A 40,980-nucleotide genomic window follows, 5' to 3' on the forward strand; every position below is an offset into this window, starting at 1 on the left:
ACCGTAATACGCATGCGGCGTGTAGAAAACCGGCTGCCACACACCGAGCCACACCAGCGCGCGCGCCAGCGCCCCCGCCTTGGAACTGTGCGCATGGATCACATCCGGCCGCGCCTCCCTCACCAGCCTGCGCAGCTTCAGCAGCGCCCTCACATCACCCGGGCCGGGTGCATTGCTCACCGCGAGATTCACCGTCCTGCCACCCGCTGCGGCAACCTTCGCCACCAGCTGCGTCAGCCGGTCCGAACCCCGCACATCCGAATACGCCAGATGAACGCGATGATCACGCTCCATCAAAAACGACGCCAGCGCCTCGACGTGCCGGAACACGCCATCCACTCCAGGCTCGGTGACTAATAAGATTTGCATCGAAGAAAGCCACTCTAGCACGACTCACCGCCCACACGAAAGCAAGGATACAGCCAAAGTAGCCTTGTTGCTGTGCAACAAGGGCGGCCCCGCCTCGCCCACATCTCACAGCACTCCAGGCGCTGGCGCCTGCCACGCGCACCCCTGTTCCGCAGGAACAGCGCTACTCTTCCTCCGCCTCGGCTTTGCCGCCGAAGATGATCCCGCGCTTCGTGCTGGCCACGAAATCCGTAAAAGCCGCCGCTTCAGGCGAAAGCTCCCCGCCACGCAGCTCCTCCACGGCCTGGGCGTTGTTCAGCCCGCTCCGATACACTTTTCGAAACGCCTCACGCAGGGAGCGCATCTGCTCACGGGTGAAACCCGCGCGCTGCAGACCGACGATGTTCAAGCCCCGCGCACGCGCCGGATTGCCATCCGCCGTGCAGAAAGGCGGGATGTCCTGCACCACTTTGGCGCAGCCGCCGATGATCGAGCGCGTGCCGATGCGGCAAAACTGATGCACCGCCGTGAGCCCGCCGATGATGACGTGGTCCCCAACGACCACATGCCCGGCCAGCGTGCCGTTGTTGGAAAAGATGACGTGATTCCCCACGATGCAGTCATGCGCGATGTGCACGTAGGAGAGAAAATTGTTATGGCTGCCGATCACCGTCTTGTCTCCGGCGGAGGTGGCGCGGTGCACGGAGCAAAACTCACGGAAGGTGTTGTTGTCCCCCACTTCCAGCCAGGTCGGCTCGGCGCTGTATTTCAAATCCTGCGTCTGCTGCCCGATGGAGCCGTAGGCGAAGAATTTGTTGTTCTTCCCGATCTTCGACGGCCCCATCACCGTCACATGGTGCTGGAGCCAGCAGCCATCTCCCAGTTCCACGTCCGCCCCAATGATGCAATACGGACCAATGTGGACATCCGCACCGATCTTGGCGGTCGGATCAATGATGGCGGTCGGGTGAATCGAGGCGGGCATGCGTCAACAATCTAACTTTTAGCGATCCACCACGCTGAACATCAGCTCAGCCTCGGAAACGACCTGCCCGTTGACGCTGCAACGGCCAATGCCGCTGGCGATGCTGCGCTTGGTCTTGAGGATTTCCGTTTCGATGAGGAGCGTGTCGCCCGGCAGCACCGGCCTGCGCCACTTCACATTGTTGGCGCTCATGAAGTAGCCGATCTTGCCCTGGTTCCCAGGCATGCGCAGCAGCACGATGCTGGCCACCTGCGCCATCGCCTCAAGCTGCAGCACGCCGGGCATGATCGGATGGCCGGGGAAATGCCCCTGGAAATACGGCTCGTTGATCGTGACATTCTTGATGCCCGTGCACTTCGATTCGCCTTCGAATCCGATGATGCGGTCCACCAGCAGGAAGGGATAGCGGTGCGGCAGGATGTTCATCACCTCGTTGATGTCGAGGACGGCCTCGCCACCGGGAATGTGCACCGGCGCCGGCACCATGCTGCGCATCTGGTTGTACTGCGCCACGATGGCGCGGGCCAGTTCCGTGTTCGGCCCATGCCCCGGACGCACCGCAATAACGTGCCCCTGGATGCGCTTGCCGGAGAGCATCAAGTCTCCCACGATGTCGAGAATCTTGTGCCGGACGAACTCGTCCGCAAAGCGCAGTGGCTGCTTCGAGAGCAGCGTGTCCCCACGAATGACGACCGCCGCCTCCAGCGTACCGCCCTTGATGAGTCCCTTCTCCATCAGCGGAGCGATGTCCTCATAGTACACAAAGGTACGCGCCGCCGCGATTTCCTTCTCGTAGGTCTCCGGATTGATCTCGGTGCTGAAATACTGCGTGAAGCGTCCGCCCGGGCCCACATTGGTGCAGGAGATGCGGAACTTCTTGTCGGGAACAATGGTCAGGATCGTGCCGTCGCGCGTTTCCTGGTAGATCGGCTCACGCACTTCGAAAACCTTGCGCGCCTCCTTTTGCTCCTGCAGCCCGGCGGACTTGATCAACTCCACAAAGGGCATCGAGCTCCCGTCAGCAATGGGCGGCTCATTGGCATCCATCTCGATGATCGCATTGTCCACGCCCATGCCCGCGAGTGCGGAGATCACGTGCTCGACGGTATGCACATTGACCCCGCCCTCGGCAATCGTTGTAGCACGCTCCACTTTCTGGACTTTCTCGACCAGCGCCGGGATGAAGGGCTTGTCCTCCAGATCCATGCGGCGGAATTTGAACCCAAAGTTCTCCGGAGCGGGTTGGAGGGTGAGAGTAACCTGTTCGCCGGTATGCAGCGAGGTGCCCGTCATCGAGACGGACTTGGCGAGTGTGTGCTGACGGTCTGAGGCGGCCATAGTCGGGAGCGCCCTCGTTAGCGTTGCGCCCCCGCAGGGTCAAAGGGAAATACAGAGCCTGCACCTCCCCTTTGCAGGCTAATCCCGACTCCCCTCCTCTACTTCTTCCCAATGCACCACAGGTGCTTGTAGCCCCGGATGAAAAGCTGGCCGTCGCTCACGGCGATGGAGCCAATGATTTTCTCCCCCAGTGAATTCGTCGCCAGCAGTTCGAATTTTGGGCTGGCCTTAAACACGAAGCAATCACCGATCTGGTTCGCCGCATAGCATTTGCCGTCCGCGCTCAGCACCAGCGAAGACCAGTTGTTCCCCTTGAGTCGCTCCTGAAACACCATCGCCCCCGTCTTGAGGTCCCGGCATTCGACAATCCCGCCATCACTCAGGATGTAATGATAGCCGTCATGCACCACCCCGCTGCCAATGCGCTGACTCACCTTCGGCAGGTGCCAGACACGGTTCTTCTCGGTCACATCTCCATCCCCCCCGGTCTTCACCGCCAGCGCCGCACCGCCGTAGCCGCTCATGGCGATCATCACCCCATCGGCAAACAACGGCGAATTGTAGACGAGGTCGGTCAGGCCACCCGAAGTCCACAGCTCCTTGCCCGTCTGCGGATCAAAGGCACAGGCGCGACGGGGGTAGCTCATCAGCAGTTCCTCCCGTGACCCGACCTTGCGCAGCAGCGGATCTGCCCATGAACCCAGCCACTTCTTGTCCGCACCTTCTCCGGAGGCGCCGCCCGGCTCCTTGTGCTGCCAGATCGTTTTACCTGTCTTTTTGTCAAAGCAGTACATCACCGTGTTCTCCCCGGGCCCGAAGTTCAGAAACACCCGGTCCCCCGCCAGCACTGGCGATGTCCCGTTGCCCCAGATGTGGTGCTGCTTGCCCAGGTCCGTGCGCTTCCACAGCTCCTTGCCATTCATGTCATAGCAAAACACACCCGCCGAGGCGAAGAACACGATCACGCGCTCCCCATCCGTCGCCGGTGAAGCCGCGCAGTAAGGATTCGTGGCATGCGTCAGCTCCGGCTCACGGTAGATCGTGCCCGCCTCCCAGAGCTGCTTGCCTGTTTTTTTATCAAAGCACAGCAGCAGCCGCTTTCCTTCCTTCTCAATCGCCTGCGTCACCAGCACCCTATCCCCCCACACCACCGGCGTCGAGTTCCCCCGCTCCGGCAGCGCCACCTTCCACACCACGTTCTCATTCTGACTCCACTTCTCCGGCAGCCTCGACTCCACCGTGCTGCCATCTCCGTTCGCTCCGCGCCACATCGGCCAGTTCTCGGCATGCAGCGAGGCTAACGAACAAAAGGCAAGGACCAGCGGGAGCGTATGTTTCATGGTGGTTGGATAAGTTGGCACGACATGAAAACGTCGATCAAGGAGGATTCATGTCATTCTGGCCGCATGATCTCCATGGCATAAAAAAAGAAAGCACCACCTGCTGGTGGTGCTTTCCCAGTGATCGAATCGCCCTGTCTCTCGGATCAGTCTTCCCCACCCGCAGCAAGCTGCGCGATGACGTTGATGTCCTCCAGCGTCGTTGTGTCGCCTTTGATCAGTTCGCCGGCGGCGATCTGCTTCAGGAGGCGGCGCATGATCTTGCCAGAGCGCGTCTTCGGCAGCGCCGCAGCAAAGCGAACCTCGTCCGGAGTGGCCACCGGGCCGATGACTTTGCGGACGTGCTTCTTCAGCTCTTCGGCGAGTTCGCGGCTGGACTTGATGCCTTCCTTCACGGTCACAAAGCACACCACGCCCTGTCCCTTCATCTCATCAGGGCGGCCCACCACAGCGGCTTCCGCCACGGCAGGATGGGACACGAGGGCGCTTTCCACTTCAGCGGTGCCGAGGCGATGACCCGCCACGTTGAGCACGTCGTCGATGCGGCCGATGATCCAGAAGTTGCCCTGCTTGTCACGGCGGGCTCCGTCACCGGCAAAGTACCAGCCTTTGAACTCGCCCCAGTACGCGTCCTGGTAGCGCTTCTTGTCGCCCCAGATGCCGCGCAGCATGGACGGCCATGGCTTGCGGATGACCAGCTTGCCCTGCTCATTGACGCCGACCTCTTTGCCAAGGTCATCGACGATGGCGGCATCCACCCCGAAGAACGGCAGCGTGGCGGTGCCTGGGGTTGTCGGTGTGGCACCCGGTAACGGCGTGATCATATGGCCGCCAGTTTCCGTCTGCCACCAGGTGTCCACGATGGGGCATCTGCCGCCGCCAACTTTGTTGTGGTACCACATCCACGCTTCAGGATTGATTGGCTCACCCACGGTGCCCAGCAGGCGCAGGCTGCTGAGGTCATGCTTCTTCAGCCAGTCATCACCCCACTTCATGAAGGCGCGGATCGCCGTCGGCGCGGTGTAGAACACCGTCACGGCGTATTCTTCGATGACCTTCCAGAAGCGGTCGTTCTCAGGCCAGTTCGGAGCACCTTCAAACATGAGCGAGGTGGCACCCAAAGCGAGCGGGCCATAGACCATGTAGGTGTGTCCGGTCACCCAGCCGATGTCGGCGGTGCACCAGTACACATCGTCGTCGCGCAGGTCGAAGACGTATTTGCAGGTCATCTGCGCGTGTAGCAAATAGCCGGCGGTGGTGTGCAGAATGCCCTTCGGCTTGCCGGTGCTGCCGCTGGTGTAAAGAATGAACAAAGGCGATTCCGCGTCCATCGCCATCGCCGCGCAGCGTGCGTCCACGTATTCGAGTTCACGGTGCCACCACACGTCACGGCCCTCTTCGATGTGAATATCCTGACCCGTGCGCTTGTACACGATCACCGTCTCCACAGGCGTGTCCTTCGCCTTGAGCGCGTCATCCACATTCTTCTTCAGAGGCACCACGGCACCACGGCGGTAGCCGCCATCAGCGGTGATGATGATCTTCGCGCCGCAGTCAATCACACGGTCCTTGATCGACTCGGCGCTGAAGCCGCCGAAGATCACGCTGTGCATCGCGCCGATGCGGGTGCAGGCCAGCATGGCGATGGCTGCCTCAGGAATCATCGGCATGTAAATGATGACGCGATCACCCTTTTTGACCTTGTGGCGCTTCAGCACATTGGCAAAACGGCAGACTTCGCGGTGGAGCTGCTGGTAGGTCAGCACACGCTTTTCTCCGGGCTCACCTTCCCAGATCAGTGCGGCCTTGGTCTTGCGCGGGCCGTCCAGATGGCGGTCGAGGCAGTTTTCGCTGACATTGAGCTTGCCGCCGATGAACCACTTGGCGTTCGGGCATTTCCAGTCGAGCACCTTCGTGAAGGGCTTCGTCCAGTGCAGTTCCTTGGCCTCACGCCCGAAGAACTTGTCCGGATGCTTGATCGACTCCTCATGCATCTTCTTGTACTGCGCCATCGAGCTGATGCGGGCTTTCTTCGAAAACTCAGCGCTCGGTTTAAACACCCGGCTTTCGGTCATCAGGGATTTGGAATTGCTGGCTGCCTTGGCGGCAGTTTTGACAGCTTTTTTCGGGGCGGTTTTGGCGGCGGCTTTCTTGCTCATGGCTGGTTGGGGTCGGCGATTGGGAGGCGCAGATTAGAAACCGGAGCCGCCCGCGTGCAAGGTGAAGCTGCATCTACACGCTCTTGGGAGGCGAACTTCACCTTGCCACAGCGGCCCCAAGCCTTACGATAAGGCCCTCTTTTGTCATGATTCCCCTGCGCATCAGCCTGTTTGCCCTCCTTTCCGCCTGCTCCAGCGTCCTCGCCCAGCAATACACCAACAGCATTGCGGCCGTCGTCGATGGCATCCCCATCGCCTCTTCCGAGGTGGAGGAAACCATCAAGGCCCAGGAGCAGGTGATCCAGTTCACTTATAGAAATGACCCAGACCGCATCAAAAAGGAAATCGCTCTCCTGCGCCAGAGCGCCATCGAAACGCTCATCGACCGCGAAATCCTGCTCGCTGAGTTCCGCAAGATTGGCGGCGTCATCAAGGCCCAATACGTTGATGACGACATCAACGGCATCATTCGCGAGAGCTTCAAGGGCAACCGCGACGCCTTCGTGGATGAACTGACCAAGGGCGGCATGACCGTGAAAAAGTTCCGCGAGCTGCGCGAGAAAATGGTCATCATGAATGTCATGCGTGCGCGCAATGCCGGCGACCATCCCCCCGCCACCCCCCGCGAAGTTCAGGAGTACTACGACAAAAACGTGGATAAATGGCGCGAAGGAGATCAGATCAAAATCTCCACCATCACCATCCCCAAGTTCACCGGCGAGCCCGGCTCCACCCCGGAAACTCAGAAAAAGATCGCCCAGGAGCTGCGCACCAGAATCCTTCAAGGTGCCGATTTTGCCAAAGTGGCGAAAACAAACTCGCAGGACAGCCATGCCGAAAATGGCGGTGCCTGGGACTGGATGGCCAAGACCGACCTGATGCCCGCCATCGCCAATACCGCCATGGAACTCAAAACCGGTGGCGTCAGCCCGGTCCTCGATCTGGAGTCCAATTTCATCATCGTCTCCTGCGATGCCAAAAAACTCGGTGCCGCCCCGGACATCGAAAAGCTGCGCCCGGAAATCGAAAAAATGATCAACCAGGAGAAATCCAAGGGCAACATCGACAAGTGGATGGAAACCGTCCGCAAAAAGCACGTCATCAAACGCTATCAGACCTCCAACGCCCAGCTCGCTCCCAGCCCTGCCGCACCATGATCCAGATCGTTTTCAATGACATCAGCGCCGCCGAGCTCTCCCACCTGCCCACCCAGGTGCAGTTTCATCTGCTGGAAGCGCTGAACATTCAGCCCGCCGATATTGACGAATCGATTCTCGGCAAACGTTACGGCGTGCTCGAGCGCGGCGGCAAAAAACTCTACCGCTGCCGTGCCGGCGACCACCGCATCTATTTCGCCGTGGTCGATGGCAACGTCAGCGTGCACCGCGTGCTGCACAAGAACACCCTCACCGACTTCCTCTTCCGCAGCAATCTGCCCGGTGGCGGCGAAGACGAGGCCCTCAGCCAGTCCAAAAGCTTCTGGCACCTCATCGACGAAGGCGCCAAGACCTTGAAGGTCGCTTGATCCCCATGGCTGCTCATGCCGGAAGCCAGGGCATCCGGCATCCTTAACCCGTCGTTTCAATCATAGCCATGCTAACACTCGACGCTCTTTTGTCCGATGAAGCCCTGCGGCAGCGGGAGTTTCCTGTCATCAAGGACAGCCTGTTCCTCGCCCACGCCGGCGTCACCATCCTGCCGCGCCGCGTCACACGGACGATGCAGGAATATTTGGAGCAATGCAGCCTGCGCATGCAGGAGTATCCCGAGGCCTGGAAAGCGGTAAATGAAACACGGGTGGTCGCCGCAGAACTCATCGGCGCCAAAGCCTGCGAAATTGCCCTCATCGGCCCCACCTCCGTCGGCCTCAGCCTCGTCGCCAATGGCCTGCCCTGGCAGGCCGGTGATGAAGTCGTCTGCTACCTCGATGACTATCCCGCCAACGTCTATCCCTGGACCGATTTGGAGCGCCACGGCGTCGTTCTAAAGCTCCTGAAGCCCTCCTTCCCTGGCGAAATCACCCCCGAGCTCGTCGAGGCCGCGCTCACGCCCAAAACCAAGCTCGTCGCCCTCGCCTCCTGCCACTTCCAAAGCGGCTACCGCATCGAGATCGACCGCATCGGCCGCATGCTGCGCGAACGCGGCGTTCTTTTCTGCCTCGATGCCATCCAGACCGTCGGTGCCTTCGAGACCCGCGTCGATCACGTCGACTTCCTCTCCGCCGATTCCCACAAGTGGATGCTCGGCCCCATGAGTGCCGGCATCTTTTACGTGCGCGAAGAGCTGCAGGACAGGCTCCGCCCCAGCCTCCTCGGCTCCTGGAACGTACGCAGCCCCAACTTCATCGCGCAGGAAGAGATCGCCTTCGAACGCGGCGGCCGGCGCTACGAACCCGGCGCCCTCAACATCTCCGGCATCCTCGGCATGAAAGCCGGCATCGACTTGATTCAAGAAGTCGGTCTCCCCGCCATCAGCGCCCAGCTTCTGAAGCTCAAAGCCCGTCTCCACGCCGGCCTGCAGCCCCTCGGCTTCACCTTCCTCGGCCCTGATCCTCACAACAGCGTCAACGCCTCCTGCATCATCACCGTGCAGCACCCCTCGCGCTCCTTGGAGGACATCTCCAAACATCTCGCAGCCCACAACATCACCCCCTCCCTGCGCCACAACCGCGCCGGAGAACCACTGCTCCGTTTCAGCCCTCACTTCTACAACACGGAAGCGGAGATGGACCGCGTGGCGAGTGTGATTGGCGGGATGAACTGATCACCAGAAACGCGGCCGCATCCAAACCGGATAAACAGCGGAAAGCACGATAAGAAGCGTGCCTCCAAGAATAAGCACTAGTCTGGTCTTCTTGGAGGTTTGGGTGCCTGCTGATTTCAAATCAAGCCATCCGCAGATCAGGAACAAGAGGGCTCCCAGCAACCAAATGCCATCCGCATGACCTCTGATCCCGAGATAAAAAGCTAGGTCGTCTGGGCTCAACTTGGACGCCATATCCCTCAGCTTGCCTTGGTTTGCATCCGAAACCGAATGCTTGATCATGGGTATCGAAGCCAGCAAACAGATTCGGCTGAGCACAACCGCACCTAAGAATCCCAAGGGGGCCAGGAATCCCACTTGCCGCTTCGCTCGCAACGCCACGAAAAAGCCAAGCGTGAGGGCGGCAATGCCCACAAGACAAATGCCCAGTGCGATGCCTGTATTCATATCCCCAGCCTATCACCTCCTCACCACCGCTGGCAACGACTTCTCCAGCGCCGTCAGGATCGCCGTATGCGCGGCATCCACTTCAGCGGTTTCGAGGGTCTTGTCAGACGAACGGTAAGTGAGCGTCCACGCAATCGACTTGCGGTCCTTGGCGATCTTGGTTCCCGACGGATCAGCGAAGACGTCGAAGACCTCGGCTCCTACAAACAACGGATGTTTCTGGGAGGCAAAGAACGCAGCCACCTTGGCGTGCGGAAGATCAGCGGGGACTTCCATGGCGACATCCCGCGTCATGCCCGGGAAGCGCGGAAGCTCCTCAAACTTCGTCGGGCCCGTGCTGCCCTGGCGCAGAGCGCTGAGGAGCAATTCGGCGACATACACGGGATGGCGCGCATTGATTTCGCGCGCACGTGCCGGATGCAATTGCGCGATCCAGCCCAGGATGCGGTTCCCGGCACGCAGTTCACTGGTCAAAAGATAGTTGGCGCCGTTCTCCTTCACGGGACGCACTTCGAGCGGCGTACGCGTGAGGTTTTGGATCTGCCCCACCAGTTCATGAATGTCAGCAGCCTGCGGCTCACGGCCATGCCAGCTCGTCGGCGATACCGGCCCGCTGAGCAACACGGCCAGGCGCTCCTCTTCACGGCTGCCACCTTTCGGCAAAGTGAGGAAAACACGGCCCAGTTCAAAGAAACGCAGACGATGCAATCCCTGCCGGATGTTGAGCGCCGCAGTGGCGATGAGACCCGGCACGATGCTGGGGCGCAGCGTGGTATGATCTTCACTCAGCGGGTTTTTCACCGCCACACCCTGCCCACCACCGAGACTGTCAGCCAGCTGCGCATCCGCAATAAGCCGCAGCGTTTGCGCTTCAAAGAAGCCACGCGCCGCAAGCGACTGCCGCAGGTTCATCGCGAAGTCATACGTGCGGTCCGCTGCCTCGACCGGCGAAGCGACAGCAACCTGGCGCGATGGCACGCGGTCCAGGCCAATGACACGGGCGACTTCCTCAACCAGATCAACCGGGCGTTGCAGATCGAGGCGATAGCTCGGAATGCCCCAATGGCTCTCATGCTTGCTGGCGGACTTCTTGGTGAGGCCGAGCTTTTCGAGGATGGCGTGAATTTCATCGCCAGTCATGTCCGGCGTGCCAAGCAGCCTGCGCGCACGGTCTTCATCCAGTGTCACTTCTCCGACGAGCTTGGGCGCTTCGCCAGCGACTTGCACTACATCCTCAGCAGCACCACCCGCGATGGTGAGGATCAGCTTCGTGGCGAGTTCCGAGCCACCCTGCACCTGCTGCGGATCAATGCCACGCTCAAAGCGGTAGCTGCTGTCGCTGCTCAGGCCCAGACGGCGCGAGGTGCGGCGGATGCCGCTCGGGGCGAAGTAGGCGCTCTCCAGCAAAACATTCACCGTGCCTTCGGTGACACCCGTTTCCTCACCACCCATGACACCCGCAATGGCGACGGGACGGTGACTGTCCGCAATCACAAGGTCGTCGGTTTGCAGCGCGTAGGTCTGACCATCCAGCGCAAGGAACTTCTCCCCCTCGGCCGCCATGCGGACGACGATGCCACCATTCAGCTTGTCCAGATCGAAGCAATGCAGCGACTGCCCCATCTCCATCATCACATAGTTCGTGATGTCCACGATGCTGTTGATCGGACGCAGACCGATGCTCTCCAGACGACGGCGCAGCCACTCCGGGCTGGGGCCGACTTTCACCCCCTTGATGATGCGCGCCGTATAAAGCGGGCAGGCATCAGCCGCCTTGATCTCGATTTGCTCTGCACCTGCAGCTTTCGTCTTCGTGCTCGCATTCGCATGATGGCGCTCGCCCTTCAGCGGCAGCCCAGTCAGCGCCGCCAGTTCACGCGCCAGCCCCAGATGGCTCAGCAGATCAGGACGGTTCGGCGTGATTTCCAGATCGAACAGCACATCCGCAGGATTGAGCTGGTTGAACGGCGTGCCGATGGGTGAATCAGCCGCCATAATGAGCAGACCACTGTGGTCTTCGCCAAGGCCGAGTTCCTTGCCGCTGCACATCATGCCAATGGAATCGACGCCACGCAGCTTGCCCTCCTTGATGGTGAACCCGCCGGGCAGCACAGCCCCCGGCAGCGCCAGCGGCACCTTGTCCCCGGCTTTGAAATTCTTCGCACCGCAGACAATCTGCCGCGCCGTCCCGCTGCCGTCATCCACCTGGCAGACACTGAGTTTGTCGGCATTCGGATGCTGCTCAAAAGACTGAATCTGCGCCACGACAACCTTGTCAGTCGCGACCCCGCGTTCTTCAATGCCTTCGACTTCCACACCCGCGAAGGTGAGAAGATCAGAAAGCTGCGGGACAGTGTAGGAACTCAGGTCAAGATGAGTGCTGAGCCAGGAGAGGGAAACTTGCATGACAGAAAAAAGGGAAAAGGAAGAATCAAAAAGAGCCGCAGAAGATCACGCCACAAACTGCTGCAGAAACCGTACATCATTATCAATGAGATGACGGATGTCCGTGATGCCATGCATGATCATGGCCAGGCGGTCGAGTCCGAGACCAAAGGCAAAGCCCGTGGTGGTCTCCGGATCGAAAAGGTTGTCGCCACGCGCTTTGTTGATCTCCGCGAAAACAGCGGGATCAACCATGCCGCAGCCCGCGATTTCAATCCAGCGCGCATCCTTGCCCTTCGCTTCCAGCTTCACATCAATCTCGAAGCTCGGCTCCGTGAACGGGAAGAAGTGCGGGCGGAAACGCACCGCCGTGCCAGCACCGAAGATCTCCCTGAAGAAGTATTCCAGCGTGCCTTTGAGATCACCAAGGCTCACGTCCTGATTCACGTAAAGACCTTCAAGCTGGTTGAAGACACTCAGGTGCGTCGCGTCAATCTCATCCCGGCGATAAGCAGCGCCTGGAGCAATGATGCGGATCGGCAGCGCCTTGGCGGCCTCCATGGTGCGGATCTGCACACTGGACGTGTGCGTGCGCAGCAGACGGCCATCCGGCAGGTAGAAGGTGTCCTTCTCATTACGGGCCGGGTGGTCGGCAGGCGTGTTCAGCGCATCGAAGCAATGCCACTCGGTTTCAATCTCCGGGCCTTCAGCCAAGGCGAAGCCCATGCGCCGCAGCGTGCGGATGGCAAGATCACGAATCTGCGTCAGCGGATGCAGCGCGCCAACGCCTGCTCCCGGACGCCCCGGCAGCGTGATGTCGATGCCTTCCACCGCCTTCGCATCCTGTGCGGCCTGCAGCGCGAGCTTCTTCGTGTCGATTCCTTCCGTGATGGCGGTGCGCACTTCATTGAGCCTGGCGCCCACTTCCTTCTTCTGCTCCACCGGCACATCCTTCATGCCCTGGCTGAGAGCGGTGACACTGCCCTTCTTGCCCAGAAAGTTCACCCGCACAGCTTCGAGGGCGGTTTCATCCTGCGCAGCGTCAAGGGCGGCAAGGGCTGCGGTTTTGAGAGAGTCGAGTTCGGAAAGCATGGAACCGGCCACTTAGCTGCGACATGGCCCGCATGCAACTGCTGGAACCACCCAGACTTGTCGCAGCAATGCAGTCGCTCACGCCCGCCGCAGCTCCGGACTGCGCAGAGTCAGCTCCGTCACCTCCGGCGGGGCGCCGATTCGCAGTGGCACTCCCACGCAGCCGATGCCGCGGTTCACATACATCTGCAGACCACCCACTTCGTAGCGGCCAGCGAGGTACTTTTTGCCAAACTTGGCGCGACGCAGAGACATGGGCTCCTTCCCTCGGAAGACGAGCTGCCCTCCGTGCGTGTGCCCGGAAATTTGCAGCGCATTCACACCAGCGGCGGCGATCGTGTCAGCGGCGTCCGGCTCATGCATCATCAGCACCAGCGGCTGGTGCTGCTTCCAGTCACTCAGCGTCTTGCGCACGTCAGGTTTGTTCACATACCTGGAGTCAAACCCGCCGAGAACCAGCGTGCCGTTGTCCGTATGGATGCCGCGAATTTCATTGCGCAGCACGGGAATATTTCGCTCCGCGAGCGCCCGGATGACCTCAGGAGCACCACTGGCGAAATCATGATTGCCCAGGCTGGCATACACTCCGTAGGGTGCTGTCAGCTGGGAGAGCAGCTCCGCCACCTTCGGGGCCGGGCGCGCCGTGTGGGTCACAAAGTCACCCGTCAAAGCCACCATGTCCGGCTTCAGGGCATTGCAGGCCTGCACGCTTAGCAAAATATCATCCTCCGTCGTGAAAGGCTCCAGATGCAAATCACTCAATTGCGCGATGCGAAAGCCATCCATCGCCGGAGGAAGCCCGGGCACATGGATTTCGACCCTCTCAATCATCAGCTTCTGCTTCCGCTCACGCGCCAAGGCAGGCGATGCGGAACCCACTGCCGCCAGAACAGTGAGCTGGCGCAGGATGCTACGGCGGGAGTAAGGTGCGGACATGATGGATCAGCAGGCGGGCTCGATGGGAGCGTGAACGCGCATCTCAGGATACGCAGAAGGATGGAGGAACGACGCGCAGAAAGCCACGTCTTCTTTAAGCACTCGTGCTGGGGAAAAGCCGTGCATTGATGATTGACCACCAGTCCGTCAAAAAGTTCAAAGATCAGCCCTTTCATGGGTCCCACTTGCCCGGCATGGCCCGGGCATAACAAAACAGCCGGAGCTTGCGCCCCGGCTGTTGAGAATCTTGGAGGTTCCGTTGAAGCTTACGCTGCTGCGGTTTTTGGCGCTTCGGCGGCCTTCTTTTCCAGCGCGGCCTTGGCCTGCTGAACGAGGGCTTCGATGGCGGCGATGTCTTTGACGGCAAGGTCCGCGAGGACTTTGCGGTCAAGTTCGATACCGGCGAACTTGAGGCCTTCCATGAATCGGGAATAGCTCAGGCCGAGGGGACGGGTGGCGGCATTGATGCGCTGCACCCACAGGTTGCGGAAGCTGCGCTTCTTGGCCTTGCGGTCACGAGTTGCGTAGGTTTCGGCTTTACGGACGGCGTCCTTCGCATAGCGGAAATGCGTGGAACGGAAGCCGCGGTAACCTTTGGCTTTTGCCAGCACGCGCTTACGGCGCTTCCGGCTGGCGGGGGAGTTGGTGGCTCTTGACATGTATCTTTCTCTAGGATCAGGCTGTTGTTTGGGTAGCGATGGCTTGCCTCACCTGGTCGAAGGCCTCCCAAAGGAAGCCAGGCAAGTTCATCGTGGTCTCGATTGAGAGACCGTGGTCGTCTTAGCGATGGGAGAACGGCATGTTCGCCTTGATTGCTTTGACATCCACTTCCGCCACGAGGGCGACTTTACCGAGGTTACGCTTCCGCTTGCGGCTCTTGTTCTGCAGAATATGGCGCTTGCCTTGTTTACGGCGCAGCACCTTACCCGTGGCAGTTATTTTGAACCGCTTGGCGTAAGCTTTCCTCGTCTTGGCGATACCGGCATTTTTGGACATAGGGGCGGCGATGGTAAAGGAGAACCCCGGTTCGGCAAGGTGTTTTTCACCGTCTGGTGCAGTCTGAGTCGATTTTCCGCATACGACTGCTCTCAAATATGGGAGTCAGAAATATCTAGAATATCAAAAATTAAAGTTGTCTTAATTATCCAAGATTGCTAAATGGGTCAGAATCACGCGGATAATTCATGACTTCTTCCCTCTCCACTTCCTCCGCAACTCCAGCAGCCATCGCTGAACTGGAGCAGGGGCTGGAGCATCTCAAGGTCGCTAATTATTACCTCCGCGTCGCCTTGGATCAGGTCCCTGATGGCGTGGTGATCGTCGAAAGTGAAGCCAGTGATGTCAAAAGCGGCCAAAAGGTCCTTTTCAGCAATGCCGCCGCCGCCATGCTGGCTGGTGCCGATCCGGAGGCAGGACTTCGTGGCCTGGGCCTCAATGATCTCGTGGCCGGCACCAGAGATGCGGCCACTCTCCAGCACAGCCTGCGCCTGGCTGTGGATCAAGGCGGCTGCCATGAGTGTGAATGTCAGTTGCAAAGCCTGCGCACACAAACCCCGGTGCCCAGCAAATGGCGCGTGCGCGCCGTCTTCAACAGCATGCGCAAGCTGCTGAACTTCACCATTCTCATCAGCCCAGCTCAGGCCCCGGCCTCCGCAGCCAGCGCCAAGCCTGAGCCAAAGCCCGCCGCCGATGATCTGGACGCACAGTCCGCACTGCTGCGTAAAGAAAACCTCGCCGCACTCGCCCAAGGGATCGCTCATGACGTGAACAATCTCCTCGGCCCCGTCACCGTCCGCCTCTCCGCACTGATTCAACAGGTGCAGGAGCATCCGGCCCTGGCTCAGGAGCTGCAGCTCGTCTTCGCCGGCTTGAAGCGCGCCAAGCAGTTCACCTCCCAGGTCGTCACCGCCTCCAAGTCTTCCCCCCGCAAGCTGGAACCCACCGACATCGTCTCCCTCATCCACGACACCGTGGAATTCGCCGGTGCCGGCTCCAACGTTCATGTCTGCGTCCGCAACGACGAGAACCTGCGCCAGGCCATTGCCGATCCCGTCAAGCTCAGCCAGGTGCTGCAAAACCTCGTCATGAACGGCATCCAGGCCATGCCGCACGGCGGTTACATGGATGTGCAGGCGGCGAACTATCTGGTGGGTCCGGCCGGAGACGGCAAACTCAAGCCCGGCAAGCACGTGCACGTCATCGTGCGTGATCGCGGCTGCGGCATTGCCAGGGAAAATCTTGACCGCCTTTTCCGCGAATCCTTCACCACCAAGGCCGACGGCAACGGCATCGGCCTCACCACCTGCAAACGCTTCATTGATGAAATGGGCGGAGACATTCGCGTGACCTCCACACCCAACATCGGCACCGAGTTCAGCGTCTTTCTGCCGGCTGCCGCAGGTTCCGGCGGCACCCGCCCCCTCAACCCTGCTGACGCTGCTCCGGTTCCGCTAAAACATGGCAAAGGCACCGTGCTCATCGTCGATGACGAGGACGACCTCCGCAAAGTCGCCCACATGATCCTCACCCGCTGCGGCTACGAAGTCGTGCAGTGTGACAATGGCCAGGACGCCGTGCGCATTTACCACAGCCTCTTCCGCACCGGCACACCGCCCGATGTGGTGCTCATGGACCTCACCCTGCGTGGCGGCATGAATGGCACCGAGACCGCCGCCGAGATCCTCCACCTCGATCCTGATGCCCGCGTCGTCTGCACCAGCGGCAGCGTCACCGAAGAAGTGCAGATGATCTTTCTAGAACGCGGCTTTGTCGGAGTCCTTCCCAAGCCCTACGAAGCCGGCGAGCTCACGCAGATGGTCCATCGCGTGGCCACCATGATGAAACGTCATTGAGCGCAGGATCAGGCGTGCTTGCGTCGTTAGCTCCCGCTCCGCATGAAAACACGCCGCCACTTCCTCTCCGGTCTCGCCACCGCCGCCGCCGCAAGTTTCACTGAAACCCTGCGCGCCGCGCCTGACCCGAAAAAGGACGTCGTCATCGGTCACGGCAGTCATCGCTACAAGGTGAACAAGGAATGGGTGCCCGCAGGCCAGGGCCGCCATCACCCCATCCTCAACTGCCACGAAATGGTCCAGCTCAAAGACGGCCGCCTCTTCATGATCGGCGATCACTGGGACAATCAGATGCTCGTCTTCAAACCCGACGGCACCATCCTCGACTCCTGGGGCAGCGTGTGGCCCGGCGGCCATGGCCTGACTCTCTCCAATGAAAACGGCGAAGAATTCCTCTTCGTCACCGACAGCGGCCTGTGGAAGTCCGGCAGCGGCGGTTATCGCCAGACCGGCCGCATCACCAAGACCGATCTCGCCGGCAAAGAAATCTTCTCCATCAGCCATCCCATGAGCGTCGGTGCCTATGAGCCCGACATGGTTTTCAACCCCACCGAAACCGCCATCGCCCCCAATGGCGACATCTACGTCGTGGACGGCTACGGCTCCCAGTTCGTGCTGCGCTACGATGCACGCGGCAAGTTCATCCAGCGCTTCGGCGGCAAGGACGGCGTCCCCGCCGAAGAACGCCTCAACAACGCCCACGGCATCGCCATCGACACCCGTCAGGGCGCTGACAAAGCCACCGTCATCGTCACCTCACGCGTCGACAACTGCTTCCGCCGCTTCACCCTCGACGGCAAATACCTCGAAACCCTCGCCGTCCCCGGCGCCATGGTCTGCCGCCCCGTGATTGCCGGCCAGGAGCTCTATGCAGGCGTCTGCTGGTCCAAGACCCCCGAGATCAACAAGCTCCCGCAAAACCCCAGCGGCTTCACCGTCATCCTCGATGCCACTGGCAAAGTCGTCAGCGCTCCCGGCGGCACCGAACCCGTGTATGAAGAAGGCAAACTCAAACCCCTCATGCAGGCCGAGCGCATTTTCGACCATGGGCACGATGTCTGCGTCCTCGACAATGGCGACCTCGTCGTCTGCCAGTGGAATGCCTTTCAAACCTACCCCATTAAACTCGAAAAAGTGGCCGCCTGAACAGGTCACGCCATTTCGTGTTTGCGCAGCGGCAAATACCGAATGAGTAAAACCAAATGACGAAGGTCCCCGCTGCCGCAGGATATTTCGCTCATGCATTCGTCATTTTTTCCGCCCCGCCCCGTCCCTCGCTCTTAACTCATGAAATACCTCACCATCGTGCGTCATGCCAAATCCAGCTGGGGACAGCCTGGACTCGCAGATCATGATCGCCCGCTCAATGAGCGCGGGCAGCGGGCCGCTCCGGCAGTCGCCACCTTTTTGCACCGCACCTACTTCGGCGGTGCCGATTCCCCAGCTCTGCTCCCACTGCCGGACCGGCTCGTGACCAGCACCGCCCTGCGCGCCCTGAGCACCGCACAGATCATGCGCGAGACCTTTGCCATGCCCGTGGAAAGCCTCCTGCTGGAATCCCGCCTCTACCTCGCCGATGCCGACCGCATTCTCGACATCATGCGCGGCTTTGAAGAAAGCTGGAATCACACCATGATCTTCGGCCACAATCCCGGCCTCCACGACTTCGCCGAACACATTCTCGCCCGCGCCAACATCCCCAAGGTCCCCACCTGTACCGCCGTCATCATGGCCTTCCCGCACGAGTTCTGGGGTCTCGCCGACTGGAATGAAGCCCAGCTCATCGGCTACATCACCCCCAAGTCCCTCGAACGCCGCTTCCCCGAACTCTACGCCGGCATCTCCCGCGAAGACGGGGATGATTGACGCACCCGCCCCGGTGCTCCCTGTAACAATGTCCCAAATCCACGGCTTGAGACATTCAAGGTCATTCATCCGTCGTTTCGACAGGATTAACAAGATCAACAAACGACGCAGGATTCCCGTCGCAGATTCGAAGTCCTCGCCCATCGGACCACAAATTCCGCCGCGAATCGCCGTCATAAATCCACGCCGCGTTAATCCTGAAATCCCGTTAATCCTGTCAAAAAAAGGGACCTCAATCCCCAGCACCAATCATCAGCCGATCCATCACCCATCCATCCGGCTCCGGTGCTCACTCGGCCGCCACCCAATCCACTTCTTGAACGTGTTGCTGAACACAAACGGGTTCTGATACCCCACCTCGTGCGAGATCGTCTCGATCTTCAAATTCGTCGTGCTCAGCAGTTCCGCCGCCTTGCGCATCCTCAGCCACGTCACATGGTGCATCGGCGTACGCCCCAGCGCCTTCCGGCACAGCCGGCGCAAGTGCTCGGCGCTCACATGCGCCTGGTGCGCCAGCTCATCCAGCGTCCAGTCATAGCCCACATTCGCAGACACCTTTTCCCAGATCCGGTGCAGCCGGTCATCCACCTGCCACGGCTGCGCAAAGCGCTCAATATAGTGCTGCACCAGTTCCACCCAGTGAAACATCGCGGCGGGCTGCGCTGCGTTTCCAGCCTCCTCAATGAGTCCCTCAATGGCATTCCACAGCGCCCCACCAGCAAAGGGGGCCATCAGGGGGGAGCTGCTGCTCAGGATCGGCGTCTGCTCCGGCTGCTGCTCATAGCGCACCCAGCAGCAGCGCCAGATTTTGCCCGGCACGGCGTGAAAGGCGTTCACCATGAAAGGCGGCAGCGCCACCGCCATGCCAGCACCGCATTTCTTCCACACACCATCCACCAGCACACGCCCCTCCCCTTCCAGACAGGCCAGGAAATACAAGCCCCCCTGATGCATCCGCACGATCCGGTAGGGCGCACGCGCCGTCATCACCCCCGCATGCGCGATCCGGTGCGTCGCCAGCGTGCCACACAGCGGCGCGCTGCGCAGCCACGCCCGCGTATCCCTCTCCGAACCCCTCACCATGCGATACTCCGTGTCCGCCCCATGAGTGTGCGTTTCGGATAGCTCTTGGATGGCATTTCGAGCGTGCATAAACGTCAGTTTGCGATTGTTTGCAGTCGTTGGCCGTGGTTTGCAATAGTTTCTCAAACAACTGCAAACACGCGTAGCGCCAGCCACTGAAAAAAATCGCAAACTTCACTCTTATGCCCAATCCCTGGACCGGAATCGGAAATCCCTACTCGAAGCAAGAAGTCGTGGATCGTCTCAAAGCCACCCGTGCCAAGGGCGAGCCCATCATCGCCGCTGGCGCAGGCACCGGCATCAGCGCCAAGTTCATTGAAAAAGGCGGGGCCGATTTGATCATCATCTACAACAGCGGACGCTTTCGCATGATGGGCCACGGCAGCACCTGCGGCCTCATGGCCTATGGAGATGCCAATGCCATCGCCATGGAAATCGGCGAGTACGAAGTCCTCCCTGTCGTCAAAGAGATCCCCGTCGTGTGCGGCGTGCACGCCACCGATCCCCGCCGCCGCATGTGGCACTGGCTGGGCCGCGTGAAGGAGATGGGCTTCTCCGGCGTGAACAACTTCCCCACTCACACCATCGTCGACGGTCATTTCCGCGGTGTCCTCGAAGAAACCGGCATGAGCGTGGAAAAAGAATTCGAAATGGTCGGCCTCGCCACTCGCATGGACATGTTCAGCATCGTCTATGTCGCGACGCCCGAGGAAGCCATCAAAATGGCCAAGAACGGCGCAGATGCCATCATCGCCCACGTCGGCACCACCGTCGGTGGCAGCATCGGCGTCACCAATGCCGTGGTCAGTTGGGATCATACCGTCAAAGTCACCCAGGACATCATTGACGCTGCCAAAAGCGTGAACCCAAACGTGTTCACCCTCACCCACGGCGGCCCGATCAACACCCCCAAGGATGTGGAATTCATCCTCAGCAAGACCTCCGCAGACGGTTTCGTCGGTGCCAGCAGCCTGGAGCGCATGGGAGTCGAGGATTCGCTGACCAGCCTCACACGCGAGTTCAAACGCATCCCTATTGGACGTTAGTCCCCGGCTTCACCCCCCTCAAAAGGGTGGCGGCACCCCCGGCGAATCGCATTTTGCAAAAAAATTACCGGCGTGTATGGTCGGACTCGCGTTACTTAGTTGTAACACCCCCCGCACATGTCTGACGACCCCTTCAACAATCGCCCCGACGGCCCCAACCGTCGCAACCAAGATCCGCAGTTCAACTGGCGTGGCTTCATGCTCTTCGCTCTCGCGATCACCCTGCTGATCTCGGGCTTCATGATGAACAAGGGCCTGGCAGGCAGCCGCAAGGTTTTCAACTACGCAGAATTCAAAAAATACGTCGAAGCTGACCTCATCGACTCCAACAAGCCGTTGGAACTCATCAACTCCGACGCCACCTCCAAGCAGGTCATTCAAGGCAGCTATTTCCCAATGCCTGCCACCATCACGCCGCCTGTGGTCAAAACGGGCGACGCCGAGCCGGCAGCTCCCGGTGTGACGAAACCCCTCGTCACCGAGCCCGCAAAAGACATCCCTGAAAAGCCTGCCGCCCTCGCAGCCGCCAAATCCGATTCCAAGGATTTCAGCGTCGCAGTGAACATTGAGTTTCAGAAGGAGGAGCTCCACAAGCTGCTCGACGCCCACAAGCTCGTGCTCATCCCCGTCTATGACAATGAGATGTGGTCCTCCCTCATCGGCTTCCTGCTGCCCCTGCTGGTCATCCTCGCCTTCTTCTACTTCCTCGTGCGCCAGCAGCTTCGCAGCGCAGGCCGTGGCGCTATGAGCTTTGGCAAGAGCAAGGCCAAAATGCTCGCCCAGGACCGCAACAAGGTCACCTTCAAGGACGTGGCCGGCGTTGAGGAAGCCAAGGAAGAAGTGCAGGAAATCGTCGAGTTCCTCAAGGATCCGAAGAAGTTCCAGCGCCTCGGCGGCAAAATCCCCAAAGGTGTCCTCATGACCGGCCCTCCCGGCACCGGCAAGACCCTCCTCGCCAAGGCCATCGCAGGCGAGGCCGATGTGCCCTTCTTCAGCATCAGCGGCTCTGACTTCGTCGAAATGTTCGTCGGTGTCGGTGCCAGCCGTGTGCGTGACATGTTCGAGCAGGGCAAGAAGAACGCTCCCTGCCTCATCTTCATTGACGAAATCGACGCCGTGGGCCGTCATCGCGGTCACGGCATGGGCGGTGGTCACGACGAACGTGAGCAGACCCTCAATGCTTTGCTCGTCGAAATGGATGGCTTTGACACCCAGGAAGGCATCATCATCATCGCCGCCACCAACCGCGCCGACGTGCTCGACCCTGCCCTCCTTCGCCCCGGTCGTTTTGACCGCCAGGTCACCGTGAATCTTCCCGACGTGAAGGGCCGCGAGGAAATCCTCCGCGTTCACGCCAAGAAGGTGAAGCTGGCCGACAGCGCCGACCTTTCCAAGATCGCCCGTGGCACCCCCGGCTTCTCCGGCGCGGAACTCGCCAACCTGCTCAATGAGGCAGCTCTGCTCGCTGCGCGCAAAAACATGAAGTCCATCACCAATCCCGAGCTCGAAGAAGCCCGTGACAAGGTGCGCTGGGGCCGCGAACGCCGCAGCATGGCCCTCACCGAGAAGGAAAAAGAAAACACCGCCTATCATGAGGCCGGCCATGCCATCCTCAACGAGGTGCTGGAACACACCGACCCTCTTCACAAGGTCACCATCATCCCTCGCGGTCCCTCCCTTGGCGTCACCATGATGCTGCCAGAAGAAGACAAGTTCACCCACCGCAAGAGCGAGCTCATCGACAACCTCATTGTCACCATGGGCGGTCGCGTGGCCGAAGAAATTCAGTTTGGTGACGTTACTAGCGGTGCCAGTGGAGACATCCGCATGGCCTCCCGCATCGCCCGCAGCATGATCTGCTCCTGGGGCATGAGCACCAAGCTCGGCATGATCGAATACGGCGAAAACGAAAGCAACGCCTTCATGGGTCGTGGCAGCAGCAACTACAGCGAGGACACCGCCCAGAAGATTGACGAGGAAGTCAAACGCCTCATCGACGAAGCCTACGCCAAAGCCAAGGAAGTCCTCCTCAAATACAAGGACAAGCTCGATGTCCTCGCCCACGCGTTGCTCGAGTACGAAACCCTCGACGGCACCCACATCAAGGAAATCATGGCCCACGGCCGCCTCATCAACCCGCCCGAAAACAAGAGCAAGCCACCACCCCCGCCTCCGCTTCCCAAGGCTCCCGACGCACGTCCCGTGAAACGTGAAGACGAAGACGACGGCGGCATGGCCCCAGGCCTGACCGGCGTGCCCGCCTGACCAGCAACGGGATCATCCTGATCCCTTCAATTCAACACTCACCGAAGGGGGATCAGCAATGATCCCCCTTCTTATTATCACTCAGCGGCAGATCAGCCGCCTCGAGACAGCCAGAATCACCTTGGAAAGGTCCATTCTGTCCATCTTCCCTTTCTGAGCGAAGCGCAGAATGGAAACGCTCTACCGCCATCAATTCGGCATCTTCGCACATCCAGCCCTCTTCTCAAAGACTCCTGTCATCCAGACGCAATCCTTCGCCTTCACGCTCCGCAAAACACCAGCCCTGAAAGGGCTGCGTAATTGAGCCCAGGGTCAGCCGAGCCTAAGCGAGGCGACCCTGGGTACTGCACCACACGACCGGGAAGCAAACCCGGCACGCCTTCACACCCCACGGCCACCAGCAGCGACTGCAAAGAACTCCGCAGCAAGTTTGCCCCGCGATCAGACAGCACTCTTACCCTCGCCCCCCTCTTTCACTTCAGCCTCAGTACCAGCCTCACCGCATCCAGACGCAGCGTGGTCGCACCAATGGCCCCCGCCAGCGCATCCCGCTGCTCACGCAAGGCATCAATCTCCTCAGGCCGCACATGCGGATTACGCGCCTGCAGATCCTCGAGCCGGGAGATCTCCTCATCCATCTGCTTCCGCATGGCCGCCACCGCTCGCTGCTGCAGCGTCTTGAGCTGCGCTTCGGCAAGTTGCTGAGCCTTGCCCAGCATGGTGGGCAGCAGCTTATGGCGCACCGTTTCATTCTCGACCGTCCGTGTCGGATCACCCGGCGTCAGCTTGGCCCGGGTGAAGGCAGGATCCGCACTCAAATCCCTGCCCTGATGATCCACCGCCACCCGCAAAGGCATGGCAGGCATGAAGCGTGCAGCATGTAGCGCAGGTGGCGCGATGCACTCCGCAATGAAGCACGTTTGCAGCACCAGCCCTTCACCGCCTGACGCCTTCCAAAACGCAAATCCGGCATTGCCCGCAGGAGAGCCGAGCAGCACGTCCAGGCCCGCGCAAACCAGCGGATGATCCCAGGTCAGAAACGCCTCGTGGTCACGCGAGAGCGCACGCTCACGATCAAAGGAAAAAGTAAGCCCTTCCTCCGGCAGTGATGGCAGCGCGTCCGTGATGAGATTGTCCGGGCGAATATACCAGGTCCGGTGCGTCATCTCCTCGATGTGCATGCCGAAGTGGTCGAGCAGTCGGATGAAGAAGCGCTCGAAATCCAGCCCCGCATCCACATCGCGAATGCGCTCGATCATGCGCGCCGCGAGGCGCGGTTTGCACGAGTTCAGCTCTAGCAGGCGGTTGTGGCCGCGCTCGAGCTTCTGGCGCACTTCCAGACTCAGCGCCTTCGTGCGCCGAATGCAGTCGGCCAGCTTTTTGGCATTGAAGCCGGTGCAGAGTTCTTCGATCTCCGCAGCAAAGCTGTGCAGAAGCTGCGTGGCCCCCTGCAGACTGTGTTCAAAGGCGTCCAGACCGTCATGATACCATCGCGCCAGCACCTCCCCTTCACTGCCTGCGATAAACGGCACATGAATGTTGATCGTCCCCTTTTGACCAATGCGGTCCAGACGTCCGATGCGTTGCTCCAGCAGTTCCGGATCTCGGGGCAGATCGTACAAAACAAGATGCTGCGCGAACTGGAAATTGCGGCCTTCGCTGCCGATCTCGGAGCAGATCAGGATGCGAGCCCCTTCGGGATCGGCGAACGCCGCAGCGTGCCTGTCTCGCTGCATCAAAGTGAGCCCTTCGTGAAACAGCACGGCATGCACATTGATCTCCCGCAGCAGGCGCTCGTGGGTGTCTTCAGCAAGCTTGCGCGTGCGGCAGATGAGCAGCACCTTGGCTTCCCCAAGTTCGCGCAGGGTCGCGGCAAGCCATCGGGCAAGCGCCTCTTCAGGTGTCGCCCCAGCCTCAAGAACAAGTTCCCGCAGATGGCACTTCCGCGGCGGGAATCCCTGAATCACGGCACGGGTGTTCCGAAACATCACGCGACCCGTGCCAAATTCATCCAGCAGGTCCGCCACAAGTCGCTGACGCGCGGTTTCATCGCCTCCCACAAGCTCGGCGGCATGCTGCTGCACCCGTGGCGAATGGCTGCCAAACAGTTCACGATCCGCCCCACTCATGAGCCCGCCTTGCAGGATGCGATCCACCACCTGCGCCACCTGCTCATAGCGGGTGGATTCCGCCAGGAAGGCGTCCAGATCACCATAGCGGTCCGGGTCTAGCAGACGCAGACGGGCAAAGTGACCTTCAGCGCCAAGCTGCTGCGGCGTGGCGGTCAGCAGCAGCACGCCGGGCACGCGCCTGGCGATGGCCTCGACCACTTGATACGCGACCCCCGGCGCTCCGACAGCCCACTCCAGATGATGCGCTTCATCCACAATCAGCAGGTCCCAGGCAGCGTCCGCAGCCTGCTCCGCACGCTTGGATGAGCCGCTCAGGAGCGACAGCGGGCAGAGCACCAGCTGGCTGTCGAGAAAGGGATTCCCCTCAGGATCTCCCGCTTCGATGGCCGCGCAGCGCTCTTCATCAAAGAGGCTGAACATGAGATTAAACCGGCGCAGAAGCTCCACGAACCACTGATGCGGCAGCGCATCAGGAACCAGCACCAGAATGCGCGAGGCACGCCCCGTGAGGTTCAGCCGGTGGAGAATGAGCCCCGCTTCAATCGTTTTCCCCAAACCCACTTCATCCGCCAGCAGCACGCGCGGCAGCAGGCGCCCGGTGACGTCTGCGGCGATGGACATCTGATGCGGGATGGGATCGACTCGCCCCCCGATGAAACCACGCACCGGCGAGGCCTGCATGCGGCAGCGCCACTCCACCGCTTCAGCACGCAGCGCATAGGCTTGCAGGTCATCCACACTCGCGGCCAGCAGCCGCTCCTGTGGGCCTCCAAGGCTGAGTGTGTCGGCAAGTTCAGACTCAGGGATGCGGCGTGCACCACAATGGTAGAGCAAAGCCCCGTCAATTGAGGCAACAGAGTCGATTTGCAGCTCCGCACCGTCGCGCAGGGTGATTTTGTCGCCCGCCTTGAAACTGGCGCGCCTCAGGGGGGCCCCGTTGCGGGCGTAGCGCCGCTTTTCACCTGCGGCAGGAAAGCGCAGGTCTATAAAATTGCCTTCAATGCTGCTGACGATTCCGAGACCCAGTTCGGGCTCGCTTTGACTGATCCAGCGCTGGCCGGGTGCGGGGGCTTCCATCAATGCCGTGTTTGTATGTTCCTACTTGCCGAACAACCGCCCAAAGAACGATTTTTTCTTCGGTTCCGCCGGGGCCTGGGTCGGGGCCTGCACAGGTGCTCCTTGCTGGGGTGGCATCACCATTCCAGGAGCCGCATTGTTGGTAAAATCAATGACTCCCGGCTTGATCGAGGGAGCGGCACTGGGATTGACATTGACGACTTTGGGCTTTTTAGCGACGCCCCTGGCATCGTATTCATAGACCACCTGCTGATAGCACTGGCCGTTGAGGTTGAAGGAGCGCATCTCCGTGGCGCGCCCGTAAGCATCAAAATAGACTTGGGAGCGGGCCACAAGGTTGCCACGTCCGTCGTAGATGTGCCCCTGGGTGGGCAGCCCGCGTTCATTGAGCAGGTAGTGCTTCTTCGACACCAGCGCCCCGCCGGCGTTGTAGGTGGACTCGATGAGTTCGTTCGTGGTTTTGTCAACGATGGTCTCCGAATGCGAATTGTCGGGGTGGTAGGTGCTTTTGGCCACAATGGGGGTGTTGGCCGGGGCGGCGGGCTGCGCGATGGCAGAGGTCACCCAAAGAAGGACAAAAAAAGCAGAGCAGGTTTTCATGACAGAAACGAAGATGGCGGCAGAATAACGCCCCCTTTCGCCGCGACAACGACAAATCCCGACTTCACCCCCCTTCCCTGCGTCATGTTTTCCTCCACCGACCCCATCTGGGCTGAATTCCTCACCCAAACCATCGCGGATTTCGGCTGTACCACGGGCACTCTGCACCGCCTGGACCCGGCGGACCGCCATCTCAAGCTCGTGGCACACCAAGGCATCCCGGAAGCCCTGATGCCCATCATCCAGTCCATCCCCGTCGGCAAAGGCATCGCCGGAGTGGCCGCAGAACGCCAGGAACCCGTGGAAATGTGCAATCTGCAAACAGACACCTCCGGCGTGGCCAAACCCGGTGCCAAACAGACCCAGGTGCAAGGGACCCTGGCCGTCCCGGTACTGGATGGCGACCGCCTTTGTGGCACCTTGGGCATCGGCAAGCTGGTGCCATATGATTTCACTCCCGAGGAGAAGGCAAAATTGATGCAAACCGCCCGCAATATCGCCGCCAGGCTCCTGCCCGGCTGATTTTCCCCTCCATCCCTGGCCCTGGCTGCAAACCCGTCCGGTTCACCAGCAGACATCAAAAAGCCCGATCGCGCCACCAAGGCCGACCGGGCTTTTTGTTGAATGAGTCCCGCTTACAGGCGGCTGTAGCGGCGGCGGCGGTAGAAGAGGCCGAGCAGACCGAACATCAGCAGCAGCATGCGGGAAGGCTCAGGCACCACGACCAGGACACCATAGGTGCTGAAGGCGCTGACATCCCAGGACAGGCCTGCGCCGAGCGCGGCAAGGTCCAGATCGCCAGCAATCACACTGGTGCTTGCATCGTAGGTGTTGAAGGCGCCCACATTGAAGCCGCCGCTCATGCTGGCACCGCTCCAGTCGATCAGATTGAAGACCTGGCCTTTCTGCACGTTGACGGTGCCGACCGAGTTCACCACGATGGATCCCTGACCCCATGCGCCACCCGCACGGTTGCCAACAGTCAAGGTGCTGTTGCTGCCGCTCAGATTGATGAAGTCCATGTCCGTGGAGGCTGTCGGCGCTCCTTTGGTGTAAACATCTGCACCTGCCCCCAGTGCGGCAAAGTAGTCGTTGGCGTTGGTATAGGTGTTGGACCCGATGTTGTAGATGCCGGAGTAGTCCACCACTGCGGCAGATGTCGGATTGGTGATGCCCAGCTGGATCTGCGAGCCGGTGGCCACTGTCAGGGCAGTGTTGTCAGCGGTGATCGTCAGCGTGCCCTTGTCTGCATTGGCAGAAGTGACGCCCGGGGTCAGGATGCCGACGCTGTTGACGCCCCCCACATTGACCGCACCGGCGATGATGCCAGTGGTCGTGCCGTCGCCAGCACCTGCCAGAACCGCCGCGTTGGTCAGCGAACCACCAGTTTCGGCGACTGTCACCACACCAGTACCGGTCAGGCTGCCAGTCACCCGCAGTTCGCCATTGCTGACCGTAGTGCCTCCCGAGTAGCTGTTGCCGGTCGTGGACAGGGTTGTCACACCCGTTCCGGTCTGGGCAAACCCACCCGTGCCAGTAATGGCGGTGGCTGTGAACTGAGTCCCCTGAGTGACAGCGTCGCTCCGGTTGACCGCAAACACGCCGCCCGTGCCAAGACTGATCGTGCTTGTTGTGGCGATCGCACCGGTCGTGCCTCCATTGCCGATGGAAAGGGTGCCTCCCGAGACGTTGGTGTTGCCCGTATAGGTGTTCGTCGCAGTCAGGGCCACGGTGCCGGCTCCCACCTTCGTCAGGTCAAAGGTGGCACCAGAAATCACACCGCTGATGGTGAGGACGTCCGTAGCGTTAGCCGCTCCGACCATGCTGCTGCTGCCCAGCGCCACAGTGCCGCTGACGGTGGCAATGCCAGTTCCGGTGAGAGCACCCGTGGATGAGACACCAGAGCCGTTGATCGTCAGGCTTTCTGCCACCGTGACGCCATTGACGTTGAGCGCACCGCCTGCATTCACCGTCGTAGCTCCTGCCGTGGTTCCAAGGCCCGTGGCGTTGGAGACGCTTACCGTGCCAGCATTGATCGTCGTAGCACCGGTGTAGGTGTTGGCATTGGCCAACGTCAGGGTGCCGGCGTCGTTCTTGATCAGAGTGCCAGAAGCACCAGTGCCGATGACACCGCTGATGATCGTGTTGCCAGCTCCCTGCACAGTAAGCGCAAGCCCGGTGCCACCCACAGGGCCGAAGATGGAGAGGCTGCCTGCGTCAGACTGGATGGTGGAGTTGCTGCCAAGAGTGAGAGCACCGTTGTAGATGTTGTCGCCGCTGAGGTTGCGGAGTGCACCGGCACCCGAGGCACCTGCGCCATTGATGGTCACAGCCTCGTTGGCAACGTTGATGCCGCCCTGCAGTTCCAGAGATGCACCGCTGGAGACGGTGGTGGCTCCGGCAATCGTTCCCAGAGCCAGGCTGTTGGCCAGGCTGAGCACGCCTGCGCTCACGGTGGTGACGCCGGTGTAGGTGTTGGCTCCACCGAGGACCAAGGTGCCAGCACCAGCCTTCGTGATGGCTGTTCCGCTCACAGCACCGTTGATGGTGAGAGCATTGGCCGAGTTGACCGTGATGGTAGCCGTGGCCGCGCTGAGAGCCACGTTGCTGTTGATGGTGGCCGCGCTGGAGTCCACGTCAGTGGTGATGTTGGTCGCAATGGTGAGTGTGTAGCCGCCATCGCTGTTCAGCACCACGTTGCTGCCGGCGCTCTGAGCATTCACCGTCAGGCTCTTGATGCTCATGTTGGCACCGAGCACCATGCTGTTCTGGTTCGTGTTGCTGGTGGCGGAGAGGAACACATCCGTGCTGGCGCTAGGCACCAGTCCTGTGGCGGTACCGGCCAGATCCGTCGCCCAGTTGCTGGAGGTGGCGCCGTCGGACACAGCCCAGACATTGGCCGCACCGCTGTAGCCGCCCTTCCAGTAGGCTGCCGTGAGGGCTGCCGTAGAGGCAGTGTTGAAGTACACCAGGGTGTCCGTGGCTGTGATGCTGGTCACCGTGAAGTTGGTCACGTTGTAGAGGTTTCCTACGGTGTAAGTGCCCGAGCTGCCGTTGGTGTTCACCAGGCCGCCAGATGCCGCCTCGAGGATGGTGGAGGTGGCCCCCGGCGTCTGTCCGCTGAGGAAATAGGCATCCACAGTGACGTTGCCCGTCACCAGTGCCTTGGCGCCGGCGTTCAGCAGGATGCTGCTGCCTGTGGTTCCCACTTCCACACCAAGACGGCTGCCACCGGCAAGCGTGAGGATCGTGCCCGTGTAAGGCGCCAGAGTCAGCACCCCGCCTGTGGTGCCGGTCAGCAGGTTGAAGGTGGCGCCGTTGGCTACCGTCAGGGAGGAGCTGCCGGAAATGCCGTCGATGGCACCGGCGGTGACGTGGCTGACTTCCAGCACACCATCGCTCACCGTGGTGTCACCATTGTAGGTGTTCACGTTGGTGAAGACGAGCTTCTTGCTGCCGCTCTTGACGACGTTGACGTTGTTCTGAACCACGCCGCCGTAGATGCTGTCCGTGGTGGGAGTCACGGTGAGTGTCTTCATCACAGTCGCGCTGTTGGTGATGAAACCGCTGGAACTGCTGAAAGCCGCACCCGTGATCACCGAGGAGTTGAGATTGCCAATGGAGGCGTTGAACCCGCCAAGATCAAGAACACCGCGGCTGGAGGTAGTGACGTTGGTCCCGTTGGGCAGGGCGGCGGCCGAGGCGAGCCGGAGCGTACCGTTGGCGATGTTCGTGCCACCATTGTAGGTGTTCGTGCCCGAGAGGATGACGGTGTCAATGCTCTGCTTGGTCAGACTGCCTGCACCACTGATATTGCCCTTGATCTCAAGGATCGCGCCACGGGCCGTATCGGTCAGCTCGCTGCTGTTGTTGGTATCCGAGCCGACGCCAGTGGTCAGGGTGGTCGTGCGTCCATTGTCGGTGCCGTTAGGGCCATCGGTGAAAGCGTTCTGGCCGACGAACGAGTTGCCCAGCAGGCTGATGCTCACACCGGCCCCCAAGGTGCGGAAGACCGTGCCAGAGTTAACACTGGAGACATCATCCGTGCGGAGGAATCCTTCGATGGCACCACCGTTGATCTGAATGGTCACCACCGTGGTGTTCTGATCGGCGTTCACCTGGAGCGAGCCCGCTCCAAGGTTGATCGTACCGCTGCGGGCATTGTCCACGCTCCAGCGTTCGATGGAGCCGGCCTCGTAGGTCACGGCCTTGGTGAAGCCGGTGGTGAGAATGTCGAGGACACCGTAGCGCCGCGCGGTGATGCTGGCTGCATTGACAAGGGCATTGGCGTTGGTGACGCCGAGCGCACCCTGTTCGATGCTGACTTTGCCGGTGAAGCTGGTGTTATTACCGCCGACCCAGAGGTAGCCGTTGCCCCACTTGATGAGGTCGCGGCTTCCGTTCAGGCCCATGACGTTCAGGCCGGAACCCGTGGCACCAGAGGTGATCTGGTTGTTCACAGCAGCCGCGCTGATGTCGAGGATTGAGCCTCCCGCGCCGGTGAGGAAAAGCGTTCCTGCATTCAACACGGAACGGGTGTTGCCGGTTTGCACACGGAGGCGGGCCGGTGAGAGACCAGTCGTGTCAGTCGAGAAGGACTCAAGGTCACTGATGCTCACAACACTGTCAGTCAGGTTCGGCGTCGACACGATGATCGTGTTATCCACGGAGATGATGCGGCCCATCGTGTATTGTCCGTTGAGCGAGTTGCCGGGCTGCGCCAGCAGGTTCAGCGTGGTCCCGGCAGCTGTGGCTGTACCGCTGGCGTTGAGGGTGATCGTGCCGCCGTCGCCGGAAGCACCGAAGGTGTTCAGGGTCAGGGCACCGCCGTTGACGGTCCAGTTGCCAGCAAAGCCCGTGCCGTTGGCGGCGGCGGTCTGGTCTTTGCCGATGACCAGGGCGCCTGCGCCAAACTTCGTCATGCTGCCAGCGTAGATGTCTCCGGTGAGCGACGTCGTGCCGGTGTTGTAGATGATGCCTTCCTTGTCGCCATTGGTGCCGAACTTCAGGTTGGTCGCGATCGTCGGCGTGCCGGTGGTGATGATACCGCCGCGCTCCGCGTCGGAAGGACCGTCGGCGAAGGTGAGGGTGTTGTATTGGCCGACACCGCTGCTGATGTTCTGGCTGGTGCGTAGCGCATAGACCGTCTGATCCTGGGTGAGAACCATGGCGGCGGTGGTGATGTCCACCACGCTGGTGCCCGTTGTGGCTGCCGTGAAGGTGCCCGCGTTGAAGGTGTTGCTGTAAGTGCCATTGACAAAGCCGTTGGCACCGTAGGTCACGAATGTGTTGTCGGTGGTGTTGACGTAGTAGGCGGGCTTGATGCCGCCGACGATGGCTCCGGTGCTGGTTCCGGTGACGACGACCCGCTCCGAGTCATTGTTACCCGCCACACCTAGGTTCGCGGCGGTGGAGATAAGGGAAAGCGTGCTGCCAACACCCGACCGAGTAAGGTTGGACGTCGTCAACTGCATGTCACCGGCGGCAACACCCTTCTGAACCTGGATCGAGGCACCCCTGGAGAAGGTGATGTCGCCCACCACTTCCGTCGATGTTTGAGTGGCAACGTTCACCGAACGCAGGTAGAGCCGCGCACCGTCCAGATTGATCGGTGTCGTGTCAAACCAACGGTTCTGCGTGGAGGATTCATTGTCCAGCCAGAGCACTGATCCGGGGTGGAAGTTGACGACGTATTGGTTCGCCGTTCCCGCGAAGTTGAGCATCGTCGCGCCGCTGTAGAGGCGGAGCTGGCCGAAGATGTCCACCGCGCCTCCGTTGCCGAGCGGGCCGTTGGCACCCGAGGTCGCGGTGCGGGTCAAGAGGCTGGAGGAGCGGCTGATGATGGTGCCGCCGGTGTAGGTGTTGATGTCAAAGAGGTCCGTTTCACCACTGTTGCCGTTGCCGGCTTGGTTGCCAAATAGCACCCGAGTGCCCGCAGTGGTCCCTTCGACGAAGACACCCATGTTCCCTGCTGCCGTCGAATTGAAGGCCACCCGAGAGCCACCACCGCCGATGCGGTAGATGTTGTCGGCGCCCACTCCTAGCGTCTCAGCCGTGTAGTCGGAGTTGGCGGTGGCACCAAGGAAGGAGCGCCCGTTGCCGATGGTGGCGAGATTCAAGGGATTGGCGATGGAGGTTTGCAGCGCGATCACCCCATTCGAATTGCTGCTCAGCGCATTCTGCACATAAGCCTGGTTGAAGGCCGCATTCGACATGCGGAAGAGAGACATCTGCGAACCGGAGCTGAGCAGTTCCACCTGACCGGTGCCAAAGTTGATATTGGCCGGGTTGGTGAGGAAGATTCCGCCCGTCGGATTGATCCGGATCGTGCTGCCACGCAGCATCGTATTCAGGTTCATGAACGTGCCGTTCTCGCTGTTGACGTCACCAAAGCGCAGCAGACCACCGTTGACCACAATGCCGAGGCCGTTGGCTCCCACCGTGCCCGCGTAGAGTCCGCCGAAGGTGCTCGCGGCGCTGTTGATCCAAAGGCTTGCGCCGCCGCCCTTGATGAGCGCCTGGCCGATAGTGCCGGGGGCTGAGCCAGCTCCGTCGCTGATGGCTCCGTTGAGGAGGGTTTCCCCGCCGATATTGAGTGTCGGGGTGCCGGTCAGATTGGTAGATCCATTGATTTCCAGGACGTAGGTGTTGCCAATCCCCGTGGTCAGGGTCGAGCTGCCGATGGTGAGGTCCTTGAAGGCGAGATGTTTGTTGGCGGCGGTACCGGCGATGTTGCGGTTCACTGTCACCGTCGAGGAGCCGTTGATGATCAGGTTGTTGCCGGTGGCATTGTTGCCCACCCAGTATTTTTCACGAGCGGTGGTGTTGGCACCGTCGATGAGCAGGTTCAGCGTGCCGCTATACATGGTGACATCACCCGAGCCGATGCCGCCGTTGTTGATCAGGCTGTTGACCGCCCCAGCGAACGGGTTAACCACGCCGGTCGTCGTGCCTCGGACGTTGATGGTACCCTGCACGTTCTGCAGGCCACCAGTGAAGGTGTTGATGCCGTTGTTGAATGCGGTGAAGCCGTTGCCAAGCTCGAGGGTGCCGCCGCCAGAGTGGACCAAGGTCGCACCGCCCGTGACCTGGCCGTAAACGGTCAGGTTGGGGTCTTGGCGGATGTAGTTGTAGGCCGGAGCACCTTCCATGGTGGCCGCGCTAAGAACGAGCGGACCGTTCACCTGGATGGCGACGTTGTTGGCGGCGTTGCTGACAAACAAGGTCTGGCCTTGCTCCCCAGGAGCGCCACCGAAGCGGATGCCGCCGGTCAGGATACTTAGGAAAGTGCCAGTGGTTGCTGCTGCACGGTCGTTGTTGATCGTGGCCTGAGCATTGCCTTCACCGATGACGAGACCGAGGTTGTAGACCGTATTGGCGGTATCGGAACGGAGCTGCAGCTGGCCGCCGTGGTTATTGATCACCACGAGACCGTTCGTGCCGGCGTTCATCTGGGCAAGGGTGGCAGTGCCGCCGAGGTTGGCCTGCACGGTCGTGGAGCGGAAGGCAATGCTGCCCTGATTCACGATCCAGTTGCCGCTGAAGCTGGCCTGCGGGGAGTCGATGACCAAGGTGCCGCCCCCCTGCTTGACAACGTTGCTGGCGTTCGTGATCTGACCCGTGGTCGTAGGCGACAATCCCGGCACGGTGCTGGATGCCGTCTGGGTCGTGATCGTGCCGATCGTGACGTTGTTCTGGTTGTAAATGTTGAACTCCTTCAGGCCGCTGCCCGCTACCCCGACCTCAATGCCGGTGAAGATCTGGACTGCCGCATTGGGGTTGATAAAGCCACCGCTCTGGAGGCGGATGCGGTCCGTGGCGGCTGCAGTGATGTTGTTGCCGAAGGTGATGCCCGTGTCAAAGCGGCCGGCATAGACATCCAGGCCAATGCCAAGGCCCGCAGCGTTAAAGGTCAGAACCGCCGTGTTGAGGAGGAAACGGTCATTGGCACCAATGAGCTGTCCGGCGGCGGCAATGTTGCCACCAGCCGAGGTGCGATCAAAGCCTGCGTTCACGAAACCATTGTCGAGCGTGTAGGTGAGGAATTGCGCATCCGTGGCGTTGACAATCCAGGGAGCAACCATGCCATTGGTGATGCCACCGAGGGCCACGAGGCCATTGGCCCCGATGCCGCTGGAGAGCTTCACGCGCTCATCGCTGCCGAGGACGCCGGCGTTGGCCGGGTTGATCTGAAGCGAGGCCGAGTTGCCGGCGATGGTGAGTCCGTTGTTCGTCTGCGTGAGACGGGTGATGTCCACTCCGGCGCCGCCGCCGATGACGAGGTTCACGGTGCGGTCGAGCAAGTCACGCTGGGCAACGAGCTGACCAAACTTGCCCACGGTCACGTCACCCACGGTTTCCGTGACTTCGATGTCGCGGTTGCCGATGAGGCGGATCGTGGAGTTGTTGAGGTCGATGGACTGAGAGTCGAGCCAGCGGCCCTGGCCGCCGTAACCTTCCAGCTTGGTGGTGGCGAGCAGACCGGTGGAGTAGTCGAAGCGCACTTCCGAGGTGTTGCGAAGAGTGACCGGGGCCAGCATGGCCGTGCCAGCAGCATTGAGGAAGGTGCCGCCCAGGCCACCGGCCGTCAGGATGCCCCAGGTGTCAAAACTGCTCGTCGTCAGGCTGCCGCGGAATTCCAGCGTGCTGGCGCGGTTCACCAACGTGCTGCCGGTGTAGTTGTTTGCGGTCATCAGGACCACCGTGCCACGACCGTTGCTGGCGGTGATATTGTCCCCATTCAGACTGCTGTGGGGCAGGCCGACGATGAGAGCCGCACCCGCTCCCGTGAGCACGTTGCTGTTGGCCATGTCACTGGAGACATAGAGAATGCTGCCACCCGCACCGAGGCGGTAGGTGTTGCCTGCGCCGGCTCCAAGGGTGGCGGCGTTGTAGCTGCCGTTTAGACCCACACCGTTCTGAGTGCTGCCGAGGAAGGCGGTGCCGTCGCCGATCATCGCGAGATTGATCGTCTGCGTGTAGACCGTGTTCAGCGCGATGATGGCCGAGCCAGCGTTCTTGCCGCCACCGTTGAGTCCATTGCCGCCGGCAAGGCCAAAGTAGGAGGTATTCTGCGGACCGCCAAGGTTGCCGATGAGAAGCTTGAAGTCGGAGAGCGGTGCATTGGCAGCCATGCGGAGGATCCCGTAGTTCGCCATGACATTGGAGCGCAGATCGATGCTGCCAGCTCCGACGGCGATGTTGCTGATGCTGTTGTATTGAATGGCGGAGCCGGGCTGGATGAGGGTGTTACCAGTGCCCAGGTTGGAAGTGGTCACGAGTCCTGCGATGCCGGGGGTGTCGCTCAGGGTGAGCATATTGCCTTCGAAGGTGCCGAAGAAAGTGGTGCCGCCATTGCTCACGTAGCCGCCTTTGAAGGTGGCGCTATTGTCGCTGTTGATGAACAGACCACCGCCGCCGCCCTTCAGAAGGGTGCCGTTGCCGCTTAGCGGTCCATTGATGGTGACGTTCCCGTTGCCGCCTGTGCGGCTGTTGTTGGTGATCTGGGCATCCTTGATAAAGCTCAGGCCGGTGAAGCTGTATGAGAGCTGCAGGTTGTCCGCAACGTTGTTAAGCGTCAGCAGAGGAGAGCCCAAAGGACCGCCGAAGGCCAGCGTGCCGAACTGAACAGTCTTGTTCGAAGCAGAAGATGCCCGCGTCAGATTCAGAGCCGTCCCGCCGCTGCCGATGTAGCTGCCGCCGCCGAGCGTCGCGGTCGAACCGATGGTCAGGTTGTTGTTCGCAAAGGTGGTCAGCACCTGCATGTTCGCGGTGTTGTCACCTTCATGGCTGATGACAAGCGTCGCTCCGTTCAGGGTGATCGGAGCGCCGGCCGCGAGCGGGTTGGAGGCTCCGTTGGAGAGGCGGACTTCCGTCGTGCCAGCCATGAATTTCCAGGCTCCCACCGCATTAGCACCGGCACCGGTGTCTCCATTGGTCAGGAAGAGAGTCTGACCACCGATTTTCACGAGAGTCTTGCCCGCCGCCGCGATCTGGCCGCTGATCACGCCATTGGCCGCAGTGTTGAGCGTGGTTTCACCGGCCGCATTGACAGCGAGGATGCCGTTGATCTGGACGTTCGTGGAATTGCCAGTCCAGCTCAGGGCCGCAGCGTTCAGCGTCACGTTGTTGATCAGCGACCAAGCCACGGGAGCGACACCCACTGAGAGCGTGGAAGTCGTATTGGCGTAGGTCGAGCCGTTGCCGAAGCTGTTGTACTGTGGTCAACGATGATGTTGTAGCTGCTGCCGGAGCCAAACTGAATCGTGGCGATGTTGTCCGTGACTTCGCCTGCCGCGTAGCCCGCCGCTGCCGTGGCAGCGAGGTCAAGAATCCCCCTTGAGGGTGATGGGACCGGTCCCGAGCGCAAGGGTGTTGCGCACGGCAAGGTGCCGGTGCCGACCGGGGCGACGACGTTCGCGCTGGTGACACGCCCCGCATTGATGATCGTACCACCCGTGTAGGTGCTGGCCAGCGGAGCGCCGTCCGCGATGGGGGACTGATTAAGGGTCAGCGTGCCATTCCCTGTCTTGGTGAGGCCGACGTTGCCATCAATCGTTCCAACATAGGTGCTTCTGGCCTACGCCGGTGTTCACCGTCAGTGGCGGACGAGCCCGTGTTCGTCACCCGGCCGACGCCGGACAGACCGCCGATGGAGATATTCTGACCGTTGAGGTCAAGGCCATTGGTGATGCTGTTAATGACAAGGTTGACCAGACCGCTGGAAGGCACTGCGCCGGCGCTGGCAACCGCAAGGTGCCTTCCTGCACAGTCAGGTTGCGCAGGCCGGTGGTCAGCGGAGCCATGATGTTGCCGGTGCCTGAGAGCAGCAGGGTGCCCGCGCCGGCCTTGGTGAAGTCGGTGGCTTCGAAGTTACCGGAGATGGTGGAGGCGCCGGTCTGACCGCCGCTGATAAAGACGAGAGCTTCCGTTGGCGTCGCACCCGTGCCGAATCGCAGGTTGCTGCTGATCGTCTGGCCGGCGGATGTCACTGCGCCGCCGTTCATGATCAGGCCCGCACCCGCGATGCGGAGCAGCGAGGAGGCACCACCTGCGGTGATGCTGCTGTTCGTACGCAGGTCCAGCACATCAATGGTGCTGTTGTCCACGATTTGGGCGCTGGTGATGTCCGCCAGCGAGGTCGCGGCCGAAGCGCTCAACACACCCACCGTGGTGGCGTTGTTCAGGAGGAAGCCGTTGGTGGCATCGTAGCGCAGGAAGTTCAGCGAGTTGGTATCCGCACCCGTTGAGGAACGACCAACGACAGATGGTGTGGCGAGGATGAATCCAGCCCCGCTCGCAGTATTGGCCGGTGCAGAATTCGTGACCTTGAAAAACTCATTCACACCGAGATTTGCGGACAGGTCGGACGCAATAACCGTCAGCATGCCGTTGGTTCCGCGGGTCAGTGCCGTCGCGGTCAGCGCGGAACTCACACCGGTTCCCTTGGTCAACTGGACGCGGCCTGCGTTGTAGGTCATCGAGGTCACCGTGAGCGCCTGGTTGACGACACCGAACGTCAGCGCATCAGACGCCGCCACAATCCCCGCCGTCGGAGCACTCAGAGTAAGGACGTTGCCATTGACCGCTGTGACCAGCGTTCCCGCCGTGATGCTGGCGGGAGTAGTGGAATCAGCGATGGTCATGCCAGGGACGATGCCCGCAGCGTTGCTGACCGTGAGGATGTAGCTGACCGCCGTCTGTGCGCTTGCAGTGACACCCAACGGAGCGGTGCCCACCGTTCCCTGAAGCTGCAGCGTGCCGTCGGTAAGAGTGATCGCACCCGTGCCGAACGGCGTGCCGCTCGTCATCTGAGTCATCACGGTGCCGCCGCTGCCGATGCCGCCGATGGTCAGGCTGTTGTTGGCATTCGCGGTCGAATTGAGCACCAGAGTCCCGCCGCCGAGCTTGGTCAGGCCGAAGGCACCGGTGATAGGCAGTGGCACCCCGAAAGTGGACCCACTTGAAACGCCAATGGCACTCGCCGCTGTCTGGATCAGCTGGTGGGAGGTGGTGAAGGAACCACCCACGGAGAGCACACCGCCGCGCAGACGCACGTCCGTAGGCAGGCCGGCCACAGTGTGGGCCGGGCTGCCAACAGCGATCGGCGTCGTATCACCCAGGTTGATGTCAGCGGTCACCCGCAGCATGCCCGCATCAATGAACCATGAAGTGCCATAGTTGCCGTCCGCAGTGGTCTTGTTGTAGGCCGCATTGTTGCCAGTGATCGCCAAAATGCCGGTGCCTAGTTTGAGCAGGTTGGCACCACCTGCGCCGCTTGCCGTGAAACCAGCATCAAATTGGATCACCCCCTGAGTGGTGTTCACCACGAAGTTGCGGTTGCGCAGCGTCGCGTCGGAATTGAGGTTCCACGCCGCCGCCGTGTTGATGAAGGTCAGGTTGCCGCGGCCTTCAAAGGTCATCGAGAGGTTGGCTGCGGTGCTGAGCGTGCCGAGAGCGTTCGGGATGATCCGGTCTACGCCATTCGAGCCAATGGAGGTGCCACCGTTGTTATTGCCTGAGCCGAAAGTGAGCGTACCAGTACCGAAGGGACCGCTGATGATGGTCAGCGCATTCGCTGCGCCCGAGTAGTAGGAATTTGCACCTACCACCACGCGGGCGTTGTTCAGAGTCGTGTTGCCCGTGTAGGTGTTCTGTGAGTAGCCGTTTGGCCCCGCGCCGATGAACACCACGCCGTTGCCCAATTGTCCGGTCGTCGCCGTGCTGCCGATGAGGATGCTGTGCAGGTTGCCATTGCTGGAAATCGGTCCAAGCAGTTCAAGGCGGCCAGTGGTGATCGCGAAAAGGGTCAGGGTGCGGTCCGCGCTCCCGGAGACGATGCCGATGCCCCCGGTGATCTTCGACCCGTAGAGCGAGTTGCTGAAGATCGACATGTTCGATCCAGCATTCGGGTTGTTGATGATGATGTCGCGACCAAATGTGATCTGCCCGGAGAGGCCCAGGGCGGCGAAGGTGGTCGCAGCGACGGAGCCCGCGGCGACATTGGTGATCAACAGCGGCGAGTCGGTGTTGCCGAGGGCGCCAGCCACGTTCGGCAGCACGTCTGTACCGACATAGAGGATGCCCGCCTGGGCCTGGTTGCCGTTGACAGAGGTGCCCGTCAGCGTGGTCGTGCCAGTGTAGGTGTTCATGCCATTGAGCACCAGGTTGCTGGTGCCGCTCTTGATCAGGTTGCCGTCCACGCCGCTGATCACGCCGAGGATGCTCAATTCCGCCGTGTTTTCAATCGTGCGGGTGCCGCCCACGCCAGCCGGCGTGAGGTTGACGTTGCCGCGCAGCACGAAGTTCGTGCCGGCCGAGCGGAAGTCAGCCACAAGATCCACGTTGTTGAGGATGCTGAAGCCACCGCCACTCACTGCACCCGTCTGTCCCTGGCCAATGTTAAAACCGCCATCCGTGGTGTTGTTGATGATCAGCTTGCCGCTGCCCAGGGCGAAGTTGTTGGCAATATTGAGCGTGGAACTGCGGTTCGCCCAGGTGTCGCCGGTGTAGTTGTTCCGGGTGCTGAGCGTGATGTTGGTATTGCCGTTGATGACGGGCTGGTTGGAGTAGGCGTTGACCGCCACCATGGCCCCGATCTGGACGGAGCTGGAACCCGTGAGGACGTTTTCAAACGCGCCCACGCCGATCTGCATGGTGCCCTGGTTGCCGCCGCCGCCGAAGCGATAGACGCCATCCGTGGAGGCGCCCAGCGTCGGGGCAAAGTAGTATTGGTTGATCGCGCCGTTGGTTGAGGTGCCGAGCCAGAGATGCTCCACCGCCCCGCTTTGATTGAGAGCGGTTTCCATCGCGCCGATGTCGAGTGCTCCATACTGCACACCGTTGTCGAGGGAAATGACGCCGAGGCTGGAGCCCGTGGTGCTGAACTGCACTTTGCCGTCGGCCGCAGGACCGGTGGTCAGCACTGCAAGGATGTTGGCCTGGGTGAGCGCGGTGCCGTTGTTGTTGTTGCCAAAGGCGATGCCGCCAAAGGCCCAGTCATCACTCACAGCGGTGACTTTCTGGAAGGCGATGTTGCCGATGTCTGCAAGGCGGAGCTGTCCTCCAGCGAGGATGTTAATGTCACCCACACCAAACACGCCCGTGGTCGCGGTGCCTGCGGTGAGCGAGGTGGAACCCACAATGCTGGTCGCCGTGTTCTGGGTGCTGGCCCAGATTTCCAGCCCGATCTGGCCGTTCGTGCCGAAGGTGTTGGCTCCGTTGGCGAGGAAGAGGCCGCCGTTGCCATACTTGACCATTTTGCCAT

Annotated in this window: 26 protein-coding genes (1 of these 26 cut by a window edge); 10 read left to right on the forward strand and 16 right to left on the reverse strand. The window is 60.9% G+C overall.

The genetic code is table 11. From position 1 onward, the window contains the following. From ACILSL_RS05725 to acs, 5 genes are all read right to left on the reverse strand, one after another. Window positions 1-369, reverse strand: partial view of a glycosyltransferase gene (locus ACILSL_RS05725; protein ID WP_395731038.1) — the beginning only. The gene continues 777 nt to the left of window position 1, outside the view; the window shows 369 of its 1,146 coding nt (coding positions 1-369); the start codon lies at window positions 367-369; the stop codon falls past the left edge of the window. Window positions 370-532: 163 nt separating this feature from the next. After that, on the reverse strand, window positions 533-1,333 hold the full coding sequence (gene lpxA / locus ACILSL_RS05730) for an acyl-ACP--UDP-N-acetylglucosamine O-acyltransferase (RefSeq protein ID WP_395731039.1): 801 nt from the start codon (window positions 1,331-1,333) through the stop codon (window positions 533-535). Between the two features lie 18 nt (window positions 1,334-1,351). Beyond that, window positions 1,352-2,671, reverse strand: a complete 1,320-nt coding sequence (locus ACILSL_RS05735) for a bifunctional UDP-3-O-[3-hydroxymyristoyl] N-acetylglucosamine deacetylase/3-hydroxyacyl-ACP dehydratase (RefSeq protein WP_395731040.1) — start codon at window positions 2,669-2,671, stop codon at window positions 1,352-1,354. Between the two features lie 98 nt (window positions 2,672-2,769). Beyond that, window positions 2,770-4,011: a PQQ-binding-like beta-propeller repeat protein gene (locus ACILSL_RS05740; RefSeq protein ID WP_395731041.1), complete on the reverse strand. Its 1,242-nt coding sequence runs from the start codon at window positions 4,009-4,011 to the stop codon at window positions 2,770-2,772. A gap of 146 nt (window positions 4,012-4,157) precedes the next feature. Next, entirely contained in the window at window positions 4,158-6,086 is a 1,929-nt protein-coding gene (gene acs, locus ACILSL_RS05745) for an acetate--CoA ligase (RefSeq protein WP_395731063.1), read from the reverse strand. Window positions 6,087-6,316: 230 nt separating this feature from the next. On the opposite strand from acs, the gene ACILSL_RS05750 reads away from it, so the two are divergent. From ACILSL_RS05750 to ACILSL_RS05760, 3 genes are all read left to right on the forward strand, one after another. Beyond that, window positions 6,317-7,327 (forward strand): peptidylprolyl isomerase, encoded by a 1,011-nt coding sequence (locus ACILSL_RS05750; protein ID WP_395731042.1) that lies wholly within the window; start codon window positions 6,317-6,319, stop codon window positions 7,325-7,327. Beyond that, complete coding sequence (locus tag ACILSL_RS05755; protein ID WP_395731043.1) at window positions 7,324-7,695, forward strand: type II toxin-antitoxin system RelE/ParE family toxin; 372 nt, start codon at window positions 7,324-7,326, stop codon at window positions 7,693-7,695. The genes ACILSL_RS05750 and ACILSL_RS05755 overlap by 4 nt, the downstream gene beginning before the upstream one ends. A 68-nt stretch (window positions 7,696-7,763) precedes the next feature. After that, window positions 7,764-8,933 (forward strand): aminotransferase class V-fold PLP-dependent enzyme, encoded by a 1,170-nt coding sequence (locus tag ACILSL_RS05760; protein WP_395731044.1) that lies wholly within the window; start codon window positions 7,764-7,766, stop codon window positions 8,931-8,933. Here ACILSL_RS05760 and ACILSL_RS05765 read toward each other — a convergent pair whose 3' ends face one another. From ACILSL_RS05765 to rpmI, 6 genes are all read right to left on the reverse strand, one after another. After that, window positions 8,934-9,380: a hypothetical protein gene (locus tag ACILSL_RS05765; RefSeq protein WP_395731045.1), complete on the reverse strand. Its 447-nt coding sequence runs from the start codon at window positions 9,378-9,380 to the stop codon at window positions 8,934-8,936. Window positions 9,381-9,392: 12 nt separating this feature from the next. After that, on the reverse strand, window positions 9,393-11,786 hold the full coding sequence (gene pheT / locus ACILSL_RS05770; protein ID WP_395731046.1) for a phenylalanine--tRNA ligase subunit beta: 2,394 nt from the start codon (window positions 11,784-11,786) through the stop codon (window positions 9,393-9,395). Between the two features lie 45 nt (window positions 11,787-11,831). Next, window positions 11,832-12,857: a phenylalanine--tRNA ligase subunit alpha gene (locus ACILSL_RS05775; protein ID WP_395731047.1), complete on the reverse strand. Its 1,026-nt coding sequence runs from the start codon at window positions 12,855-12,857 to the stop codon at window positions 11,832-11,834. 78 nt (window positions 12,858-12,935) lie between these two features. Then, window positions 12,936-13,793, reverse strand: coding sequence for a metallophosphoesterase (locus tag ACILSL_RS05780; RefSeq protein WP_395731048.1), 858 nt, complete (start codon window positions 13,791-13,793; stop codon window positions 12,936-12,938). A gap of 266 nt (window positions 13,794-14,059) precedes the next feature. Then, entirely contained in the window at window positions 14,060-14,452 is a 393-nt protein-coding gene (gene rplT, locus ACILSL_RS05785; RefSeq protein WP_395731049.1) for a 50S ribosomal protein L20, read from the reverse strand. A gap of 121 nt (window positions 14,453-14,573) precedes the next feature. Next, window positions 14,574-14,789: a 50S ribosomal protein L35 gene (gene rpmI, locus ACILSL_RS05790; protein WP_377164684.1), complete on the reverse strand. Its 216-nt coding sequence runs from the start codon at window positions 14,787-14,789 to the stop codon at window positions 14,574-14,576. A gap of 188 nt (window positions 14,790-14,977) precedes the next feature. Here rpmI and ACILSL_RS05795 point away from each other — a divergent pair, with 188 nt between their 5' ends. From ACILSL_RS05795 to ACILSL_RS05805, 3 genes are all read left to right on the forward strand, one after another. After that, window positions 14,978-16,645, forward strand: coding sequence for an ATP-binding protein (locus ACILSL_RS05795; protein ID WP_395731050.1), 1,668 nt, complete (start codon window positions 14,978-14,980; stop codon window positions 16,643-16,645). A 42-nt stretch (window positions 16,646-16,687) separates the two neighbouring features. After that, window positions 16,688-17,791 (forward strand): 6-bladed beta-propeller, encoded by a 1,104-nt coding sequence (locus ACILSL_RS05800; RefSeq protein ID WP_395731051.1) that lies wholly within the window; start codon window positions 16,688-16,690, stop codon window positions 17,789-17,791. 141 nt (window positions 17,792-17,932) lie between these two features. Beyond that, on the forward strand, window positions 17,933-18,511 hold the full coding sequence (locus tag ACILSL_RS05805; protein ID WP_395731052.1) for a SixA phosphatase family protein: 579 nt from the start codon (window positions 17,933-17,935) through the stop codon (window positions 18,509-18,511). A gap of 264 nt (window positions 18,512-18,775) precedes the next feature. On the opposite strand, the gene ACILSL_RS05810 is transcribed toward ACILSL_RS05805, so the two are convergent. Further along, window positions 18,776-19,663: a helix-turn-helix transcriptional regulator gene (locus ACILSL_RS05810; RefSeq protein ID WP_395731053.1), complete on the reverse strand. Its 888-nt coding sequence runs from the start codon at window positions 19,661-19,663 to the stop codon at window positions 18,776-18,778. Between the two features lie 113 nt (window positions 19,664-19,776). On the opposite strand from ACILSL_RS05810, the gene ACILSL_RS05815 reads away from it, so the two are divergent. The 3 genes from ACILSL_RS05815 (at window position 19,777) to ACILSL_RS05825 (ending at window position 23,209) form a co-directional block, all read left to right on the forward strand. Then, window positions 19,777-20,640, forward strand: a complete 864-nt coding sequence (locus tag ACILSL_RS05815) for a phosphoenolpyruvate hydrolase family protein (RefSeq protein WP_395731054.1) — start codon at window positions 19,777-19,779, stop codon at window positions 20,638-20,640. 117 nt (window positions 20,641-20,757) lie between these two features. Then, window positions 20,758-22,905: an ATP-dependent zinc metalloprotease FtsH gene (gene ftsH / locus ACILSL_RS05820; protein ID WP_395731055.1), complete on the forward strand. Its 2,148-nt coding sequence runs from the start codon at window positions 20,758-20,760 to the stop codon at window positions 22,903-22,905. 169 nt (window positions 22,906-23,074) lie between these two features. Beyond that, window positions 23,075-23,209, forward strand: coding sequence for a hypothetical protein (locus tag ACILSL_RS05825; RefSeq protein ID WP_395731056.1), 135 nt, complete (start codon window positions 23,075-23,077; stop codon window positions 23,207-23,209). Between the two features lie 169 nt (window positions 23,210-23,378). Here ACILSL_RS05825 and ACILSL_RS05830 read toward each other — a convergent pair whose 3' ends face one another. Beyond that, window positions 23,379-26,114, reverse strand: a complete 2,736-nt coding sequence (locus ACILSL_RS05830; protein ID WP_395731057.1) for a helicase-related protein — start codon at window positions 26,112-26,114, stop codon at window positions 23,379-23,381. 21 nt (window positions 26,115-26,135) lie between these two features. Further along, window positions 26,136-26,678 carry a hypothetical protein gene (locus ACILSL_RS05835; protein WP_395731058.1) on the reverse strand — a complete coding sequence of 181 codons (543 nt, stop codon included), beginning with the start codon at window positions 26,676-26,678 and terminating at the stop codon, window positions 26,136-26,138. 120 nt (window positions 26,679-26,798) lie between these two features. Here ACILSL_RS05835 and ACILSL_RS05840 point away from each other — a divergent pair, with 120 nt between their 5' ends. Continuing rightward, the gene (locus tag ACILSL_RS05840) at window positions 26,799-27,236 is read left to right on the forward strand and encodes a GAF domain-containing protein (protein WP_395731059.1); all 438 of its coding nucleotides are present in this window, start codon (window positions 26,799-26,801) and stop codon (window positions 27,234-27,236) included. Between the two features lie 113 nt (window positions 27,237-27,349). On the opposite strand, the gene ACILSL_RS05845 is transcribed toward ACILSL_RS05840, so the two are convergent. Then, window positions 27,350-36,862 carry a beta strand repeat-containing protein gene (locus tag ACILSL_RS05845; RefSeq protein ID WP_395731060.1) on the reverse strand — a complete coding sequence of 3,171 codons (9,513 nt, stop codon included), beginning with the start codon at window positions 36,860-36,862 and terminating at the stop codon, window positions 27,350-27,352. Window positions 36,863-37,336: 474 nt separating this feature from the next. Next, window positions 37,337-40,980 (reverse strand): beta strand repeat-containing protein (locus tag ACILSL_RS05850; protein ID WP_395731061.1); only part of this gene is annotated, 3,644 nt, incomplete at its 5' end.

The organism is Prosthecobacter sp. (assembly GCF_044222345.1).
Lineage (GTDB): Bacteria > Verrucomicrobiota > Verrucomicrobiia > Verrucomicrobiales > Verrucomicrobiaceae > Prosthecobacter.

Coding starts and splice junctions, on each gene's coding strand:
- lpxA (WP_395731039.1), bottom strand. CDS start 1,333: ATGCCCGCCTCGATTCACCCGACCGCCATCATTGATCCGACCGCCAAG.
- ACILSL_RS05735 (WP_395731040.1), bottom strand. CDS start 2,671: ATGGCCGCCTCAGACCGTCAGCACACACTCGCCAAGTCCGTCTCGATG.
- ACILSL_RS05740 (WP_395731041.1), bottom strand. CDS start 4,011: ATGAAACATACGCTCCCGCTGGTCCTTGCCTTTTGTTCGTTAGCCTCG.
- acs (WP_395731063.1), bottom strand. CDS start 6,086: ATGACCGAAAGCCGGGTGTTTAAACCGAGCGCTGAGTTTTCGAAGAAA.
- ACILSL_RS05750 (WP_395731042.1), top strand. CDS start 6,317: ATGATTCCCCTGCGCATCAGCCTGTTTGCCCTCCTTTCCGCCTGCTCC.
- ACILSL_RS05755 (WP_395731043.1), top strand. CDS start 7,324: ATGATCCAGATCGTTTTCAATGACATCAGCGCCGCCGAGCTCTCCCAC.
- ACILSL_RS05760 (WP_395731044.1), top strand. CDS start 7,764: ATGCTAACACTCGACGCTCTTTTGTCCGATGAAGCCCTGCGGCAGCGG.
- ACILSL_RS05765 (WP_395731045.1), bottom strand. CDS start 9,380: ATGAATACAGGCATCGCACTGGGCATTTGTCTTGTGGGCATTGCCGCC.
- pheT (WP_395731046.1), bottom strand. CDS start 11,786: ATGCAAGTTTCCCTCTCCTGGCTCAGCACTCATCTTGACCTGAGTTCC.
- ACILSL_RS05775 (WP_395731047.1), bottom strand. CDS start 12,857: ATGCTTTCCGAACTCGACTCTCTCAAAACCGCAGCCCTTGCCGCCCTT.
- ACILSL_RS05780 (WP_395731048.1), bottom strand. CDS start 13,793: ATGTCCGCACCTTACTCCCGCCGTAGCATCCTGCGCCAGCTCACTGTT.
- rplT (WP_395731049.1), bottom strand. CDS start 14,452: ATGTCAAGAGCCACCAACTCCCCCGCCAGCCGGAAGCGCCGTAAGCGC.
- rpmI (WP_377164684.1), bottom strand. CDS start 14,789: ATGTCCAAAAATGCCGGTATCGCCAAGACGAGGAAAGCTTACGCCAAG.
- ACILSL_RS05795 (WP_395731050.1), top strand. CDS start 14,978: ATGACTTCTTCCCTCTCCACTTCCTCCGCAACTCCAGCAGCCATCGCT.
- ACILSL_RS05800 (WP_395731051.1), top strand. CDS start 16,688: ATGAAAACACGCCGCCACTTCCTCTCCGGTCTCGCCACCGCCGCCGCC.
- ACILSL_RS05805 (WP_395731052.1), top strand. CDS start 17,933: ATGAAATACCTCACCATCGTGCGTCATGCCAAATCCAGCTGGGGACAG.
- ACILSL_RS05810 (WP_395731053.1), bottom strand. CDS start 19,663: ATGCACGCTCGAAATGCCATCCAAGAGCTATCCGAAACGCACACTCAT.
- ACILSL_RS05815 (WP_395731054.1), top strand. CDS start 19,777: ATGCCCAATCCCTGGACCGGAATCGGAAATCCCTACTCGAAGCAAGAA.
- ftsH (WP_395731055.1), top strand. CDS start 20,758: ATGTCTGACGACCCCTTCAACAATCGCCCCGACGGCCCCAACCGTCGC.
- ACILSL_RS05825 (WP_395731056.1), top strand. CDS start 23,075: ATGGAAACGCTCTACCGCCATCAATTCGGCATCTTCGCACATCCAGCC.
- ACILSL_RS05830 (WP_395731057.1), bottom strand. CDS start 26,114: ATGGAAGCCCCCGCACCCGGCCAGCGCTGGATCAGTCAAAGCGAGCCC.
- ACILSL_RS05840 (WP_395731059.1), top strand. CDS start 26,799: ATGTTTTCCTCCACCGACCCCATCTGGGCTGAATTCCTCACCCAAACC.